The 57,112-nt window shown below is 34.6% G+C and carries 62 protein-coding genes, 1 tRNA gene and 1 other RNA gene (1 of these 64 cut by a window edge); 53 read left to right on the forward strand and 11 right to left on the reverse strand.

What is annotated here, in order from left to right; translation table 11 throughout:
* Positions 1-79: 79 nt before the first annotated feature.
* Positions 80-152, reverse strand: a tRNA-Thr gene (locus OL233_RS00005).
* A gap of 119 nt (positions 153-271) precedes the next feature.
* Between OL233_RS00005 and OL233_RS00010 the strand changes: the two genes are divergently transcribed.
* The 8 genes from OL233_RS00010 to OL233_RS00045 all read left to right on the forward strand — a co-directional run bounded on the left by OL233_RS00010 (position 272) and on the right by OL233_RS00045 (position 7,658).
* On the forward strand, positions 272-1,624 hold the full coding sequence (locus OL233_RS00010) for a C1 family peptidase (protein WP_275470815.1): 1,353 nt from the start codon (positions 272-274) through the stop codon (positions 1,622-1,624).
* A gap of 128 nt (positions 1,625-1,752) precedes the next feature.
* Positions 1,753-3,393 (forward strand): endolytic transglycosylase MltG, encoded by a 1,641-nt coding sequence (gene mltG, locus OL233_RS00015; RefSeq protein WP_275470337.1) that lies wholly within the window; start codon positions 1,753-1,755, stop codon positions 3,391-3,393.
* A gap of 146 nt (positions 3,394-3,539) precedes the next feature.
* The gene (greA, locus tag OL233_RS00020) at positions 3,540-4,013 is read left to right on the forward strand and encodes a transcription elongation factor GreA (RefSeq protein ID WP_275470338.1); all 474 of its coding nucleotides are present in this window, start codon (positions 3,540-3,542) and stop codon (positions 4,011-4,013) included.
* A 143-nt stretch (positions 4,014-4,156) separates the two neighbouring features.
* Positions 4,157-4,891 carry a cell wall-active antibiotics response protein LiaF gene (liaF, locus tag OL233_RS00025; RefSeq protein WP_275470339.1) on the forward strand — a complete coding sequence of 245 codons (735 nt, stop codon included), beginning with the start codon at positions 4,157-4,159 and terminating at the stop codon, positions 4,889-4,891.
* Positions 4,888-5,970, forward strand: a complete 1,083-nt coding sequence (locus tag OL233_RS00030) for a sensor histidine kinase (RefSeq protein ID WP_275470340.1) — start codon at positions 4,888-4,890, stop codon at positions 5,968-5,970. The genes liaF and OL233_RS00030 overlap by 4 nt, the downstream gene beginning before the upstream one ends.
* Positions 5,963-6,595 (forward strand): response regulator, encoded by a 633-nt coding sequence (locus tag OL233_RS00035; RefSeq protein WP_275470341.1) that lies wholly within the window; start codon positions 5,963-5,965, stop codon positions 6,593-6,595. The genes OL233_RS00030 and OL233_RS00035 overlap by 8 nt, the downstream gene beginning before the upstream one ends.
* A gap of 21 nt (positions 6,596-6,616) precedes the next feature.
* Complete coding sequence (locus tag OL233_RS00040) at positions 6,617-7,276, forward strand: potassium channel family protein (RefSeq protein WP_126831142.1); 660 nt, start codon at positions 6,617-6,619, stop codon at positions 7,274-7,276.
* 85 nt (positions 7,277-7,361) lie between these two features.
* Positions 7,362-7,658 (forward strand): HesB/YadR/YfhF family protein, encoded by a 297-nt coding sequence (locus OL233_RS00045; RefSeq protein WP_275470816.1) that lies wholly within the window; start codon positions 7,362-7,364, stop codon positions 7,656-7,658.
* Between the two features lie 30 nt (positions 7,659-7,688).
* On the opposite strand, the gene OL233_RS00050 is transcribed toward OL233_RS00045, so the two are convergent.
* Entirely contained in the window at positions 7,689-8,489 is an 801-nt protein-coding gene (locus tag OL233_RS00050; RefSeq protein WP_275470342.1) for a DUF1189 family protein, read from the reverse strand.
* A gap of 179 nt (positions 8,490-8,668) precedes the next feature.
* On the opposite strand from OL233_RS00050, the gene OL233_RS00055 reads away from it, so the two are divergent.
* The 9 genes from OL233_RS00055 to OL233_RS00095 all read left to right on the forward strand — a co-directional run bounded on the left by OL233_RS00055 (position 8,669) and on the right by OL233_RS00095 (position 15,130).
* Positions 8,669-9,277 (forward strand): superoxide dismutase, encoded by a 609-nt coding sequence (locus OL233_RS00055; RefSeq protein WP_275470343.1) that lies wholly within the window; start codon positions 8,669-8,671, stop codon positions 9,275-9,277.
* A gap of 140 nt (positions 9,278-9,417) precedes the next feature.
* Positions 9,418-9,711 carry an Fpa/YlaN family protein gene (locus OL233_RS00060; RefSeq protein WP_126831138.1) on the forward strand — a complete coding sequence of 98 codons (294 nt, stop codon included), beginning with the start codon at positions 9,418-9,420 and terminating at the stop codon, positions 9,709-9,711.
* Between the two features lie 14 nt (positions 9,712-9,725).
* A complete protein-coding gene (locus OL233_RS00065; protein WP_275470344.1) occupies positions 9,726-10,949 on the forward strand; it encodes an FtsW/RodA/SpoVE family cell cycle protein in 1,224 nt (407 codons plus the stop codon).
* Between the two features lie 18 nt (positions 10,950-10,967).
* Positions 10,968-12,146: a CAP-associated domain-containing protein gene (locus OL233_RS00070; protein WP_275470345.1), complete on the forward strand. Its 1,179-nt coding sequence runs from the start codon at positions 10,968-10,970 to the stop codon at positions 12,144-12,146.
* Between the two features lies 1 nt (position 12,147).
* Entirely contained in the window at positions 12,148-12,576 is a 429-nt protein-coding gene (locus OL233_RS00075) for a YlbF/YmcA family competence regulator (RefSeq protein WP_275470346.1), read from the forward strand.
* Positions 12,566-12,910, forward strand: coding sequence for a YlbG family protein (locus OL233_RS00080; RefSeq protein ID WP_275470347.1), 345 nt, complete (start codon positions 12,566-12,568; stop codon positions 12,908-12,910). Before OL233_RS00075 ends, OL233_RS00080 begins: the two co-directional genes overlap by 11 nt.
* Positions 12,911-13,013: 103 nt before the next feature.
* Positions 13,014-13,580, forward strand: coding sequence for a 16S rRNA (guanine(966)-N(2))-methyltransferase RsmD (gene rsmD, locus OL233_RS00085; RefSeq protein ID WP_275470348.1), 567 nt, complete (start codon positions 13,014-13,016; stop codon positions 13,578-13,580).
* Positions 13,573-14,058 carry a pantetheine-phosphate adenylyltransferase gene (coaD, locus tag OL233_RS00090; RefSeq protein WP_275470349.1) on the forward strand — a complete coding sequence of 162 codons (486 nt, stop codon included), beginning with the start codon at positions 13,573-13,575 and terminating at the stop codon, positions 14,056-14,058. Before rsmD ends, coaD begins: the two co-directional genes overlap by 8 nt.
* A 13-nt stretch (positions 14,059-14,071) precedes the next feature.
* Entirely contained in the window at positions 14,072-15,130 is a 1,059-nt protein-coding gene (locus OL233_RS00095) for a SepM family pheromone-processing serine protease (protein ID WP_275470350.1), read from the forward strand.
* A 19-nt stretch (positions 15,131-15,149) separates the two neighbouring features.
* Here the strand turns inward: OL233_RS00095 and OL233_RS00100 are convergent, their stop codons facing one another.
* A complete protein-coding gene (locus OL233_RS00100) occupies positions 15,150-15,773 on the reverse strand; it encodes a TetR/AcrR family transcriptional regulator (RefSeq protein ID WP_275470351.1) in 624 nt (207 codons plus the stop codon).
* A 158-nt stretch (positions 15,774-15,931) separates the two neighbouring features.
* Here OL233_RS00100 and OL233_RS00105 point away from each other — a divergent pair, with 158 nt between their 5' ends.
* The 9 genes from OL233_RS00105 (at position 15,932) to OL233_RS00145 (ending at position 25,366) form a co-directional block, all read left to right on the forward strand.
* Complete coding sequence (locus OL233_RS00105; RefSeq protein WP_275470352.1) at positions 15,932-16,594, forward strand: CoA transferase subunit A; 663 nt, start codon at positions 15,932-15,934, stop codon at positions 16,592-16,594.
* Positions 16,584-17,237: a 3-oxoacid CoA-transferase subunit B gene (locus OL233_RS00110; protein WP_275470353.1), complete on the forward strand. Its 654-nt coding sequence runs from the start codon at positions 16,584-16,586 to the stop codon at positions 17,235-17,237. Before OL233_RS00105 ends, OL233_RS00110 begins: the two co-directional genes overlap by 11 nt.
* 38 nt (positions 17,238-17,275) lie before the next feature.
* The gene (locus OL233_RS00115; RefSeq protein WP_275470354.1) at positions 17,276-18,442 is read left to right on the forward strand and encodes a thiolase family protein; all 1,167 of its coding nucleotides are present in this window, start codon (positions 17,276-17,278) and stop codon (positions 18,440-18,442) included.
* Positions 18,443-18,468: 26 nt separating this feature from the next.
* A complete protein-coding gene (locus tag OL233_RS00120; protein WP_275470355.1) occupies positions 18,469-18,954 on the forward strand; it encodes an acyl-CoA thioesterase in 486 nt (161 codons plus the stop codon).
* Positions 18,955-18,984: 30 nt separating this feature from the next.
* Positions 18,985-19,890 carry a 3-hydroxyacyl-CoA dehydrogenase NAD-binding domain-containing protein gene (locus OL233_RS00125; RefSeq protein WP_275470356.1) on the forward strand — a complete coding sequence of 302 codons (906 nt, stop codon included), beginning with the start codon at positions 18,985-18,987 and terminating at the stop codon, positions 19,888-19,890.
* A 22-nt stretch (positions 19,891-19,912) separates the two neighbouring features.
* The gene (locus tag OL233_RS00130) at positions 19,913-20,914 is read left to right on the forward strand and encodes a ketopantoate reductase family protein (RefSeq protein ID WP_275470357.1); all 1,002 of its coding nucleotides are present in this window, start codon (positions 19,913-19,915) and stop codon (positions 20,912-20,914) included.
* A 210-nt stretch (positions 20,915-21,124) separates the two neighbouring features.
* Complete coding sequence (locus tag OL233_RS00135; protein ID WP_275470358.1) at positions 21,125-21,991, forward strand: class II fructose-bisphosphate aldolase; 867 nt, start codon at positions 21,125-21,127, stop codon at positions 21,989-21,991.
* A 166-nt stretch (positions 21,992-22,157) separates the two neighbouring features.
* Positions 22,158-22,628, forward strand: coding sequence for an RrF2 family transcriptional regulator (locus OL233_RS00140; protein WP_275470359.1), 471 nt, complete (start codon positions 22,158-22,160; stop codon positions 22,626-22,628).
* A gap of 20 nt (positions 22,629-22,648) precedes the next feature.
* Positions 22,649-25,366, forward strand: coding sequence for a YhgE/Pip domain-containing protein (locus OL233_RS00145; protein WP_275470360.1), 2,718 nt, complete (start codon positions 22,649-22,651; stop codon positions 25,364-25,366).
* Positions 25,367-25,396: 30 nt separating this feature from the next.
* Here the strand turns inward: OL233_RS00145 and OL233_RS00150 are convergent, their stop codons facing one another.
* Complete coding sequence (locus OL233_RS00150; protein ID WP_275470361.1) at positions 25,397-26,425, reverse strand: lactonase family protein; 1,029 nt, start codon at positions 26,423-26,425, stop codon at positions 25,397-25,399.
* A 191-nt stretch (positions 26,426-26,616) separates the two neighbouring features.
* Between OL233_RS00150 and OL233_RS00155 the strand changes: the two genes are divergently transcribed.
* Together OL233_RS00155 and OL233_RS00160 are read left to right on the forward strand one after the other, a co-directional pair.
* Complete coding sequence (locus OL233_RS00155; protein ID WP_275470362.1) at positions 26,617-26,976, forward strand: PTS glucitol/sorbitol transporter subunit IIA; 360 nt, start codon at positions 26,617-26,619, stop codon at positions 26,974-26,976.
* An 11-nt stretch (positions 26,977-26,987) separates the two neighbouring features.
* The gene (locus OL233_RS00160; protein ID WP_275470363.1) at positions 26,988-28,175 is read left to right on the forward strand and encodes an AI-2E family transporter; all 1,188 of its coding nucleotides are present in this window, start codon (positions 26,988-26,990) and stop codon (positions 28,173-28,175) included.
* Positions 28,176-28,190: 15 nt separating this feature from the next.
* Here the strand turns inward: OL233_RS00160 and OL233_RS00165 are convergent, their stop codons facing one another.
* The gene (locus tag OL233_RS00165) at positions 28,191-28,814 is read right to left on the reverse strand and encodes an FMN-dependent NADH-azoreductase (RefSeq protein WP_275470364.1); all 624 of its coding nucleotides are present in this window, start codon (positions 28,812-28,814) and stop codon (positions 28,191-28,193) included.
* 334 nt (positions 28,815-29,148) lie between these two features.
* Here OL233_RS00165 and OL233_RS00170 point away from each other — a divergent pair, with 334 nt between their 5' ends.
* Positions 29,149-29,709, forward strand: a complete 561-nt coding sequence (locus OL233_RS00170) for a recombinase family protein (RefSeq protein ID WP_126831117.1) — start codon at positions 29,149-29,151, stop codon at positions 29,707-29,709.
* 45 nt (positions 29,710-29,754) lie between these two features.
* Here the strand turns inward: OL233_RS00170 and OL233_RS00175 are convergent, their stop codons facing one another.
* Both OL233_RS00175 and OL233_RS00180 read right to left on the reverse strand, forming a co-directional pair.
* Positions 29,755-30,930, reverse strand: a complete 1,176-nt coding sequence (locus tag OL233_RS00175; protein WP_275470365.1) for a GGDEF domain-containing protein — start codon at positions 30,928-30,930, stop codon at positions 29,755-29,757.
* A 24-nt stretch (positions 30,931-30,954) separates the two neighbouring features.
* Complete coding sequence (locus OL233_RS00180; protein ID WP_275470366.1) at positions 30,955-32,442, reverse strand: AcpB/EbpR/MafR family transcriptional regulator; 1,488 nt, start codon at positions 32,440-32,442, stop codon at positions 30,955-30,957.
* A gap of 291 nt (positions 32,443-32,733) precedes the next feature.
* On the opposite strand from OL233_RS00180, the gene OL233_RS00185 reads away from it, so the two are divergent.
* The 3 genes from OL233_RS00185 (at position 32,734) to OL233_RS00195 (ending at position 34,237) form a co-directional block, all read left to right on the forward strand.
* On the forward strand, positions 32,734-33,081 hold the full coding sequence (locus OL233_RS00185) for a zinc ribbon domain-containing protein YjdM (protein WP_275470367.1): 348 nt from the start codon (positions 32,734-32,736) through the stop codon (positions 33,079-33,081).
* 74 nt (positions 33,082-33,155) lie between these two features.
* A complete protein-coding gene (locus tag OL233_RS00190; RefSeq protein ID WP_275470368.1) occupies positions 33,156-33,851 on the forward strand; it encodes a zinc metallopeptidase in 696 nt (231 codons plus the stop codon).
* A 41-nt stretch (positions 33,852-33,892) separates the two neighbouring features.
* A complete protein-coding gene (locus OL233_RS00195) occupies positions 33,893-34,237 on the forward strand; it encodes a hypothetical protein (protein WP_275470369.1) in 345 nt (114 codons plus the stop codon).
* Positions 34,238-34,271: 34 nt separating this feature from the next.
* Here the strand turns inward: OL233_RS00195 and OL233_RS00200 are convergent, their stop codons facing one another.
* Positions 34,272-35,135 (reverse strand): helix-turn-helix domain-containing protein, encoded by an 864-nt coding sequence (locus tag OL233_RS00200; RefSeq protein WP_275470370.1) that lies wholly within the window; start codon positions 35,133-35,135, stop codon positions 34,272-34,274.
* A 145-nt stretch (positions 35,136-35,280) separates the two neighbouring features.
* Here OL233_RS00200 and tadA point away from each other — a divergent pair, with 145 nt between their 5' ends.
* The 3 genes from tadA to OL233_RS00215 all read left to right on the forward strand — a co-directional run bounded on the left by tadA (position 35,281) and on the right by OL233_RS00215 (position 37,031).
* Positions 35,281-35,763 carry a tRNA adenosine(34) deaminase TadA gene (tadA, locus tag OL233_RS00205; RefSeq protein ID WP_275470817.1) on the forward strand — a complete coding sequence of 161 codons (483 nt, stop codon included), beginning with the start codon at positions 35,281-35,283 and terminating at the stop codon, positions 35,761-35,763.
* Between the two features lie 63 nt (positions 35,764-35,826).
* Positions 35,827-35,925: signal recognition particle sRNA small type (gene ffs / locus OL233_RS00210), an RNA gene on the forward strand.
* A 122-nt stretch (positions 35,926-36,047) separates the two neighbouring features.
* The gene (locus OL233_RS00215; RefSeq protein WP_275470371.1) at positions 36,048-37,031 is read left to right on the forward strand and encodes an ornithine cyclodeaminase family protein; all 984 of its coding nucleotides are present in this window, start codon (positions 36,048-36,050) and stop codon (positions 37,029-37,031) included.
* A gap of 39 nt (positions 37,032-37,070) precedes the next feature.
* Here OL233_RS00215 and OL233_RS00220 read toward each other — a convergent pair whose 3' ends face one another.
* The 3 genes from OL233_RS00220 to OL233_RS00230 are packed head-to-tail and all read right to left on the reverse strand — an operon-like array spanning position 37,071 to position 40,283.
* Complete coding sequence (locus tag OL233_RS00220) at positions 37,071-37,859, reverse strand: TPM domain-containing protein (protein ID WP_275470372.1); 789 nt, start codon at positions 37,857-37,859, stop codon at positions 37,071-37,073.
* On the reverse strand, positions 37,856-38,998 hold the full coding sequence (locus OL233_RS00225; protein ID WP_275470373.1) for a TFIIB-type zinc ribbon-containing protein: 1,143 nt from the start codon (positions 38,996-38,998) through the stop codon (positions 37,856-37,858). Before OL233_RS00225 ends, OL233_RS00220 begins: the two co-directional genes overlap by 4 nt.
* Before the next feature lie 49 nt (positions 38,999-39,047).
* Complete coding sequence (locus OL233_RS00230; protein ID WP_275470374.1) at positions 39,048-40,283, reverse strand: SPFH domain-containing protein; 1,236 nt, start codon at positions 40,281-40,283, stop codon at positions 39,048-39,050.
* 220 nt (positions 40,284-40,503) lie between these two features.
* On the opposite strand from OL233_RS00230, the gene dnaX reads away from it, so the two are divergent.
* From dnaX to OL233_RS00320, 18 genes are all read left to right on the forward strand, one after another.
* The gene (gene dnaX / locus OL233_RS00235) at positions 40,504-42,270 is read left to right on the forward strand and encodes a DNA polymerase III subunit gamma/tau (protein WP_275470375.1); all 1,767 of its coding nucleotides are present in this window, start codon (positions 40,504-40,506) and stop codon (positions 42,268-42,270) included.
* 41 nt (positions 42,271-42,311) lie between these two features.
* A complete protein-coding gene (locus tag OL233_RS00240) occupies positions 42,312-42,626 on the forward strand; it encodes a YbaB/EbfC family nucleoid-associated protein (RefSeq protein WP_275470376.1) in 315 nt (104 codons plus the stop codon).
* Positions 42,627-42,698: 72 nt separating this feature from the next.
* A complete protein-coding gene (gene recR, locus OL233_RS00245) occupies positions 42,699-43,295 on the forward strand; it encodes a recombination mediator RecR (protein WP_275470377.1) in 597 nt (198 codons plus the stop codon).
* 33 nt (positions 43,296-43,328) lie between these two features.
* Positions 43,329-43,976, forward strand: a complete 648-nt coding sequence (gene tmk / locus OL233_RS00250; RefSeq protein ID WP_275470378.1) for a dTMP kinase — start codon at positions 43,329-43,331, stop codon at positions 43,974-43,976.
* Between the two features lie 32 nt (positions 43,977-44,008).
* Positions 44,009-44,338, forward strand: a complete 330-nt coding sequence (gene darA / locus OL233_RS00255) for a cyclic di-AMP receptor DarA (RefSeq protein WP_275470379.1) — start codon at positions 44,009-44,011, stop codon at positions 44,336-44,338.
* Between the two features lies 1 nt (position 44,339).
* Positions 44,340-45,284 carry a DNA polymerase III subunit delta' gene (gene holB / locus OL233_RS00260; protein WP_275470380.1) on the forward strand — a complete coding sequence of 315 codons (945 nt, stop codon included), beginning with the start codon at positions 44,340-44,342 and terminating at the stop codon, positions 45,282-45,284.
* A gap of 14 nt (positions 45,285-45,298) precedes the next feature.
* Positions 45,299-46,156, forward strand: a complete 858-nt coding sequence (locus OL233_RS00265) for a PSP1 domain-containing protein (RefSeq protein ID WP_275470381.1) — start codon at positions 45,299-45,301, stop codon at positions 46,154-46,156.
* Positions 46,149-46,490 carry a DNA replication initiation control protein YabA gene (locus tag OL233_RS00270; RefSeq protein ID WP_126831099.1) on the forward strand — a complete coding sequence of 114 codons (342 nt, stop codon included), beginning with the start codon at positions 46,149-46,151 and terminating at the stop codon, positions 46,488-46,490. Before OL233_RS00265 ends, OL233_RS00270 begins: the two co-directional genes overlap by 8 nt.
* Before the next feature lie 69 nt (positions 46,491-46,559).
* Positions 46,560-47,444 (forward strand): 16S rRNA (cytidine(1402)-2'-O)-methyltransferase, encoded by an 885-nt coding sequence (gene rsmI / locus OL233_RS00275; RefSeq protein ID WP_275470818.1) that lies wholly within the window; start codon positions 46,560-46,562, stop codon positions 47,442-47,444.
* 190 nt (positions 47,445-47,634) lie between these two features.
* Positions 47,635-49,068 carry an APC family permease gene (locus OL233_RS00280; RefSeq protein WP_275470382.1) on the forward strand — a complete coding sequence of 478 codons (1,434 nt, stop codon included), beginning with the start codon at positions 47,635-47,637 and terminating at the stop codon, positions 49,066-49,068.
* A 228-nt stretch (positions 49,069-49,296) separates the two neighbouring features.
* Positions 49,297-49,998 (forward strand): GntR family transcriptional regulator, encoded by a 702-nt coding sequence (locus OL233_RS00285; protein WP_275470383.1) that lies wholly within the window; start codon positions 49,297-49,299, stop codon positions 49,996-49,998.
* Positions 49,999-50,116: 118 nt separating this feature from the next.
* Entirely contained in the window at positions 50,117-51,409 is a 1,293-nt protein-coding gene (locus OL233_RS00290) for a PTS sugar transporter subunit IIC (protein ID WP_275470384.1), read from the forward strand.
* Between the two features lie 21 nt (positions 51,410-51,430).
* Positions 51,431-52,528: a DUF871 domain-containing protein gene (locus OL233_RS00295; RefSeq protein WP_275470385.1), complete on the forward strand. Its 1,098-nt coding sequence runs from the start codon at positions 51,431-51,433 to the stop codon at positions 52,526-52,528.
* A 1-nt stretch (position 52,529) separates the two neighbouring features.
* Positions 52,530-53,636: an amidohydrolase/deacetylase family metallohydrolase gene (locus tag OL233_RS00300; RefSeq protein WP_275470386.1), complete on the forward strand. Its 1,107-nt coding sequence runs from the start codon at positions 52,530-52,532 to the stop codon at positions 53,634-53,636.
* The gene (locus OL233_RS00305; RefSeq protein ID WP_275470387.1) at positions 53,626-54,723 is read left to right on the forward strand and encodes a DgaE family pyridoxal phosphate-dependent ammonia lyase; all 1,098 of its coding nucleotides are present in this window, start codon (positions 53,626-53,628) and stop codon (positions 54,721-54,723) included. The genes OL233_RS00300 and OL233_RS00305 overlap by 11 nt, the downstream gene beginning before the upstream one ends.
* Positions 54,724-54,741: 18 nt before the next feature.
* The gene (dagF, locus tag OL233_RS00310) at positions 54,742-55,482 is read left to right on the forward strand and encodes a 2-dehydro-3-deoxy-phosphogluconate aldolase (protein WP_275470388.1); all 741 of its coding nucleotides are present in this window, start codon (positions 54,742-54,744) and stop codon (positions 55,480-55,482) included.
* Positions 55,483-55,497: 15 nt separating this feature from the next.
* Entirely contained in the window at positions 55,498-56,514 is a 1,017-nt protein-coding gene (locus OL233_RS00315; protein WP_275470389.1) for a sugar kinase, read from the forward strand.
* Positions 56,515-56,712: 198 nt separating this feature from the next.
* Positions 56,713-57,112, forward strand: partial view of an APC family permease gene (locus tag OL233_RS00320; RefSeq protein WP_275470390.1) — the 5' end (the start) only. It continues 1,031 nt past the right edge of the window; only the first 400 of its 1,431 coding nucleotides appear in the window; its start codon is at positions 56,713-56,715; the stop codon falls past the right edge of the window.

Below are 57,112 nucleotides of genomic sequence, written 5' to 3' on the forward strand. Positions count from 1 at the left end.
TATTATATAGTGTCTTTTTTTATCTAAAAATAAGTATTATTAAAAAAAGGAAGAGCTTAAGCTCTTCCTTTTTTTTAAAAGCCACTTGCCGGATTTGAACCGGCGACCCCTACCTTACCATGGTAGTGCTCTACCTACTGAGCTAAGGTGGCTTATGTAATTACTATTAATATATAGGCGGATTAGAAATTTGTCAAGGTAAAGGAAGTGTTATTAGTGGAGTCTGATAATTAAAAGGGGTAAAATGAATTTGTACTATTATTATGGATCAATGAAAGGGAGTTTTAATGTGAGTAAAGAGATTGAATTTAATAAGATTGAAGAATTTGCTTCAGATTTTGGTAAATGTAAAAAACGTCTAAACAGTCAACGAGCAGTTATAAAAAATGGTATTTTAGAACCGTCAGAAAATCACTATTCAAAAGTGTTAAATACCCCTGTATTTTCGATTGATTTAGAGACAGGAAATGTGTCGAATCAAAAGCAAAGTGGTCGTTGTTGGATGTTTGCAGCATTAAATACTTTCCGTCATGATATTGCAATGAAATTTAAGATGAAGGATTTTGAATTATCTCAAAATTACACATTCTTTTGGGATAAATTTGAAAAAGCAAATTATTTTTATGAAAATATTTTAGGTACAGCTGGTGAAGAACTGACAAGCCGTAAAGTTTCATTTCTTCTTCAAACACCACAACAAGATGGTGGGCAATGGGATATGCTAGTTGCACTTATACAAAAATATGGTATTGTACCAAAAGAAGTAATGCCAGAAACACATAGTAGCTCTGCTTCAGGAGTATTAAATACCTATTTAAATAAAAAAATGAGAAAAGATGCTATTAGATTAAGACAGCTAGTTTCAGAAAATGCTAATGAAGAACAACTTCAAGAAGAAAAAAAAAAGATGTTAGCAGGGATATACTCCATTTTAGCAACTTCTTTAGGAACACCCCCTACAGAATTTGATTATGAGTATCGAGATGCAGATAATGAGTACCATATAGAGAAAGGATTAACGCCTCGATCATTTTATGATAAATTCATTGGAGAAGATTTAAATGAGTATATTAGTGTCATCAATGCACCGACAGCCGATAAGCCATATAATCAAATGTATACTGTAGAAATGTTAGGTAATGTTGTTGGAGGGAAAGAAGTTCGTCATTTAAATGTTGATATGCCAACGTTTAAGGAGTTAGCTATTACTCAATTAAAAGCAGGGGAGTCCGTTTGGTATGGTTGTGATGTAGGTCAATCTTCAACACGAGATACGGGTATTATGGCAACCGATATTTATGATGTGGACAGTACATTGAGTGTTGATTTTTCAATGACAAAGGCCGAACGATTAGATTATGGTGAAAGTTTAATGACACATGCTATGGTATTAACAGGTGTGAATATTGTAGATAATCACCCCACTAAATGGAAAGTTGAAAATAGTTGGGGAGATAAAGTCGGAACAAAAGGTTATTTTGTAATGAGTGACAGTTGGATGGATGAATATACGTATCAAATTGTAGTTAGAAAAGAATTTTTATCCGAAGAATTAAAAAAAGTTGTTCAAGATGATCATGTTACCCTACTAGATCCATGGGATCCTATGGGAGCTTTAGCATAAAAAAAAGTAAGATTACTTTATAATTTAAAGTAATCTTACTTTTTTTTTAAAAGATTTTAATTTAGAGTGTAATCGTGTATAATAGTCTAAGTTATGGAACATAAGTTTTAGATTAAGGAGGTTGCATTTTGGATAAAAAAGAAAGTTTAAACCAAAATGAAAAAGCTGATGAAATCAAAGAGCCTAGTATACGTGATCAAGTATTAGGTGCGATGTCACAACATAGATATGACCAGCCAACTGTTTCAGAAGAAGTTAAAGATGAAGATATTGAAATAGATGAAAATGAGTTAGAAGTGGATAAAACTAAAGAGGGCACTTTAGTTGTTCCTGACGTGAGTGTAGAAGAGGTTGAAGAAGTAGAAGAGTTTGAAGAGCCTATAGAGCAGAATGAGGTATCTGATAAGAAAGTAGAAGTTGAAACTATTCCTTCTATAGCTGAAACAAATAATAATGTTGAAAATAAAGAAGTGACAGTGCCTTATACCGATGAAAAATTATCAACAACACTTCATGAGAGTATTAAACCTAATGAGTATGTCATTCCTCCAACAAGTAATTTTAAGGATGTCGATGAGATTCTTGGAGAATATGAAAGTGAAGAACAAGGTTTTGATAAAGATAATTCTGAAATCGGTCAGGATGATTTAGTTTTAGAGAGTCAAAAGAGAAAAGAAGCGAGAGAGAAGGAATCGTCACTGGTTAAAAAAATTGTATTTATGGTTATTTCTGCCTTGGTCGTCATTTTAATGGTATTTGGCTTAGTCTTCTACCGTTATTGGCAAGCGGGTCTTAAACCTTTAGATAAGGACAATAAAGAGCTTGTTCAAGTTGAAATACCTATTGGAACTAGTAATAAAGGGATAGGCTCTATATTAGAAAAGAAAAAAGTTATTAAGAGTGGTTTAGTGTTTAATTATTTTGTAAAAACAAATAATTTAACAGATTTTAAAGGCGGCTATTATCAAATGTCACCGGATATGGAATTGAATGAAATTGCTGAATTACTAAAACAAGGTGGTTCGGATGAAGCTGAAAATTTAGCAGATGCAAGAATTACAGTTCCAGAAGGCGACTCGTTGTACCAAATTGCTGAGAAATTTGAAGAAAAAACTAAAATTCCTAAAGAAGACTTTATAAAAGTAGCAAAAGATGAAAAATTATTTGAAAAACTGTATAAGAAATATCCTGATTTATTAGAAAGTGTCAAAAAATCAAAGGGTGTTCGATATCGTTTAGAGGGCTATTTATTCCCTGCAACATATAATTATTACCAAGAGAATGGTATTGAAGATCTAATCACCCAAATGGTTGGTAAGACAGCTTCTGTTATGGCTACTAAGAAAGCAAAACAAGAAGAGAGTCATTTATCAACACAAGAGTTATTGACTCTTGCTTCATTAGTTGAAAAAGAAGGGGTAGAAGAATCAGATAGACGTAAGATTGCTAAAGTATTCTTAAACCGTATAGAAGAGGGAATGCCTCTACAATCTGATATTTCAATTATTTATGCGATGGATGTTCATAAGGTTCATTTATCAAATAAGGATACACAGGTTGATTCCCCATATAATTTATATGTGAATAAAGGATTTGGACCGGGACCGTTTAATAACCCTAGTGAGCAAGCAATTGATGCTGTACTTAACCCGGATGATAATAAAGATTTATACTTCTTAGCGGATATAACAACACATAAAGTTTATTTTGCTGAAACATATGAAGAACATTTGAAGTTAAAAGAAGAATATATTGATAAAAAAAAGTAAAATAGATCTAATTATATAAAATAGGCTATTTACAATTATAATAAGACATGGTAACCTTTGTGGTGTAAAAATTATGGAAGCTTTTCCAATTCTATTGGGAAAGCTCTTCATATTATATTAATTGTGTCTTTTAAAGGAGCAGAAACATGGTAGAAAAAGTATACCCAATGACAATTGAGGGAAAAGCTAAATTAGAACAAGAATTAGAAGAATTAAAAACGGTTAAACGTAAAGAAATTGTTGAACGTATTAAAATTGCACGTAGTTTTGGTGATTTGTCAGAGAATTCAGAGTATGAATCAGCTAAAGATGAGCAAGCTTTTACAGAGGGGCGTATCACAACTTTAGAAAATATGATTCGTTTTGCACAAATTATTGACAACAACAATACTGATACGGATGAGGTAACAATTGGTAGAACAGTTACTTTTATGGAACTTCCAGATGGCGATGAAGAAGAATATATCATCGTTGGAAGTGCTGAAGCAGATCCTTTATCAGGGAAAATTTCAAATGATTCACCAATTGCTAAAGCATTAATTGGCAATCGTCTAAATGATGAGGTAACAATTAGTACACCTGGTGGCGATATGAATGTTAAAATTGTAAAAGTATCATAAAAAAGTCTAGGCTACATGCCTAGGCTTTTTTTGTCTCATACTAAAGACTTAGAGTGAGTTAGTCCTCTTGGGACTGTCATTTATAGGGGGAACGAGATATAATAAAATGGATTAAACTTTTGAGAAAGAGGAGTGCTAGTATCGTGAAAAATTCATGGAAACTCTTTATAATTGTCGAATTATTATTGTTTGTATCAGCAGGCTATCAGTTATTTAAAAATCCAGCTGCTTTGGTTTTTTTAGTGATTGCAGTGATGAATTTATTGTATGCATTAAAAAAAGAAGAACGGAATTCTTTTAATCAATTTCAGTTAATTGTAAGTATTGTAGTCATTGTATTATGTTTATTGATAAGTAGTCCTATTATTTGGTTGATGTTGACACTTGCGATTATTTTTATAGGGTTAAAAGGCGTAGAAGTATCTGGAGTATCATTTTTCCAAAATGCGTTATGGCATAAAAAACAAATGGTTATTGTTGAGACTAAAGAGAGTGAATCAAAGAATAGTCGTCGTTTTAAAAGACCGTGGTTGGGTAATCAGCGCATAGGTAATAATGTATATGAGTGGGATGATATCAATTATACAAGTTTTGCTGGTGATACAATTATTGATTTAGGAAATACACTTCTTCCAAAACAAGATAATGTGATTATGATCCGTAAAGGATTTGGTCGAACAAGGGTATTAGTGCCTGTAGGGGTTGGTATTGTGCTAGAGCATTCCACATTATTAGGTAATGCACTTGTAGAGGAACAATTTTATAGATTGCGTAATGAGTCATTGAAAGTATATAGTGATGATTATGACGAGAGTCAACGACGTTTAAAAATTGTAACGAGTACCTTAATGGGGGATGTGGAGGTCATTCGTTTATGATATCTAAAATTACTCGTCCATTTTTATTTATTTATACATTTGTATTTACAACAATTATTTTATGTTTAACTTTATATGCAGCTTATTATGCCCATAGTAAGCATAATTGGTTAAGTGAAATCATTCATGCTAAGATATTTCATATTCCTCTACTTATCTATATTTTATTTATTGCCTTAATGGTAAGTTTTATAGTAGTTTTAACCGTCTATTTTGTTAGACGTGCCCAATATGGTAGAATTGAAGAAAAAGTAAGGTTATTAGCTGGTGGAAACTATGATAATAACTTGTTATTTAAAGGTATTAGAGGTGGGGAAACAGATCCTTATATTAATGATATTGATAAAGATTTAACTAAAATACATGATAAGATGAAAAGAATGTCAGGTGAGCTCCAGCAGGTTGCTGCACGTCCTGAACTAGTAGATGGCAGTACTCGGGAACAGATTGTAGAGGAAGAGCGTCACCGCTTAGCTAGAGAGTTACACGATTCTGTTAGCCAACAGTTGTTTGCTGCAAGTATGATGTTGTCTGCTCTTCAAGAAGAGTCTAAGAAAAAAAGTTCTGAAGGAGACATTGTTCTAAAACAATTGGATATGATTGGTTCAATTATTAATACATCTCAGTCTGAAATGAGGGCACTATTGCTTCATTTAAGGCCTATTAATTTAGAAGGCAAGTCTCTTAAAAAAGGGATTGAGCAGTTATTACAAGAATTGAAAACTAAGGTTAAAATCGAAATTAGTTGGGAGATTGAATCGATAGAGCTTTCAAGTGCCATAGAAGACCATTTGTTTAGGATTATTCAAGAGTTATTATCAAATACCCTAAGGCATGCTAAGGCAGAGTCATTAGAAGTCTATTTAAAAAAAATAGATCAAACGGTCTTATTAAGATTGGTGGATGATGGTGTAGGATTTGATACTAGTGAAATCAGAGCTGGGAGTTATGGTTTAAGCAATATTAAGGAGCGTGTTTCAGGTATGGGAGGCACGTGCAAAATTATTAGTTTTAAAGGGAATGGTACCAGTATTGAGATTCGTGTTCCTATATTGAAGGAGAGTGTTGTTAATGATTAAAGTATTGTTGGTTGATGATCATGAAATGGTTCGTTTAGGTGTATCCTCATATTTATCAATTCAAGATGATATAGAAGTAATTGGTGAAGCTGAAAATGGAAAAATAGGGTATGAAAAGGCCTTAGATTTAAGACCAGATATTATTTTGATGGATTTAGTTATGGACGTTATGGATGGGATTGAATCAACGCAAGCCATACTTTCTGAGTGGCCTGAGGCTCGTATTATTATTGTCACAAGTTTTATTGATGATGAAAAAGTTTATCCAGCAATCGAGGCCGGAGCAGCAGGTTATTTGTTAAAAACATCGACGGCTAGCGAGATAGCTGATGCTATTCGTGCTACTTACAGAGGTGAAACGGTCTTAGAACCAGAAGTAACAGGAAAAATGATGGAACGTTTAACGAAGAAAAATGAACCTGTTCTTCATGAAGATTTGACAAATAGAGAGCATGAAATATTATTACTTATTGCAGAAGGTAAGAGTAATCAAGAGATTGCAGATGACTTATTTATTACATTAAAAACAGTTAAAACACATGTTTCTAATATTTTATCTAAGCTAGATGTAGAGGATCGTACACAGGCTGCTATTTATTCATTTAAGCATGGGATTGTTAAATAAAGAAAAGAATGGAGTTTTAACATGAAACAAAATTTTGCAATTATTGGTTTAGGCCGTTTTGGCGGAAGTTTATGTGAGACATTGATTGAATCGGGACAAGAGGTTTTAGCTATTGATAAAGATGAGGACCGTATTAATGAGTATATGAATATTGCTACCCATGCTGTTGTTGCTAATGCACAAGACGAGATGACGCTTCGTTCGTTAGGCTTAAGAAATTTTGAACATGTTATTGTGGCGATTGGTGAAGATATTCAAGCAAGCATTTTAGTAACCTTGATGGCGAAAGAAATGGGTGTAGCTAAAGTGACAGCTAAGGCACAAAATTCTTATCACGCTAAGGTTCTATATAAAATTGGAGCAGATAATGTTGTACATCCAGAGCGTGATATGGGTGTAAAAGTCGCTCATAATTTAGTTTCAAAAAATATTTTGGATTATTTAGAATTGTCTGATGAGTATTCGTTGGCAGAAATTAAGGTAACTAATCCTAAGTTTACAAATAAGAATTTGCTTCAGTTAAATTTCCGTCAACGCTTTGGTCTAAATATTGTGGGAATACGTCGTAATAAGCAATTGATTATTTCACCTTTAGCAGAAGAGTTAGTGGAAAAAGGGGATTGTTTATTAGTTATTGGGGCAGATGAGGACGTGGAACGATTAGATGATAAGATGTCTTAGAGGTCTTGTTCACAAGCAAAATTAAGTTATTAACTATAAAATTGTGCTAGAATAAGTTTATCAATTGTAGAAAGTAGGAGTGAGGATGCAATTAACTATTTCAGATAAAGCACAAAAGTGGTATATCGAAGAACTAGAATTATCTCAAGGTGATGGTGTGAGATTCTTTGGTAAGTATGGGGGTTCTACGAATGTGCATGATGGTTTCACTACAGGTATGCAAATCATAAAACCTAGTGAAGAGGTATTAGCCAATGTTGAGCATCAAGGAATCACTTTCTTTACAGAGAAATTAGATGAATGGTTTTTCAATGGCTTTGATTTATCGGTAGAGTTTGATGATGACCTGAAAGAACCACGCTACATTTATAAAGAGCAATAAAAAAGAACAGCTAAAGTTAGCTGTTCTTTTTTATTTTTGACCAAGAGTAGGACGGATGACACGTAAAAAGATGAAGTAAGTTAAAACCATGACAAACACCATTGGATTGATAGCTTGTGAGAATAAAGAAAATAGACTTGCTATAACGACAGGGAGTGTTGCTGAGAATGTCATCAGTTTGAAGCTTTCAGATAGGCGCAAGGGACTTTTAGAAAGTTTGACCCAAATATTAGCTAAGAGGCTAAGTGTAAATAACATGAATAATAGGTCGATTGTAACAGGAACGATTGCTACTACCCAAGCTAACACAATAAATAGGATAGTCTTTTTAGAAGGCTGCGCTTGTTTCTCTATCCACTCTTTGTTTAAAAATGATGCGTCAAAAGAACTGTAAGGAACTGAGATTAGATTTGAAGGCATGAATGATGAGATCATACTTTCGTCATTGACGGTCATCAAAAGATGATCATCTAGCATACCGAAACCTAAAACATTTCCAATAAGGTCACTTTGAATTTCCTTGTCAGAAAGCTTACTATCAGGGTCGAAAGAAAACATAAAACGATCCGTCTGATAAATAAAACCACTATCAGTTTTCTCAGGTTTCAATTTGTCAGACTCGATTTTAAATGCTGGCATTTTTTCAACGATATGTTGAAGGTCTTCTTGAGATTGAGTGACTAATTTAGTAACTTGTACACCAATTGGAATAGCTAGTAGCGTTCCTAAAAAAAGTATATAAAGAAACACTTTTGGAAAAGATTTACCAAGACCAAATAATAAACGTTGTGGATTAGTAAATGCTGTTTTAAATAATTGGAAAAGACTCATGAAAATCTCCTTTAAAATCCCTTTTATATAAGAGGGTTGATTAAAATATTGTAAGCTTTTTTTGGAAACATTACAAGTTTTTCAAGTTAGGTGCTAAAAGCATTTTTTTTGCTTGAGAGAGTATGTTAATGGTAAAATGAACATGTATTATAACAAGACAACCTTGGAGGGATTTATTTATGACTTACACATTACCAGAATTACCATATGCTCACGATGCATTAGAACCACATATTGACGTTGAAACAATGCATTTACACCATGATAAACATCACAATACTTATGTAACTAACTTAAACGCAGCAATTGAAAAACACCCAGAATTAGGTGAAAAATCAATTGATGAATTAGTTGCAGACTTAGCTAACGTACCAGCTGATATTCGTGCTGCAGTTCAAAATAATGGTGGTGGACACGCTAACCACAGTTTCTTTTGGGAAATCATGGCTCCGAATGCTGGTGGAGAACCAACAGGTGCTATCAAAGAAGCTATCGATGCTACTTTTGGAAGTTTTGAAGACTTCAAAACACAATTTGCAGCAGCAGCAACTGGCCGTTTCGGTTCAGGTTGGGCATGGTTAGTTGTAAATAATGGTAAATTAGAAGTAATGTCAACAGCTAATCAAGATTCACCACTTACAGAAGGCAAAACACCTGTACTTGGTTTAGATGTATGGGAGCACGCTTACTACAAGAAATTTAGTAATGTTCGTCCTGACTACATCAAAGCATTCTGGAACGTTGTTAACTGGGATGAAGTTAACAAACGTTTTGCAGCAGCTAAATAAAAATAAAAAAACCTTGAGTGTAAACTCAAGGTTTTTTATTTTACTATTAGATTCTTATTCTTAATGAAAATATAGACTATTCACTTCAAAAAAATAAGAAAAATATGATATAATGTATAAATTAGATAGGAGGGGATAACGTGTCAACAGATATCTCGAAAGATGTAGCGCTAGCTGTTCTAAAAGAAGAAGGTCAAAAAATTAAAAAGTTGATAAGTAATCAGCAACATCACCTTTGTATCTCACAGTGTAAAGCGTTTGAAGAAGTTGTCGATACTCAAATGTATGGATTTTCAAAACAAGTCGATTATGCCGTTAGATTAGGCATTATTACCTCGCCAGAGGGGCATAGATTATTAGCAGAATTAGAACAAGAACTCAATGTCCTCTATACTGATGTTTATGAAAAAAAACAAGAAGTTGATGGAAAGTAGGAGGCAGAAATAGTTTGGGTAAAAAAGTAAAAAAAACAATCTTCTTAGATTACAGTATCTTGATACCGTATCTGGTATTATCTGTAGTCGGAATTATAATGTCCTACAGTGCAAGTTCATATCGTTTAATGAATCAAAAGATACCTGCTCCACCATGGCAGGATTCAGTTAAACAAACTGCTTTTTTTCTAGCAGGACTAGTTGTTATAACTATTATTTATAAAATCAAAACTGAGGTGCTACAAAACAAGCACTTTATTATGTTTGGTATTAGCTCAATCACTATTATGCTCCTATTAACACGTTTTACGCCCTTGGGGCAAGAAATTAATGGAGCGAGAGGGTGGTTGAAGCTGGGACCTTTAACCATTCAACCTACAGAATTTTTAAAAATTGTAGTTGTTTGGTATTTAGCCTATATATTTTCTAAAAGAGAAGATACCATTGCTTATGATTTTAAAGGAAGTGCAATGAAACCATTAGCACTTGTAGGTGTATTGATTGGTTTAGTTTTGATCCAACCAGATACTGGTGGTGCTGCTATTTTAGTTTTGATTACAGCAATTTTAGTATTTGCAAGTGGGATCAGTTACATATACTCATTAGCTGTAGGCGTAATTGGTGTAGTTGGAAGTTTAGTTGTTGTTCAACTGCTATCATGGATTCCTAAAAGTTGGTATCCAACAAGCTTTGTTCACGTATATGGTCGATTCCAAAGTTTTAAAGACCCCTTTGTAGATGCATATGGGGATGGTCATCAGATGGTTAATTCTTATTATGCGATATACCGTGGTGGATGGTTTGGCCAGGGCTTAGGAAATAGTGTTCAAAAAAAAGGGTTCTTACCAGAGGCACATTCAGATTTCATGTTCTCAATTATTATCGAAGAGCTTGGATTGGTTGTTGCGATTATTCTTTTACTGTTATTATTATTTTTAACACTTAGAATAATTTTAGTGGGTGTAAAAGCAACGACGTCTTTTAATTCTTTGATGTGTATTGGAATAGGCGGTATGTTACTCATTCAAACCTTTGTTAATGTTGGCGGGATTACTGGAATAATCCCTCTAACAGGGGTAACGTTCCCATTCTTAAGTCAAGGAGGCTCTAGTTTGTTAACATTATCAATTGCGATTGGTTTTGCGCTAAATATTAGAGCGGATGAGAGAAGAAAATTAGAATTTCGTAAAGAACAACATCCTAATGGAAATGTTGTGAATTTTAGTCGTACAGTTTAAATGAAAGAGGTGGACCTGATGAAGCGTATACTCCAATTTATACTAGTTTTTTGTTTATTATTAATTGGGGCATATGCGAAACCGGTTGTTTCACCTCAACATTCAAAGCAAAAAATAACTAAAAATCATAAAAAAGAACCTTCTAAAAATAAACAAGTCGCCTTTAAGCCCTCCAAAGTAGGAGCATTAAAAGCGGCTAGTTTTTCAAAATTCATTAATAAATCACCAGAAAGTTTTACAAAACAATATGGAGAGCCACTGGAAATACAAGATAATTATCTGGGCAGTCAGTGGTGGGTTTTTGGAGAAGATGAGCATGATTATCTTCAAGTAGAAGTTAAGAATAATAAAATTTGTTCTATATTTGTTCTAGGTGATAAAGTTGATGTGATTCCTTTGAAGATAGGTATGACTCTTAAGGATGTTGCAGCGTTGACAACAATCTATTCTGATTTTACGAGTACATATAAAGGTAAAAGCTATGCTTTTGAATTAACTGAGCAAGATATGAATTACAGGCCATTGCTTGCATTTGATAATGATAGCTTTGCGATGCTTCATTTCAGTCAAGATACCGGTAAATTATTAGGTGTTCGCTATTTAAACAGTGAGTTATTACTTAGGTTAATGCCCTATCAGTTGATCGAACCGGAAAACTATCCATTGAGTTGGCCAGTACAAGATGAAAAAAAAGAAATTAGCGAAGCTGGAAATCGTCAATTGGAAATGATGATTAGGATAATGAGAAAAAGAGATAAGTTACCTGCCTATAGCTTTTCACCAACGAAACGTTTAGAAGCAGAGCGATTAATTGTAGCTTTTGAGAAAGAACCACAAAATTATTTTGAGTCCATGGAAAGTTTTAATGAGTGGCAAAGCTTGACGCCACAAGATAATAAAATGAGCTATAGAACATTATATAAGTTAAACACGAAGTCGTATCAGCAGCTTGTTAAAGAACCAGAAGAAAACAATCATGGTTTCCTGTTAAAACCAAGTCAAGATATACCTTATATCTTAATGAGTATATATGGTAATAGTTCTGGTCAAAAACATTTCCTAAGGAAAGAAGATAATGAAATAGGTTTAGCAACGACTAAGAACCATATCTTAATCCTATTGACAAATAAAAAGAATCAAGAGGATAGTCTATCATCTGAGAGTACGGAAGTTATTACAAGTGAGGTGGATAAATAGTATGATATATACTGAGGAAGTCTTTGAACTAGAAGATGAGATAGATAAATTATGTGATACTTTGATCCATTCGGAATTAGTGAAAGGATTTTGGGAAGCAAAGTTTCAACTAAAGAATAATAATGAAACGAGAATGAAAGAAAAGGAATTTGTATCTGCTAAAGAATCATTTGAACAAATAGAGGCGTATGGAAGCTATGCACCAGACTATAAAGAAAAACGTCGTGCACTTAGAGAGAAGAAACGCCAGTTAGATTTAGACGAAACCGTCGCCTCTTTTAAAGTTAAAGAGCGTGAACTGCAGGATGTGTTAGATACGACCGTTTTTGATTTAGCAAAGAGTATTTCACCTAATATAAAAATAGAAGCCGGCAATCCATTTTTTGAATTTGCCCAGAAAGGATGCAGTGGAAATTGCCATGTTGGATAATCAAGAAAATAATGAAGGAATTGACTTTGAACTGACACCTAGAAGATCGTTGATTGTCTGGGTTTATAATTTAAGACAATTAAAAACATTAAAAAAATTTGGACCAGTTGCTTATGTTTCTCGAAAAATGAAGTATGTCATTATTTATATGGATGAGTCAGCTATTGAACAAGCTAGGGGAGCCCTTGAGAAACTTCATTTTGTAAAAGGTGTTGATTATTCTTATAGACCAGACGTCTCGATGGATTTTGGAGAACGTGTGGGTACATCAGAAGCGCTTAATCAAGAGATTGAAAAAGATAATATTAGTGAGCTGACGAGTGTTAATTCTTAAGTAAAAAGGAAGTAGTGCTGTAAATTCCTCCAATTGTTTAGTCGACATATAGATGTCTGACTGTACAGTTGGTTTTTTTAAATAAAAATGAGTGAGGTGTACGATGAGAGTTATTTCAGGAGAATATGGTGGACGTAAATTAAAGGCTTTACCAGGAGATAATACTAGACCGACGACAGATAAAGTAAAAGAATCTATGTTTAATATGATTGGTCCTTATTTTGATGGTGGGAAGGTCTTAGATTTATTTTCGGGTAGTGGTGGTTTAGCAATAGAAGCAGTATCAAGAGGGTGTGACAGTGCCGTTTGTATTGATAAAAATTATCAAGCTATCAACGTGATTAAAGATAATATTGCGATTACAAAAGAACCTCAAAAATTCAAGATAATGAAAGGAGATGGCTCTAAATTAATTGATAGTTTAGCTGCTTCGGGAGAAGTATTTGATTATTTATTTTTAGACCCCCCTTATGCGTCACAAAAAATAGTAGAACAGATTGAAAAAATTACAGAACTCGGTTTACTTTCAGGAGATGCCTTAATTATTTGCGAAACCGATAAATCTGTCGGATTGCCTGATGAAACAACTCAATTCACCCTTCGTAGAAGACAAGTCTATGGTATGAGTGAGGTTGTAATCTACAAACGTAAGGAGGATGAGAATGACTAAGATAGCTCTATTCCCAGGGAGTTTTGATCCGTTTACGAACGGTCATTTGAATACTGTAGAACGTGCAGCAGAATTATTTGATGAAGTAATTATTGCAGTGGTAACAAATACAACAAAAGTAGGCTTATTTACAAGTGATGAAAAAATTGAGTTAATAAATCTTTCTATTTCGCATTTAGATAATGTAGAAGTTATTGCACAAGCTGAGGGTCTTACAGTTGATATTGCTGAAGAATTGGGAGCGAAGTTCTTAGTTCGTGGTATTCGTAATATGACAGATTATGAGTACGAAAAAAATATTGCGTCGATGAATAAGCAATTAAAGCCAAGTGTAGAGACGGTATTTTTAATGGCAGATGATCGATTAAGTAATGTGAGCTCTAGTATTATTAAAGAGATTGCTAAATTCAAAGGTGATATTACAGCATTTGTTCCTAGTGAAGTAGAAAAGGCGATCGCTAAAAAGTTTTTCGGATAAGGGAGTACACTGAATGATAATAAAAGAATCAAAGCATAAGCGTGAATTAATAAAATATGGGACTGTTATTTTAACTTCAATCCTTATTATTGCAGCAATAGTAGTCCCATTACCTTATTATGTTGAGGTACCTGGATCAGCTGAAAATGTAGCAGATGTCATCACAGTAGACAAAAAACATGATAAGTCAGATGGCTCATTTATGTTGACAACAGTCGGCATTAGACGTGGAACTTTAGCTACTCTTCTAACGGCAAAAGTATTGCCTTTCCAAGAGATTATAGCTAAGCAAGATCTGATGGGTGATAGCGATGATAAAGAATATGAACGACTATCTGATTTAGAAATGAGTAATAGTGAAAATATGGCAAAAAAAGTCGCTCTGGATTTAGCAGATGAACCTTATAAATTAGATTATAAAGGTGTCTATGTGATGTCGGTGTTGGACGATTCGGACTTTAAAGATAAGTTGGAGCCAGGAGATGTTATTTATCAAGTAGATGATCTAACATTTAAACATGCTGATGAATTTATGAATTATATAGCTGCCAAAAAAAAGGGCGATAAACTGATGATTCATTTTGAAAGAGATAAAAAGAAACAAAAAGTAGAAGGTAAAATGATTGAACTATCAGATCAGAAAAAAACGGGGATTGGGATCACATTAATTGATCATACTGAAATTAATTCTGAACGAGAAATAGAAATTTCGGTTTCTGATATTGGAGGACCATCTGCAGGGTTAATGTTTACCCTTCAACTGTATGAGTTACTTGCTAAGGAAGACCTTAAAAAAGGGCGAGAAATTGCAGGAACAGGTACAATTAAACCAGATGGTTCTGTTGGTAGAATTGGTGGGATAGATAAGAAAGTCGTTGCTGCTGATAAAATGGGTGCGACAGTATTCTTTGCTCCAAACGAGCCGCTAGATAAAGATGTGAAAAAAGCCAATCCAGAAATGAAAAATAATTATGAAGAAGCGGTAGCAGCTGCTAAAAAGATTAAGACGTCAATGAAGATTATTCCAGTCTTAACAGCAGAAGATGCTATTAAGTATCTTAAAGAAAAATAAAAAAAGAACTCGATAAAATTTATCGAGTTCTTTTTTTATTTAAATTATATTTGATAGCTTCTTGATACTGTTCATCAGAATAGAAAAAACCTGGTCGCCATAAAGAACTTAGGTAATGACCCATTTTAGTTGCGTTAGGTTGGCAGTCATTATCTAACCAAGTCTTGAAGGTAGACACATAACTGGATGCTAACAGATTTTCATTGAACATATCGAAAGGGTCATCTTTAATGGAGATGTTCCAATATAGAAGGGTCTCTTTTCTAGTTTTCGCTATAGCTGTCATGAATCTAAAAGTAAAATTGGTTTCAGATGTTGGAGAAAGCAGGACGCTTAGAATATCCCGATGTTCTTCGATGTAATGGAAGTAAGTATCATATACAGGATAATGGGAGTCTTCAATACAATTAAAAAAATAATCGGCACTTTTATTTCGAAGACCTTTCATAATGTGAGTGAATTTAGTAATAAGTTCGAGTTCAATCTCATCCAGTAATTCAAATTTATCTGAGTAATAGGTGTAAAAACAAGAGCGACTAACATCTGCCTTTTTAGTGAGAGAATTGACAGAAATTTTATGAATACTTTGTTCTTTCAATAAGGCGATAAACGCTCGCTTTATATACTTTTTTTGTTTTCCCATAGCATCACCTTCCTTTAAAAATTTGGACAGTCATTAATAAAGTGTCTAAAAATGAACATATGATTAAACACTGTTATTAAAAATGAAAGCCTTTTCATATATATTAAATATATACTAATTAGTAGAAGAAATCAAAGAGAGTTGAAAGGGGTTTGACCATGAGTAAATTGATGCGCAGCATAGACGCTGTTCAAATAGTAAAAGATGGTGATACTGTAGCTATTGGTGGTTTTGGGCCACTGGGCTATCCAGGTCAATTAGTTAAAGCGTTATACCTTAGAAGTGAAGCAAAGGACTTACATATTGCTTTAAATGCACCTAATGGAATGTTTTTACCAACATTAGATAAATTAATAGATAAAAGAGGCCGTCACTTAACAACAACCTTTGTTAGAACCAGTTCTGCCGCTACACGTTTCTTTGAAGAAGGGCGCTTGTCTTTAACACCACAAGGAACATTTGCTGAAAGATTAAGAGCAGCAGGAGCAGGCATACCGGCTTTCTACACTCCAGTAGGTGTTGGAACAATGGTGGCTGAAGGAAAAGAGATTAAAGAGATACACGGCAGAGAGTATTTAATGGAAGAAGCGTTAGTTGCAGATGTCGGTTTTATTCAAGCAACAAAAGTCGATTATGATGGCAATTGTTATATTGAAGGTTCACAAAAAAACTTTACGACTTTAGTACCAGCAGCTTCGAAATACACGATTGTTGAAGCGGAGCAAATTGTTCCAGTAGGTGAAATTTCTCCAGAGTTAGTATCTGTATCTGGAATATATATTGATGCGATTGTGAAAGTAGGTGTCCGTAATGAACAGTAGAACTTTTATAGCGAAACGTGTAGCTGATGAACTTGCAGATGGTCAAATTGTTAATTTAGGAATTGGGATTCCGACAATGGTACCCAAATTTGTTGGGGAAGATAAAAAAATTATTTTTCAAAGTGAAAATGGGATTATCAATATAGGACCAACACCACCACTAGGACAAGATAATCCAAATATTTATGATGCAGGTGGAGCGCCAGCGACTGTTAAACCAGGTGGGCAATTTGTCGACAGTGCAACAGCATTTGGTTTAATCCGAAGTGGAAAAGTAGATGTAACGGTTTTAGGTGCAGTTCAAGTCGATGAGGCTGGTAACTTAGCTAACTGGAATATTCCGAATAAAATGTTAGTTGGTTTTGGTGGTGCGATGGATTTAGTAACGTGTGCTAAAAACGTTATTGTTGCAATGGAACATACTGCTAAAGGAACTATCAAAATTATGAAAGAGTGTTCTTTCCCACTAACAGGTTCTAAGTGTGTGACTAAGATAATTACAGAATTAGCTGTGTTTAATGTCACACCAGAGGGACTTGTACTAGAAGAAATTACATCTAAAACAAACTTAGATGAGGTAAAGGAAAAAACAGAGGCAGACTATCAAGTCTCTCCAAATTTAAAAATTAATCACATTGACTAAATTATAGAATATGAAAGAACTATTAGGAGGAAATTATAATGAATGAATGCCAAGAAGTAGTAATCGTAGGATATGGAAGATCAGCAGTAGCCCGTTCTCTAAAAGGTGCATTAGCAAATGAACATCCAGTAGATTTTGCAGCAGAAGTTTTACAGGGGGTATTAGATAAAGTCCCTACGTTAGATAAAGAATTAATTGATGATATTATTGTGGGTTGTGCTATTCCAGAAGATGTCCAAGGTTTAAATGTCGCACGTGTTATTGCTGGTCGTGCCGATATTCCAGATAGCGTTCCAGCTCAAACAGTTAACCGTTTTTGTTCATCAGGCTTACAAACTATTGCAACAGGGGCTAACGCAATTATGGCTAATCAAGCAGATATTATTGTTGCTGGTGGAGTTGAAACAATGAGTGGCGTTCCAATGTCGTTTGATATGTCAGCGATTAACGCAACATTAATGAAAGAAAAACCACAAGTTTATGTTCCAATGGGAATGACCGCGGAGTATGTGGCGGACAAATATGGTGTAACACGTGAGCAAATGGATGAATTTGCAATAGCAAGTCATAAAAAGGCAGCTGCAGCACAAGCAGCAAATGTTTTTGATAGAGAAATTATTCCAGTAACATATGGTGATATCGAAGGAAATCCTTTAACGTTTAAAGAAGATGAGGGGGTTCGCGGCAATCAAACGATGGAAGAATTGGCTCAATTAGGCCCAGCATTCAAGGAAGATAACGGAAAAGTAACAGCCGGTAATTCATCACCGTTAAGTGATGGAGCAGCCTTTGTTGTGATGATGTCAGCTAAAAAAGCAGAAGAGCTAGGTTTAAAACCAATTGCTAAATTCAAAGGATTTGCAGTTGCAGGACTAGACCCTTTATTTATGGGTATGGGACCAGTTTACGCTATTCCAAAAGTGTTAGAGAGAACAGGCTTATCATTAGATGATATGGATGCAATTGAATTAAATGAAGCATTTGCAGCACAAGCAATTGCTTGTATCAATGAATTAAACTTACCAAAAGAAAAAGTAAATCCTCGTGGCGGTGCGATGGCTTTAGGTCATCCATTAGGTGCAACAGGTTCAATTTTAACATGTAAATTACTTTCTTATTTAGAAGATACAAATGGCAAATACGGTATGGTGTCAATGTGTATTGGTGGCGGAATGGGTGCTGCTGGTATTTTTGAAAAATGCTAAGAACTATAAGATAGGAGAAAAGTGATATGGAGCAGATGAAAGTGACTCAAACACGGTTGGTTCTTCCGGCGGATACCAATGCTCATAACACATTATTTGGTGGAAAATTGATGAATTATATTGATGATAGTTCTGCTATAGCAGCTGTTCGTTACGCTCGTCGCCTGTGTGTGACAGCGTCAACGGACTCTGTAGATTTCTTACATCCAATTAATGCCAATCATAGTGTAACGTTAGAAGCATTTATTTCAGGAAGTGGTAAGAGATCTTTGGAAGTCTTTTGTAAAATAACAGGGGAGTCACTGGCGACTGGTCAAACTTATTTGGCTGCAACAGCATTCAGTACCTTTGTAATAGTAGACGATAATCCCGAACCACTGGAGAAGTTTAAGCCTATGAATTCAGAAGAACGACTTGTGCATGAGGGGTATGAGAAACGACGGAAATTCAGAGAAGCGAGAAGAACCCATCATAAAGTATTTGTAACAGCATTGTTAGAACAAGATAAATAGAAAATATAGGAAATAAAGGAGGGTATAAAGATGACAATAAATAAAGTTGGTGTAATTGGACTAGGTGTGATTGGCTTATCATGGAGTGCATTAATGCTTTCTAAAGGATTAGAAGTACACGTCTATGATATACGAGAAGACCATGAAGAAGGAACTAAGAAAAGTATTGAGCAAATGTTGAAATCATTAGATATTTCTTTTTCAGAAGTGTCAGATTATTTGGTTATTGAAAAAACAGTAGAAAATCTAGCCGAACATGTTGAGTTTATTCAAGAAAATGGACCTGAAAATTTAGTGTTTAAGAAAGAGTTATACGCAACTATTGAAAAGTATGGTTCTAATGATTTAATAATTGCCTCATCTTCATCAGGTATACCTGCTGGAAAAATGAATACAGAGATGACTCATCCAGAACGTTTAATTATTGGTCATCCATTTAATCCTCCTCATATGATTCCTTTGGTTGAAGTTTCTCCAAGTGAGCAAACAGCCCAAGATGTGATTTTGCAAACACTAGCTTTCTATGAACAATTAGGGAAAAGTCCAGTTGTTATTAAGAAAGAAATACCAGGTTTTGTAGCGAATAGATTACAAACGGCTATCTTTCAAGAATGTATTGCTTTAGTAAGGGACAATGTTGTAGATGTAAAAGAATTGGATACGATTATTGAAAAATCCTTAGGCATTCGTTGGGCATCGGGTGGTCCCTTCTTATCTTTCCATTTAGGTGGTGGGCCCCAAGGCTTTGAAGGCTTTTTAAAACATTTAGGACCAGCATTAAATCAAGGCTTTAAAGATATTAGTCAAGTGGAGTTGACTGATGAGTTACAGGGGAAATTGATCGAGCAAGTAAAAACGGAATATGGCATGGATTTAGTTGACTTAGCAGAACAAAGAGACTTAGTACAAGGAAAAATTATTGATATATGGGATTAAAAAGCGAGAGGAGACTATTAAAATGAGATTGGCTTTAATGGGTGCAGGTTCTTTAGGTACAATTTTAGGAGCTTTTATTTCAGAAAAGAAAGAAATTGACCTAATTGATGTTAATAAAGAACACGTAAAAGCACTGAATGATAAAGGGGCAAGAATTGTAGGGACTATTGACAAGACGGTACCAGTGAAAGCAATAATGCCTGAAGAAATGGAAGGTACTTATGATCTTGTTATTTTATTAGTGAAACAAACTTATAATGAGTCAGCGTTTGACTCTTTAAAAGATCATATCCATGCCAAAACAATCATTGCTACTTTGCAAAATGGCTTTCCAGAACCAAGTCTTCTAGATGTTTTTGGAGAGGAGAGAGTGATTGGAGCGACTGTAAGTTGGGGAGCAACATGGCAAGGGCCTGGTGTATCAGAACTAACTTCAGACCCAGGAAAATTATCATTTGATGTTGGTCGCCTTGATGGGAAAATAACAGAACAAGTTGAGCAAGTGAAAGAAATTCTAGAATGCATGTGTCCAGCACATATAGCAAATAATTTAGGTGGAACACGATGGGCTAAATTATTAAGTAATGCCGTTTTTAGTGGTTTGTCAGCATGTTTTGGGTGTACTTTTGGAGAACTTTTAGCAGATGAAAAATATGAAAAACTCGTTCACTATGTCATGAAAGAAACAATTGAGGTAGGAACAAAGTGGGGTGTAACCTCTTTTGAAGTGGATGGTGTTGATTTGAAACCTTATTTATACTTTGAAACAGAAGAACAAAGGCTTGAAAAAGCCCCAAGTTATCAAGCTTTTTGGGGACCTCATAAATTATTAAAAGCGAGTATGCTACAAGATATCGAAAAAGGTCGTAAAACAGAGATAAATGAAATTAATGGCTTGGTTGTTCGTATTGGTAAAGAATTAGGAGTTGCGACACCTTTGAATGAAACTATCGTTTCAATTGTGAACAAAATTGAAAGAAAAGAATTAAAACCAACCTTAACTAATTTATCATTATTTAAATAGAGTGCAACTTCTTTTCTAAGATATAAATAGAAAAGAAGTTGTATTTTTGTTTATATCTATAGATTAATAGAGGTTAATGTGAAAAGTTTTTCAAAATAACAGATAATTTTCTGAATATAGGTAGAAATGTACTCTTATTTCTGATAAAATAAAGGCGTCAGTTAAGTATGACTTAACAAAAAATGTGTTCCAAAATAGGAGGAATTATCAATGGCATTAGTATCAGCAGCAGAAATGTTAACAAAAGCACGTGAAGGTAAATACGCAGTAGGAGCTTTCAACACAAACAACTTAGAATGGACAAAAGCTATTCTTAAAGGTGCTCAAGAATCAAATGCTCCAGTTATGATCCAAACATCAATGGGAGCTGCAAAATATATGGGTGGATACCAAATGTGCGTACACATGGTTGAAGACTTAATCGAATCAATGAATATCACTGTACCAGTTGCATTACACTTAGATCACGGTGAATATGAAGATGCATTAAAATGTATCGAAACTGGTTATACTTCAGTAATGTATGATGGTTCTCATCACCCATTCGAAAAAAATATTGAAGAAGCTAAAGACGTAGTTGCTAAAGCTCACGCTAAAGGCGTTTCAGTTGAGTGTGAAGTAGGAAGCATCGGCGGAGAAGAAGACGGAATCATCGGTTCTGGCGAATTAGCTGATCCAGCTGAATGTAAAGCAATGTCAGATACTGGTATTGATTTCTTAGCAGCAGGTATTGGTAACATTCACGGTTCTTACCCAGAAAACTGGACTGGATTAAGCTTTGAAACATTAGCTGAAATCGCAGCAGTTACTGATGGTAAACCATTAGTATTACACGGTGGATCAGGAATCCCAGTTGAGCAAGTACAAAAAGCTATCTCATTAGGTGTTTCAAAAATCAACGTTAACACTGAGTGTCAAGAAGTATTTGCAGCAGCAACTCGTAAATACATTGAAGAAGGAAAAGATCTTGAAGGAAAAGGTTTTGACCCTCGTAAATTATTAGCACCAGGTACTGAAGCTGTTGTTGAATTAGTTAAACAACGTATTGAATGGTTCGGTTCAAAAGATAAAGCTTAATCTAAATTTTAAGTTGAAGCACTAATCTTTAAGATTAGTGCTTTTTTTTTATTTTTAGAGCAAATAATCTTGCATAAGAGACAATTAAAGTCTATAATAGTTTTTATCGTTAGAGACAAATGGAGTCTATAATGGATTAAATAAGTACTGAAAGGTGAGGTATAAAATGAAGTTAACAAATGCAACGGAACAAGCCCTTGCTATCTTAGCAATTTTAGCCATTCAAAAAAAAGAGGTTCCTGTCTCATCGGAGACTATTTATACAAAATTATCTGTATCACAGTCTTATGTTAAAAAGTTATTACGAAAATTAGTAGTTTCTAAAATTATAGCGGGTGTATCAGGCAATAACGGTGGTTTTTTTCTTGAAAAAGAAACAAAGGATATCTCATTATTAGAAATAGTAGAAGCTATTGAAGGGCCATTTGAAAGCTTTCCAGATGTGGGAATTTTACAACGAGCGTTCTCAGGATTTGACGAATATGCACAAAATGGAGATAATATAATATCGGCATATTTTAGTGAAGCTGATAGAGCTTGGGAAGAGAAATTGAAGCAAATTTCAATTCAAGAAGTGTTGGAAAAAGTCTTTGAAAAAGAAGACGAGATACCAACGAAAAATTGGAACACGATATAGATAAAGGATGAGGTCTGACGATGAAAAAAAGATTTGGAAATGTATTTAAGTTATATGCTCTTGATTGGAAACGAATATATAAAAACAAACTAACATTTATGTTAATTTTGGCCCTAATGGTAATCCCGTCGTTGTATGCTTGGTTTAATATTGCAGCTCTTTGGGATCCGTACTCAAATACAAAAGATATTTCGATTGCTGTTTATTCTGATGATAAAACAGCTGAAGTGATGGGAAAAGAAATTAATATTGGGGATAAGATTATCGATGGTCTTAAAGATAATGATAAAGTCGGTTGGCGATTTGTTGATTCTAAAAAAGAGTTAGACAAAGGTGTTAAAAGTGGGAAGTTTTATGGTGGGGTTTATCTTCCAGAGAATTTCTCTGAAAACCTTGTAAGTTTTGTAAGTGGTGACATGAAGAAACCTAAAATTGTTTATTCAGTTAACCAAAAAATTAATGCTATTGCGCCAAAAATTGCTGATAAAGGTGCAAGTGGGATACAAGATCAAATTACAACCCAATTTATTGGAACAGTAAGTGAGGGTCTAGTTAAAGGATTGAACGAAGTTGGTTTCAACTTAGATAGTAATTTCTTAGCTATCGATAAAATTAGTAATAAGATTTTAGAATTTGATGACAATATGGATAAAATCGATGAATATACACAAGAAGTTATTGATTTAAATAAAAAAATGCCAGAGCTAAAAGACAAGTTAGCAAAAGCAAATGAAATGACAGATTATATGCCTGATCTTAATAAATTAGGTGATAAAATTATTGAAGTTAATAAAATGATGCCGACGATTAAAGAAAATGGAAAAGTGATTCTTGAAGTCCAAGCGAAAATTCCTGAGATTCAAAATGCGGGACGTCAATTAAATGAAATAGATAATGATTTCGGTAAAGTGGAAGAAACGATGACTAAAGGAATTGCAAGTGCTAAAGAAGGGATGGCTGTGATTCAACAAGTTCAGAGTATCCTACCAGAAGTATCAGATTTAGCCAATAGTTCGAATGCTTTACTAACAAGCTTAAGTAATAATAGTGAGAAATGGCCTCAAGATTTTGAGAATATTTCAAATACAGTCGTACAAAGTTTGAATTTAGTTCAAGTGACAGTAGAAACAGCTAGAACAGGTTTAAAAGCGTTAGAGCATGTTAAAATTGATGAAACGAATAAAGATCAAATTGCTGATGCATTAAAAAATTCTACAGATACGTTAAAAACACAAGTTGGTATTCTAGAACACATAGCCAATATTTTAAAAGTGTTACAAGAAGATTTGTTGCATACAAATCAATTTGATAGTCGTATAGCTAAGTTAGAAGCACTAGGTGAAAAGTTAATTGGTGCTGGAGGAACACTAGAAGGTTTAGAAAAAGGGGTTCGTGATGGAACAATAACAGGTGACGGTCTACAACAAAGATTGGCAGCTGTTCAAAGCGTATTAGGAGAAATTAATCAAGGAATTTCAACATTCTTATCGCGTGATATCGGTGGAGAAATCTCAGAAGCTATTACAAAAGTTATTAAAGTGATTCAAGATGGAAAAACAGTTACAGGAGAAGTTATTGATAAAGATGTTATCGGTGGCGTGTCAAAACTGTTATCTAGTACAACAGATACAATTTCGGGTGCAGTTGAGTTACTTGAAAAGTATCAAAATGAACTACCTGCTATGAAGCAAGAATTACACTCAGCCAATGAATTGTTAAATGGTAATATGGGTATGATTATTGATGGAATCAATAAAGCAGTTGAAGTTTATCAAGAAGACTTACCAGTAATTGAAGATAAAATGAATTTAGCGTCTAAGTTCATTCAAAATGATTTACCAAAAGTGGAAGATGATTTAGTTGAGAAGCTTGATTTGGCTAATGAAAAAATGCCAGAAGTTGAATCGGCTCTTAATATGGCTCAAGATATGATTGAAAAAGATTGGCCTAACGTTAAAAAAGGGATTCATAAGGCAGCAGAAGTGATTAGAACAGGTCGTAAAGATATTGATATTACGGAAGTAATGAAACTACTTAAAGCAGATGCTGCTAAAGAAAGTGACTTTTTAGCAAATCCTGTTTTGATTGATCAACATGATGTTTACCCAGTTCCAAATAATGGTTCAGCTAGTGCGCCGTTCTATACTGCGTTATGTTTATGGGTAGGTGCAGTGTTATTCTCAAGTATTGCGACAACTGAGTTCCATTTATCTGATGAAGATAAGAAAAAATACAGTCGTCGTGAGCAATTTTTAGCACGCATGATGACATTCTTGACGGTTGGGTTCTTCCAATCATTAATTGTTGCTCTAGGTAATCTATACTTATTAGGAACATATGCGGTGAGTCCTGGATTTAGTATTTTATTTGCACTGCTAGTCGGGTTCGTCTTTATGATAATGGTGTATGTGCTTGTTGCCTTATTTGGTAACTTAGGAAAAGGTGGAGCGGTTATTATACTAGTGTTATCTATTTCAGGTGGTGGTGGTAACTATCCAATCGAAATGTCTGGCAAGTTCTTCCAATTTATTAATCCACTATTACCGTTTACTCATGCGGTTAATCTTTTAAGAGAACCGGTGGGTGGTATTTACTGGCCAAATGCGTCAAAAGCATTAACAATCCTAATCGGATTTGGTGTGGCATTCTTTGTGTTCGGTGTTATATTCTTCCCACCAGTCCAAGCATTCTTTAAAAAATTAAATAACAATCTTAAAGAAGGTCATATCCTTCACTAAATAAAAAAAACAGCCCATTGGGCTGTTTTTTTATTTAACGAGATAAGTACACACACATTCTGGTGCGTAAACATCTTTTTGAAGAAGAGTTAAACGACCTGTTTCTTTATTGCGTTCAAATAGAGTTAAATTATCTGTATTTTGGTGTGCAACAATCAAGAAATCTTCTGATTTATTTAAAGTGAAATCACGAGGGAAATCTCCTTCTGAAGGTATAATTTCAACACATTTAAGTGTCATATCATCTAAGACTTCAAAAACAGCAAGAGAGTTATGACCACGATTTGAAACGTAAACAAATCGTCCATCACTACTGATACGAATAGCAGCTCCACCACTAAATTCAGTAAATGTATCAGGCAGAGTCGAAAGGGTCTGGAGTGTTTCAAAGCTTCCGCTTGACTCATCATAAGAAAGAGTAGTAATAGTATTAGCTAGTTCTCCAAAAAGATAAGCTATTTTTTGATTAGGGTGGAAAATAATATGGCGTGGCCCGGTACCAGGCTCTGCTTTATAACAAGCAATCTCAGATAATTTACCTTCATCAGAAATATCATAAGTATAAACACCATCTGTACCTAAATCACAGGCAACGAGGCGATTATCCGGTGTAAGATCTGAATAATGCGCATGGGCTTTATCTTGATTTTCATGAGGTCCATTTCCATTATGTTTAATAGTATCCACAAGTGTTAGAACACCTTCGGAATCAAAGTGGTAACTTGTTAATTCACCTTTATGATAGTTAGCTCCAAAAGCAAGGCGACGTGTGTTATCAATTCCGACGTAACATGGAGAAGCGCCCTCTGATGTAATACGATTAATTTCTTCGTAGGTACCATCTTCTAGCAATTTATAACTAACTAATCCACCTTGTCCCTCTTTGGCTGAAACGGTTAAAAGGTAACCGTCAGCAGTTAGTCCTAGGTAAGTAGGTCCATTTTCGGAAATAGCTATGTTGAGATTAGTTAATTGCTTCGTAGCTGTATCTAATTCAATAGTATAGATGCCTTTACTTTCACGTCGTGTATACGTTCCTAAAAAGATTGTTTCTTTCATCATTTCACGTCCTTTAATTATTATAGTAACTAGTATAGCATAATTTTTTTTATTTAAGCTAAAGCATGTTTAATTAATGTAAGTGTTTTTATAAAATAAAAGATTAACTTAAGAATACATAGATTACTAACGTATTTTGTAAATTATGATACAATAAAGATAGAAAAAATTCTATGAATTGAGGGATTTAAATGATTAAAACAGAAGTATTGGAAATCGGTAAGGAAGCAGTAACACCTGGAGAGTCTCTATTGATTTTCTTTGGGGAAACAGCGACACCAGAATTAAAAAATGTTTCTATTATACAAGAAATAATCATAGAAGATGAAAGCTATGTAATAGAAAAGGGAGACACGATTTTAGTGGATGAAGTTAGTTATAAAATCGCTAAAGTAGGGTCATTAGCTACTCAACAACTTAAAGAATTTGGTCATATAACAATGTTCTTCGGAGAAAATAAACAGGAACATGAGATTGCTAGTGCTATATATTTGGCATCTAATGTAATACCAGATTTAAAAATAGGTTCCACTGTATCATACTGTAAATAGGAGGTGCTCTGATGGAAGAGAAGCATGATGATAAGAGTAAGTTATCTTGGTTTTGGAAATGGTTTTTAAATAACCAAGCTGTAACAGCGTTACTAGTTATATTGTTAGTGCTATTAAATATTTTAGTTTTTTCAAAGGTATCTTATGTTTTTTCACCAGTTTGGGAATTCCTTAGTATAGTAGGACTGCCGATTTTGTTTGGCGGTTTACTTTATTATTTCTTGAACCCATTGGTTAACGCTTTAGAAAAACAAGGATTATCGCGCGTGATGAGTATTACACTTATTTTTATAGGAATTATTGCGTTAATTACGTGGGGAATTGTTATCCTTATTCCTAAAATACAAGACCAAACAATGAGTTTCGCAAACAATTGGCCGAATTATTGGAAGGTTATAGAATCTAAAACAAATGAATTTATAAGTCAGCCTATTTTTAGTCAATATGCTGAACAATTGGAACAGATTACGGATAATATATTCGAAAGTGTAGGTTCAATTGTTAAAGGTATTTCTAAAAATACAGTATCTGGATTAGGGAGTTTTATCGGAACAGTTGCTAATGTAGTTGTAGCAGTTGTGACAACACCTTTTATTTTATTTTATCTGCTTAAAGATGGAAAAGGTTTAGGTGACTCCTTTGTTAAGTTACTACCGACTAAAGCAAGGAAACCAACAAAAAAAGTTTTGGTTGATATTAACAAACAAGTTTCACAATATATTAGAGGACAATTAACCGTTGCTTTTGCAGTTGCTGTCATGTTTATAATTGGTTTTAGTATTATTGGATTAGATTATAGTGTAACATTAGGTATTTTTGCTGGATTTTTGAATTTAATTCCATACATTGGTTCGGCTATTGCAATGATTCCAGCTCTATTACTTGCTCTTGTAAGTGGACCTGCGATGTTAATTAAGGTTTTAATTGTATTTGGCTTAGAACAAGTTATAGAGGGACGCTTTGTATCACCAATCGTTTTAGGAAGTCAGTTGAAAATACATCCTGTTACTATTATATTTGTGTTATTAACCGCTGGTAAGCTTTTTGGAGTGGTTGGCGTGATTATAGGTATTCCAGGGTACGCCGCCTTGAAAGTGCTTGTAACACACTTATATGAGTGGTATAGAACTGTTTCAAAATTGTATGAAGATGAAGATGTTGAAATTGAATTAGAAATAGAAGAAAAGCCTAACGTTTAACGTTAGGCTTTTTCTTTAAAATTCTTTAGCTATAGCAGTTGCTGAGTCTAATGCTTTACCAAGGATTTCATCACGTTGTTCGGGATGGTGATCAATCGCTTCGATGAATAATTGATGATAATCAGTGACTCCAACAAAATTCATGATTCCTTTAAGGTACATTGAGGCAAAATCTTTTCCATCATACATGCCACCATTAGACTGGATATGTAAGACTTTTTTACCTTCCGTTAGGGGGGCAGGGCCAGTCGCTGTATACTTGAATGTTTTGTTAGCAACATTAATAGTATCAACCCATGCTTTTAAGCGTGTAGGAATATTTAAATTCCAAAGGGCATTAGCGATGACGATTTGATCAGCATCTAAAAATTGGTCAGTCAATTCATTGAATCTGTTCATTTTAGCTTGTTGCTCAGCAGTTAGCTCTGAAAAATCAGAACCTGTTTTAAGAGCAGTCATTGCGCTTAATAACGTATGATCAATTTCAGGAATATCTTCTGTATAAAGGTCTAGAAGTTGAACAGTCGCTGTGTTAGCATTCTCAGCTTGGTAAACATCCATGAACTTTTCTAAAACTTTCATAGAAGTAGATTGCTCACCAGTAAAGGGATGTGCTTTAATTACGAGTAGTTTTTTCATTTAAATACCTCACATTCATTATAGTTACTTTAACAGTTTAACAAATGAGTTGAAGTTCAGTCTATAGAAACGCTTAAATTGTTCAAAAGATGTTCATAAAATGACCGTATCGTATTTTGCGTATCCATACGCAAAAAGAGAAATAAAAAAGAGAAACATTGTCATATCAAGGAGTTTGAAAGTTTCTATATATTTTTTGTCAGTAATTGCATAAGCATATGCAAAGTACGGAGTAGTAAATAAACACAACGTTACTTATACTAATAATTGTCAGATAAATTAATTACATACTACTAAAAATAAACGATAGAATTTTAATAAGGAGCGGATTTAAATGAGTATCATTGGATATGCGTACACAACAAAAGATAAAGAGTATTTATCATCACAATTAGAAGCACTAGGAAAATACAGCTGTGACCGTATTGTATTGGAAACAGATACATATAGTGAAACAAGTCATCCACATGTTGAGTTAGAAAATGCTTTAGAAGAGATGCAAGCTGGAGATAAATTAATTGTATTTGAAATGTTGTGTTTAGGAAAATCAATTATTCAATTGTCAGATTTTATTGCAGAGTTAAATGAAAAAGGTGTTCAACTTATTAACTTGAAAAAACCTGAAGAGTTAGCCCACCTTGATGATGTAACCTATACAGCTATGATTGAAAAAATGGCTAAAATGGAGAAAGAAATTATTCGTGAAAGAACATCTCGTGGTCTAGAAGTAGCACGTAAAAACGGTCGTATCGGTGGTCGTCCTCGTATTTCACCAGAAACAATTGAAAAAATTCAATCACTTTATAACAATAATAAATATACATTGAGACAAATTGCTGAAGAGTGTGATATTTCATTAGGAACTGCCTATAAATATACACAAGAGCGTAAGTAAATTTGCTAAAAAAACCTTAAGATATAAGGATATCTTAAGGTTTTTTTATACAGAATCAGAAATAATAAGGCTATTACCTTTTTTCTTTTTAGCTTTGTATAATGCTTTATCAGAAATTTCAATTAATTCTTTAGAATTAATACGTTGGTTATCAAAATGTGTTAGTCCAATAGAGACAGAAAAGTTAATCGATTGATCTTTTACCATATAGGGATTTTTTTCAAGACGTTTGAATAGTTCTTGGTAAAAATTCTCCGCTTTTTTTATTGTTTGGTAATGAATAATAGCAAATTCATCTCCTCCGATACGGCAGATATAGTGTTGGCCAGGAAGTGAGAGGTTTTGCATTTCATGGCTAATAAATTTGAGTATTTGATCACCAACAGGATGACCATATGTATCATTTATTTCTTTGAATTGATCGACATCAATTAGTGCTAGTGAGAAATCAGTAGTACTGTCTTTTTCAGTTAAATCGGAAAGATAATCTATGAAAAAGTTAAAAGCACTGCGGTTATAAACACCAGTAAGTTCATCTGTAATAGCAGCAGTTTGGTAGACTTTAACAGACTGTGATAATGAAATAGCAATATTAATAATAAATGTTGTAATTAAAAAGACTATGGTATAGACAATCAAGTGAAAGCCGAATTCTATAAGTTTTTTAGGATTAAAAAAACTATTTAGATAGAAAGAAAAGAATGTCAGTCGTAATAAAAGAAAACCAGTTACAAAAATTAAATGGGTCTTCATCATGGTGTATTTTTTTTGTTTCAAATAATAAGAAAATGCTACGATGATGCAAATAAAGAGTATCCCATTTAGCCAAGCCATAGGTGAGAGACTTAGATTTGTCATTAACCGATAGATACTTTTAAGTATTTCTAAAACAACCATAGCGATAATACCTTGAGAGGTTGTGCCATAGATAATCACTAAATAGATTAAGGCATAACTCATGTCAATACCAAAAGAGGTGCCGGCTACAGGAATCCTATTATAGGAAAGGATAAAAGTAATTATCCCTAAAATAATCCCACCAAGAACTTTTTTTGCAGGAGAGAAAGTATCACCTGGGTCAAAACTAGTGAGTGAGAGGCTAGAATCTACATGCTTAGTTGCAATATTTAATGTTATAAAGTAGTAGGTAAGAATGGAGCTAATAATAATCGCAATGTTGATAGAAAATATATTTATAAATTCCATAATAGTCTCACTCATGAAGCACCTCCTTTTGGCTAAGAGTTAAAGATTATTGGTCTGTGGGTCAAATCGATAGATTGAATGGATGGCATTTCTGATTTTACCCCAATCTTGATCCGAAGGGATTGCTTCAACAACAATTGTTTTATGGGGAGGAAACAGTTCATGATAAAAAGTTGTAATATGAAAATCATATTGATTCATTTCATCAGGATTAACTTCTTCAAGGAAGATTGTGGAGCCTCTATAGATTGTTAAATTAACCTTGCTATTAAAATTTTTTTCAATCATATCTTGTAATAGCTCAGCATGTTGTAATCCTAAGTCACTAAAAATCATAATATTGACTCTTTTTTTCTTATTTTCTAATAAGGTAGGCAGTTTATTCCACTTCACCATCATCCAATATAGAACTTTGTTGTTAAATTTACTGTGCCAAGGGAATCCGGTTACTTTCTCGAGCTCTTTTAGATGATACGTAACGGTTGTGTTGTACGCTGGGTAATTTATTTTAATAGCATTACTGTTAAATTCATACCGATCATATAAAATATAATCGGTATAAGGGAAAAATGTATGTTTGTATTGGATAAGTAATAAAATAGTGTGAACGTCAGCTCTACTTTGATTGTCAATTTGAATACCTAGGTCGTATTGAATTTTATTTAATAGTTCATCAAATTGTTTTTTCAAGTGATTTTCATCTATTTTAGTAACCCATGTAGCTTTTAAAAAGTATACAGAGTTCACTAAATCATTGACTAAGTCATCTGTAATTTCAATACCTAGTTCTCCGAGTGTAGTTGACAGACCAATAGACTCGCTGATGTATTTTTGATAACGATTACGTGAGATTTTTTGGTCATCTGATAATTTAATCAAAAAGCCTTGCTTATACCGTTCCAAACTAACAGCTAAAAGATAAGTCAATTGAATGATTAAAAATTCATCTGAGGCATGCTCAAAAATAGTATAAAGTTCTTCCGCTAACCTAACAATAAGTCGTCTATCTAGTGTAAAAGGCCAATTATGAATACCGTAAACTTCAGAAAAGTAATTAGTATAAAATGAGCGAACGTTTTCTTCGTTATGATTAGTCAAGTGACATGGACGTTTTTGAAGTGTTATATCAAAACTTTTTAGAGAGTTTGAAAGTTGTCCAGCTGTACGGTATAAAGAAGATTCACTGATAAACATTTCTTCATCCCAATTTTCGATTAAAACATTAGGATTAAAAAATATTTTTTCTAATAGATTAAAAGCATCGCTGCTTTTAATAACGCGGTTATATATAAGCGAAATGTCGCTATTTGGACGAGCTTTAAGTCGGACTCCATTTTTTTTAGATGTTTCAATAGTGAAGAAATCTTCAGCATTTTCTTTTAAGTATTGTATATCACTATTAATAGTTCGTAATGAGGCATTATTTTTTTTGGCCAAGTCATTCGAGCTGATCCATTTAGAGTTTAAGTTTAATTGTTCAATGATCTCTAAACGTCTTTTAGTAGACGTATCTAATAAATTTCTCATTAGTAACTCCTTTGCATAAATAGTAAGAATATTATAACACTTTTTAGACACGAATGTTACCATGAAGTTTATAAGGAAGGTTAATAATAAAGCGATATAGAAGTTATGACCTTTGTATTAATAACGTTCCTATTGTGTTTTATTATGTGTGCTAATGGTGAAATAATACCAAAAAAAGAACAATAAATAAACAAAAAAATATTGCTCTATGTATAAAATAACAGTATTTGGTTTTTTTGCAAGGATGTGCTAATCTATAAGTATAAAAAATGTATGAATAGGAGAATTAAAATGTCAATTCCGAATTGTCCAGCATGCCAATCAGAGTATGCTTATGAAGATCGTAATATGTTTGTATGTCCCGAGTGTGGAAACGAATGGACAGGTGAAGCTACAGAGTCTACAGAAGAGGAAGCTGTTGTGAAAGACTCTAATGGTAATGTTATTGTTGATGGTGATTCAATTTCTGTTATCAAAGACTTAAAAGTTAAAGGGAGCTCATCAGCTATAAAAAAAGGGACTAACGTTAAAAATATTCGTTTAATTGATCCGGATATGAACACTGGTCATGATATTGAGTGTAAAATTGATGGTTTTGGTGTTATGAAATTAAAATCAGAATTCGTAAAAAAAATATAATCACTAAAAAAACTGAGCCTGTTAGGTCAGTTTTTTTTAACATATTTTAAGTTTATTTAAGGAGGTATATCAATATGTATACAGCAATGAATTTGATGTATGATAAAACGTACATTTTTATAGTGATAGGGATGATGATTTCTTTTATTGCATCATCGTACGTTCAAAAAACATTCTCAAAGTACGGGAACATTAGTAATAAAAAAGGTTATACGGGCTCTGAAGTAGCGCAACTTATCCTAGATATTAATCAAATTAATCATGTTACTATTAGACCTATAGGTGGTAATTTGACGGATAATTACAATTCGTTTAACAAAACCCTGAACTTATCTGAGCCAATTTTTAATCAAACATCGGTTTCAGCAGTTGGTGTTGCAGCACATGAATGTGGGCACGCAGTTCAAGATAGTGTTTCATATTTTCCATTGAGACTAAGGGCTTGGTTGGTTCCGATTGCTAATTTTGGGTCACAACTTTCATTTCCAATGATTATGGCAGGGCTATTTTTTGGGCAATTTTTAATTAACTTAGGGATTCTCTTTTTTTCTGCAGCTTTTATTTTTCAGGTGGTTACTTTACCAGTTGAATTTAATGCATCGCGTCGTGCCCTTAAAATAATAGAAGAGCAGGCTATTTTAGATGATACAGAAATAAAAATGGTTAGACATGTTTTGATTGCGGCAGCATTGACTTATGTAGCTTCGGCTGTTTCAGGATTACTACAATTGATTCGTTTGGTCTTATTATTCGGCGATAGACGTGATTAATGCTATAATAACTGTAGACTAAATTGTTAGGAGCTGAGAGCATGAAAACATCAAAAAAAGTGTTAATAGGTCTTGGGATTGGTGCAGCAGTAGGAACATCGATTGCTATTATAGCGTCTGAAAGAATTAAGGAATCAGTTATAGGAACGAAAAACCGATACCAAGTGAAACAATTTGTTGATGACAAATTAAATGGTAATGAAGAGGTATTGGATGTGGTATCAGAAATGTCAGATTCTGAAGTGGCAAAAATTGTTAGTTTAATTGATAAAGTTGAACGAGGTAAGGATAAAATCAAAGTGACTGGTAAATCAGTTCGAGAGGCAACAGATGAAGTAGTTGAAATGTTAAGTAGTTTTGTTGCTAACATGATAGAACATAATTAAAAAAGAGCGAACATGATAACATGTTCGCTCTTTTTTAGTTGACAATCAAATAACTTAGGACGAGATCATCCATAGATTTTAAATGTAATCCAGTTTGTTCATAGAATTTTTCTATACGATATTGAAGTGTATTTCGATGCATAAAGAGTTCTTTAGCTGTGGAGCTTATATTTCCTTGGTTATTCCAAAGGGAAATAATAATTTCTTTCATTTCAGTATCAGCTGCTAGTTTTCTACCAAACACTTGCATGATTAAGCTATTATTAATCATGTCTTTTGTAAAAAAATGAAGAGCGACTTGTGGTAAGGCGATAGCCGCTTTACTTTTAATATGAGGTAATTCTTGTTCGAAAATATTTTTTTCTTCATGAAAAAATCTTGGAAAACCTTCACTAAAATTGTAAAAACTACCCATGAAAGCTTTTACTTTACAAGAGAAGTCAGATTCCAGTGTTAAAAGAATTCCTTCCAGTTGTTCTAGGGAAATACTTTGCTTAGATTTTTTCTCAATAAGGACGCCGTACGTATTAGAAATAAAAAAAGCATCGCTTACATTTTCAAACATACTAGAGAAAGCCTTTAACCAAGAATGACGTCCTTTATCAGTAATTTCTTTAATTAATTGAAATTGAACAACTCGGTAAATTCCAGAAGGTTCTTCTAGGGGTTGTTGTTTAAATAAAAAATTAAACCAGGGATGTTTTGTGCCATCTATATTTTCTTTTTCGGATGAAGAAAATAATTGATTCAAAAGTTTAATTTCTGTAGAGCTTAAGTGTTGCTTATCTAGACTTAGCCATTGGTCGTTGAAAGGTATATTCACGAAAAGGTTTTCATCTTTAGGTGAAACAACATGTTCTGCTTGAGGATAAAGTATTTCTAGTTGACTTGGTTCCATTTTAATCACCCTTAATCTATATCTTTTCTGTTGAACATAGTATACTTAAAAGAATGATAAATTACAAATAACAGTTGATAAATAAAGTAAGGTAGGATGACTTAACGTGGAAAATAAATTAACAGATGAAGAGAAATATTTTTTTATGGAAGAAGCTATAAAAGAAGCTTTGAAAGCTAAAGAGAAAAAAGAAGTTCCTATCGGGGCTGTTGTAGTCTATCAAGGTAAGGTTATCGGCAGAGGTCATAATATAAGAGAAACGTCTCAAGATGCGACCACTCATGCGGAATTACTAGCCATAAAAGAAGCGTGTCACTACAAAGGAAACTGGCGTTTAGAAGAGTGTCAACTTTTTGTGACTCTTGAACCTTGTCCAATGTGTAGCGGTGGGATTATCTTAGCTCGTTTAGAGAGTGTCTACTTTGGAGCGATGGATCCAAAAGCTGGTACGGCAGGATCATTAATGAATTTGTTAGCTGATGAACGTTTTAATCATCAGCCTTATATGGAAAGTGGTATTCTTGAAGAGGAATGTGGTGAGTTATTGCGGACTTTTTTTAAAGAATTAAGAGAACGGAACAAACAAAAGAAGCGTGACAAACAAGCTGTGATAGAAAAAGAAGTTTAGCAATAAAACAAAGTGTTCAAAAGGACTAGTAATTTAAGTTGAAATGTTATATAATTAATTTTGCCGCAAGGCTAGGGCAATGGTGGGCTTACTAATTGTGTCAGATCCGGAAGGAAGCAGCACTACGTAGGTGCCGCCATGTGCCTCATTTATATGAACTTTCAAAAGAGCTGCGAGAAATCGTAGCTCTTTTTTTATTTTTTAATAATAGATTTTTAGATGATTATTTGTAAGTGCTATAGTATGCTAAAGGGAGACATGTAATTTTAGAGGAGGTAGATAAAATGTTAGTGTTATCAAAAGAAGATATTCAAAATTGTTTTACTATGAAAGAGGCAATAGAGGCTGATAAAGAAGCCTTACGTTTGTATACAGAAGGAAAAACACAAGTGCCACTAAGAGTGAATCTTAATTTAGAAGAGCAAAATGGACAAAGTTTATTCATGCCAGCTTATTCAGGTGGAGCAGAACCGTCATTAGGTGTGAAAATAGTATCTGTGTATCCTGATAATTATAAAAAAGGACTTCCTAATTTACCGGCAACGATGATTGTTTTAAATCCAGAAACAGGCGTGGTTGATGCGATTGTGGATGGTACCTATCTTACACAATTAAGAACAGGTGCAGTTCAAGGGGCAGCAACAGATTTATTGGCCAATAAATCTGTTGAAATTGGTGCATTAATTGGTACAGGTGGACAAGCAGAAAGTCAATTAGAAGCGATGTTAACCGTAAGAGAGTTTAAACAAATTAATGTTTATGATCGAGATATTGAGCGTGCAGAAGTATTTTGCGAGTCCGTGTCAAAATTATATCCAAATGTGACATTTAAAGCGACAAAAACACCAAAGGAAACAGTAGCAGATGCTGATGTTATCACAACGGTTACGACTTCTAAGATGCCGACATTTGATGCGGTAGACGTTAAAAAAGGGGCGCATGTTAATGGTGTAGGATCATATACACCTGTTATGAAAGAAATCCCAGCAGAGCTTATTAAAGTGGCTGATAGTATCATTTTTGATACGACTGAAGGGGTTATGGCAGAAGCTGGTGATTTTATTGACCCTATTAAAGATGGTGTGGTAACGGAACAGGCTTATACAGGTGAACTTGGTCAATTAGTTTTAGGACAAGTCAAAGGACGCCAAGCAGAAGAAGATTTAACCATTTTTAAAACAGTAGGATCAGCCGTACTAGATAGTGTAACAGCACAAAAAATTGTTGATAAAGCACGTCAATTAGGATTAGGTAAAGAAATAAACTAAAAAAGAGATGAGCGCCATAAGCGTTCATCTCTTTTTTTATTAAAAACTGCGACCGCCACCACCATGGCTATTGCCACCACCTGATGTATGATTACCATTCCCGTAATTGGCACGAGGAACGTATCGTGAGGTCGTAAAGGTATTGACTAACTGATCTTGTCGATCTAAAAGTTCCAGACTACCATTTTGACGGTAATCATAATTATAAGTAGAACGTTTTAAACTGTACTTACTGAAAATAGAGCTATAGCAAGCAATAGCGGAGATAATACCAACGACCCCACCAATAAGAATTTTGAGAGGGCTTAATGTTCTGACTCGGGACAGTTGACCGGTTTCTTGATTATAATCGTAACGGCTGGCATAAGTCGTCATATCTTCTAAGATACTCAAGGCAGCTTGACCATACTGTTGTCTATACATCTCATTTTCGGCATGATCTAGCATTCTCTCACGTCTATTGCCATCAATAATAGACATCATTTTACCAGCAGTAGAGATATAGTATGTTCTATTGTCCATATCGATTAAGAAAAGGAAGCCGCTTTTATCAGGACCAGTCCCATAGTTGTGCTGATCGTAATAATCATCAGCTACTTCCATGGCACTTTTTCCTTCTGCATTATCGGTGGTCAAGACAACGGCATCCATCTTATTTTCAGTCTTAAAAGTTGAAATAGCTTGATCAATCTCAGTTATTTCCTCTTTAGTGAAGAGGCCAGCTTGATCAATGACTGTCTCAGATGCATAAGCTTGGCTTAACGCGTTGGGCAAGTAGAGACATAAAGATAAGACGAGTAGTACCATCCAGCGAAATAAGTTTCTCATAGCATGTAACCTCCTAACATGATTAGACCAGCAACGAGTGTTCCTAACCCAATAGACGCTAAAGCTAATTTAACTTTATTGACAGGCAGTTTCCCACTGATTTTTCCAGTATAGCCGTTCATAGCGTAGTAAAAAGGTTTTTCTTCTAGTGAAGGGGTATCCTGATTTTTATAAGTGAGAAGCCAAACAGGGAGTAAAACGTAATGTTGGTCATCATTTTGGATGTTACTTTTAATTTTTTTATTATAAACCGTGGTATAGCCATGAACTGTATCTGATAATGTAGCTCCAGCATAATTTTTTAATTCAGTTTGAATAGTATCTGCTAAGTCCTCATATTCAATATCCCGTTTTTCTGCTTGGAAGCCAGAGAGATACTGCGATTTAAAAGGAATAGCGTCATCAATAGGAAAAGGTTGAACAGATTCAACCATTGTAACAGAACTATTTTTATTTAGTGCGTTTTTGACAAGAGAACGGAAGGCCATATTCCCTTTGCGGTACAATCGGTATTTTTTTGTTTGAGTATATTCATAGTCGCCCATATGCCAAACACTAATAGAATTAGCCTCGGCTTCAAGTTCGCCTTTTAAGTCGGCATTTGTCACCCAATAAGGGAAGTAGACACCCGTAAGCTTTTCAACTTGAGAATTAGAAAAGAAATCTTTTGGGATGAAGTATTTCTTTCGACCCCATTCTAGAAAAGCAGAGATTGCTTCTTTTTCTTCAATTTTAAAAGGTAAAACGGACTCTGGTAAGTATTTACCGTTAAGGCGTCCAGCTAAAACTACAGGATTATGACAATAATAACAATAAGTAGCAGCTGTTGTACTGTCTGTTACTATTTCAGCGCCGCAACTTGGACAATTAAAGAGTGACATCTCTTCGGCAGATTCTGAGACAGTATCTTGTGCCGTGTTGGAAGAAGAAGCATCATTATAGTGAGGCTCGTTAGGATCTAACTCATGCGTGTCATCTTCTTTCTCAGTAAGAGGGGGTGTATGTTGTTTTTCAAAATCTTTAATGTCAGACTCTGAAAAACGACTTAAACAAAACTCACAATGGAAATCTTGTTCTTTTGGGTCAAAGAGTAAAGGACCATCACAGTTAGGACACTTGTGACTGATAACATCGTTCATGGGATTCCTCCTTTGCATAAAAGTAAGTCGCGTAAGTTACTGCTTTTTCTTAAAGAGGTAAGCCTTGAAACGGTTGGCCACATTCAGGACAGAATTTTGGAACTGAGCCAGAAATGGTTACGATTTGTTCGCAAGCGCCACATTTCATTTGAATACCAGTAGAAGAGACAGGAACTGGTTTTGATTCGCCACACTCAGAACAGAATTTACCTGTATTTTTAGTACCATCTTTTGGACATTCCCATGTATCAGCAGAAGTACCTTGAGCTTGTTTTTCAGCGTTAGCGGCCATTTGTTGTTGATTTGATTGACTTGCAGCACCCATGAAGCCACCTCCAGCGTTCATACCAGCACCCATTCCCATGAAGCCAGTTGTAGCTCCAGCTGCATTAGAGCCTGCAGCTTCCATTCCGCTTGCAATAGACCCTTGAACAAATCCTTCTCGGATAGAAGGGTCGCCAAGCATAGCTCCTTTATTGCGCATATTGATTAATTCAGTTGAATCATCTGTGTAAGAAATACTAGCTACGGCAACAGATACAACTTCCATCCCACGGTTAGCTTTCCACTCATCGTCTAAAACATCTGCCATAAACTTGCTAAGTTCCATACTCTTAGACGGTACGTATGAGATACGTTCGCCGTTGGCTGACATTTGGTTGATTGATGTTTGGAGCGCTGTTAAAAATTCTGCTAGGAATTGCTCGTTGATTTCATCAATAGTAACATGTGTTGCTGATTTCGAAAGAACTTGTGTATAAAATAAAATAGGATCTACAACGCGCATTGAATAGTTCCCATGAGCGCGTAAGAATAATTCAGCATTATAAAAATTATCAAAATAATTAAGAGGAGTAGGTGTTCCGAATTTAATGCCTCTGATTTCTTGTAGGTTAATGTAGATAACCTGTTGATTTTGCGGTGTTGTTCCACCAAATTTAAAACGACTAAAGGATTCGCTGATAGCCGCTTTTAAACCACCAGAAAACATAGAAGGTGCTTTATCATTTTCAACAGTGTAGTAGCCTTCCTCTGCAGTATAGTCAATAATTTTCCCACCATCGACAAGTAACATCATAGTATTAGGATAGACACGGATAACCGAACCATCTGTAATAACACCTGGAGTACCTTTTTTATTAGAGCCACGGCGTTCATCTTTTCTTGCTAGAATACCTGTAGTCATCACTGTTTTATCACTTAAATCGGAAGGTTCGATGACCTCTAGCCACTGATCGGCTAAGCCTCCGTTTAATGAATCAAGACCTGCTTTAATTAACCCCATATTGTAAACGCTCCTTTTTATAATAAATTTTATTGCTATTATATCATATCAACCACTCCTAATAATAGATAGACGATTGAAAAAGAAGTGTCTATTTTAATGGTCGTTTTTTAGAAGTTTGATTCTGAAATTTCATTTTTAAAATAAGTGAAATAGTAGTATTTTAGCAGTGGATAACGTATAATAATGACTAGTGATTTCAAGAAAGAGAGGGAGCAAAATGTCTTATCAAGCTTTGTATAGAGTCTGGCGTTCACAGCGTTTTGATACTATTGTCGGTCAGCAAATGGTGACTCAAACTTTAAAGAATGCGATTATTCAGAACAAAACCTCTCATGCTTATTTATTTACAGGCCCTAGGGGGACAGGGAAAACCAGTGCAGCTAAAATATTTGCTAAAGCGATCAACTGTCCGAATAACCAAGACGGGGAGCCGTGTAATGACTGTGATATTTGTAAAGGGATAACCGAAGGCCGTCTCAATGATGTTATTGAGATTGATGCGGCGAGTAATAACGGTGTCGAAGAAATTAGGGATATCCGTGAAAAAGTGAAATACGCGCCAACACAAGCGACGTATAAAGTGTATATCATAGATGAGGTCCACATGTTATCAACAGGGGCGTTTAATGCCTTGTTAAAAACATTAGAAGAACCACCGAGTAACGTTATTTTTATCTTGGCAACAACTGAACCGCATAAAATTCCGCTGACGATTATTTCAAGAACACAACGTTTTGATTTTAAACGGATTGATACAAGTGATATCGTCACTCATTTAGGACATATCTTAACAGAGATGTCAGTAGAGTACGAAGAGCAAAGTTTATTTGTGATTGCCCGTGCAGCTGAAGGTGGTATGCGTGATGCCTTAAGTATTTTAGACCAAGCCTTATCCTTTAGCGAAGGGCGCTTAACGACGGATACAGCATTAAAAGTAACGGGAAGTTTAACGGCTGAACGTCTAGATCAGTTGGTTTCGAGTTGTTTCAAACATGAAACAGAGCAAGGCTTAACATTGTTACAAGCTCTTCTTTCAGAAGGGAAAGAAAGTAGCCGAATGTTAGAAGATTTACTTCTATATTGCCGCGACTTGTTGATGTATCAGCAAGCTCCTAACTTATTGATAAGTCAAAATGGGATGATGACGGACTTATTTAAAGAGTTGAGCGACCAAATGCCAGCGGCTTTAATTTACGAGTACATCAGTATTTTAAGTGACACACAAAAAGAAGTGAGATTTACGAACCATCCGGATATTTATTTGGAAGTGGCAGTAGTTAAACTTTCAAATGCTGGAAGTTTAACTACTGCTCCAGCTCAGCTAGATGCAACACCGGTAGATTCAGTGGGGGTCTCGCCGACAGTTAGTGATGAGGTGGTACAAGGATTACTTGAACGAATGAGCCAATTAGAAGCTAGATTTAAAGAAGTAGGCAGTCAGCAAGGGGTTCAATCAAGTAAAAAAGAGACGCCTAAAAAATCACCATCTAAGTCATCGTACCGCTTACCAACAGAACGAGTGTATCAAGTGTTAAATGAGGCGACTCGGCCACAGTTGGTTCAAGTTCAAGAGGCCTGGGATGAGCTGTTACAATTGTTAACCGTGACACAGCGTGCGATGTTAAAAGCCAGCCAACCAGTAGCAGCAAGTCCAAAAGGCTTAGTCTTAGCTTTTGATTACGAAATTGTGTGTCAAAGAGCTAGTGAAGACACGGAGCTACATACTAATACGAAGCAAGGGTTACAGCGCTTATTACAATTTGAACCAGCAATCGTATGTATTCCCTCTGATAAGTGGGCAGGCTTACGAAATGATTTCATTAATCAACGGCCATCATCACCGTCAGATGAACAAGAGGCCCCTGATGAAGGAGCCTATGTTCAAATTGAAGGTGAAGCTGAGCAAGTCCAGACAGAAACAACAGCTGTCGATACAGCGGTCGAACTATTTGGAGAAGATGTTGTAGAAGTTTTAAATGATTAATTAAACGAATAAAAACAATTTAAAATAGGAGTGATTGAATTATGATGCGTGGTATGGGAAATATGCAAGGTATGATGAAGCAAATGCAAAAGATGCAAAAAGAAATGGTGGCAGCACAAGAAACATTAAATGCAACTGAATTTACTGGTGTTGCAACAAATGATTTAGTAGAGGTAACATTTACAGGGGACCGTAAAATGGTTGATTTAACAGTTAAACCTGAAATTATCGACCCAGAAGATCCAGAAATGTTACAAGATTTAGTTTTAACTGCGGTTAACGATGCATTAGGTAAGATTGAAAAAGAAACAGAGCGCACAATGGGTAAATATACAAAAGGCATGCCAGGATTCTAGTAACCGTCGAAACAGGAAGAGTTCTTCCTGTTTTTTTATGAAGAAAAGTCCAGTTAAGAAAGAAGGGTTACGATGCATTATCCAACACCAATTGCGAAATTAATAGAGAGTTACATGAGACTGCCGGGTATTGGTGCTAAAACAGCGACCCGTTTAGCTTTCTTCACATTAGATATGCGTGAAGAAGACGTTAATGAGTTTGCTAAGTCGCTGATTAGTGTGAAACGCGACCTACATTACTGTGAAACGTGTGGAAATATAACAGAAGAGGCACTTTGTGAAATCTGTCAGGATAAAACACGAGATAAAAGTATTGTATTGGTTGTGGAAGAGACTAAAGATGTGATGTCTTTAGAGAAAATGAGAGAATATAAAGGTCAGTATCACGTTCTTCATGGTGTGTTATCACCGATGGATGGGACAGGACCAGATGATATTAATATCGCAAGTCTAATCAAACGTCTACATGATGATGAAATTAAAGAAGTTATTATTGCGACTAATGCTACAACAGAAGGTGAAGCAACGGCTATGTATCTGTCTCGTTTGATTAAACCAGCAGGTATCAAAGTAACCCGTTTGGCTCATGGTTTATCAGTAGGTAGTGATATTGAGTATGCTGATGAAGTAACCTTACTCAAAGCAGTAGAAGGCAGACGTGAAATTTAAGGGAAACCGGGAATAAGCTAGGAGTGTTTAGAGATGACTAAAGGTATTTTTATTACAATTGAAGGGCCAGATGGTGCCGGTAAAACAAGTTTAATTCAAGTATTAGCACCTATGATTGAAAAGGCAAGTAAACAAGAGTTGGTTTTAACCCGTGAACCAGGTGGCATTCCCATAGCTGAAAAGATAAGAACAATCATTTTGGATCCAAAACATATGGAAATGGATGAACGTACGGAAGCATTGTTATATGCTGCAGCACGTCGTCAACATTTGGTCGAAAAAGTAATCCCAGCACTTAACAGAAAAGCAATTGTCTTATGTGATCGTTTTGTAGACAGCTCGCTTGCTTACCAAGGGGCAGGCCGAGAAATTGGGATGTCAGAAATTGCGAGTATTAATGAATTCGCTTGTGATGGGCTAACACCAGATGTGACGCTATATATTGATGTAGAATCAGAATTGGGTTTAGAGAGAATTTCAAAAGGAAGAAAAACAACAGAAGTGGATCGTCTTGATAATGAAGCTTTAGATTTTCATAAAAAGGTTAGAGCGGGCTATTTAGAGCTAGTGAAAGACAATCCCGACAGAATTTTAACAATTGATGGTAGCTTATCTATTGAAGAAGTTGCCAATACTTGCTTTAATAGACTTAAGGAACGATTTCCTGAATTTATAAATTAAATAGGTACGACCAATAGAAAGGTGGAGACATTATGAAATTAATTTTAGCAATCGTACAAGATAAAGATAGTAACCGATTATCAGAAGAGTTTGTAGAAAATAATATTCGTGCAACGAAACTATCAACAACGGGTGGCTTTTTAAAAGAAGGTAATACAACGTTTATCGTCGGAATTGAATCAGAACGTGTCTCTGAAACATTGACACTTATCGAGACAGTCTGCCAAGCAAGAGAACAATACATGACATCACCAATTAGTTTAGACCCAACTGTGGATAACTATTTCTCTGTTCCAGTTCCAGTTCAAGTCGGAGGAGCAACAGTGTTTGTTCTGCCAGTAGAAAGTTTCCATCAATTCTAAGATGTTGATACAAAAAAAACAACCTATCGTATGTGAACAACTACAAGCTAGTATAGAAGCGAACCGTTTAACCCATGCTTATTTATTTGAAGGATCAGAGGGTACAGGAAAAAGAGAATTAGTAGAATGGTTTAGTCAAGGAATTTTCTGTTTATCGGATGATAAGAAACCATGTGGGGAATGTATAAACTGTACCCGAATTTTGGCGGGAGATCATCCAGATGTGATTACGATTATACCCGATGGCCAAACAATAAAAGTGGATCAAATTCGTGATATAAAAGCGACATTTACAAAAAGTGGTATGGAAGGTCAAAAAAAAATAGTAGTCATTACTGAAGCTGAAAAAATGTCCGTAAGTGCGGCAAACAGCTTATTAAAATTTATTGAAGAACCTGACGGTCAAATTGTTATTATGTTCATTACAACGTCGAAAGCTAGGATACTCCCTACTATTCAGTCGAGATGTCAAATTTTTCACTTAATGCCGCTATCAAAAGAATTGTTAGTTGAAACGTTGAAAGCAGAAGGAATTTCATCTCAAGATGCTGAGTTTTTAGCGAGAATGACGAATAGTCAATCTAAAGCTATTGAATTTTATCAAAATGAATGGTTTAATGAAGCTAAAGTAACTGTTTCTAAATGGGTAGATTATATATTAGCAGATAATTTATTTGCTATGGTCTATGTACAGCAATATATCGTGAAAGTTTTTAAAGAGAAAGATCAGCAGGCCTTATTATTTGAAATGCTCATTATTTTTTTCAGAGAAGAACTAACTCGAAAAATTACAGGTACACAACCTACATCAAGGAATAGTCGCTGGTCACAAAAAAAATTACTTGTAGGATTGGAAACAATTCTAACAAGCCGTCAAAAAATTGAAGCAAATGTATCTTTCCAAAATGTTTGCGAACAATTAGCCATTAAATTAATAGATGGATAGATAAGGGGGATTTGATGGTAGAAGTTGTAGGTGTTCGCTTTAGAACATCCGGTCATATTTATTATTTTACACCTCGTAAAAATGAGGTCTACACATATAATCAAAAAGTACTTGTTGAAACGCAACAAAGTAAGCAACTTGGTATGGTTGCTATTCCAACAAAAATGGTCGAAGAATCAGATGTTCCTGATGAATTAAAGCCAATTATTAGAATTGGAACACCAGAAGACGTCGCTAAAGAAGAAAAAAATCAAAAAGATGCGCAAGCTGCTTTTTCAGTAGCTAAAAAGAAAATATCAGAACATGAGTTAGAAATGAAACTTATTCATGTTGAGTATGCTTTCGATCGTTCTAAAATGATTTTTCAATTTACAGCAGACGGTCGTATTGATTTTAGGAATCTAGTAAAAGATTTGGCAGCTATATTCAAAACTAGAATAGAGTTACGACAAATTGGCATCAGAGATGAAGCTAAGTTACTAGGTGGTATTGGACCGTGTGGCAGACAGTTGTGCTGTTCAACTTTTCTAGGAGATTTTATCCCAGTTTCAATCAAAATGGCAAAAGATCAAAACTTGTCTCTAAACCAAACAAAGATTTCAGGGCTATGTGGTCGTTTAATGTGTTGTTTGAAATACGAAAATGACACATACGAAGAAGCAAAGCGTGAATTACCAGATTATGGTAAAGAGTTAGACACGCCAGAAGGCTTGGGGAAAGTAGTCGGCTTGAACTTATTAGACCGTGTCGTTAAAGTGAGACTTTTTGGTAAAGATATGACATTGGACTATGATTATGATGAAATTAAAGCGTATAAAAAGAAAAAAATGAGTGAACGTGACACTGATAAAAAGGAAGAGTCTGATGGATAAAAAAACATTGTGCGATGAGTTCGGCAATATTGAAACGGACTTAACAAGCATTATAAAGCGTTTAAGTGATATGCAACAAGCCGTTAACACATTAGCAGAACAGAACGTTAATCTAGAAATAGAAAATCGTCATTTACGAGAGCGTTTGATGGAATTAGAAGCAGCTACTGCTGAACAAGATGAAGAGAAGCAGGGCTTATCTAAATCTCGCTTAAATCTTGAAAAAATATATGAAGAAGGCTTTCATGTTTGTAATATTTGTTACGGAACACGCCGAGAAAATGATGAAGAATGTGCCTTTTGTTTAGATGTCATTTATGGTGAGCGTCGTTAAAACTGGTTGGCTTAGCCTGCCAGTTTTTTCTTATAGATAAAAAATGCATAGAAGATGGAGAATATAATGCTGAGTAAACAAAAAAGTTTTGATAAATTAGGTCCAATAGGCAAATTGTATTTAGTCCCTACACCAATTGGTAATTTACAAGATATGACATTTCGTGCTGTTGCACAATTATCAGAAGCTGATGTTATTGCTAGTGAGGATACAAGAAATACTCAAAAGTTACTAAACCATTTTGAAATAACAACCCCACAAATTAGTTTTCACGATCATAATTACCGAGAGCGTATTCCTGAGTTAATCAGAAGAATGGAAGCAGGAGAAGTGATAGCGCAAGTAAGTGATGCGGGTATGCCGTCAATAAGTGATCCGGGTCATGAACTTGTGGTAGCTTGTGCAGAACAAGGTATTCCTGTTATTGCCTTGCCTGGTGCTACAGCAGGTGTGACTGCATTAGTAGCTTCAGGTCTTCCTGCTGATCGTTTTACTTTTTATGGATTTTTACCTCGAAAGAAAAATGAGCAAGTTGCAGCGTTAGAAAAGTTAGCTTACAAAAAAGAGACATTAATTTTTTATGAATCACCTTACCGAGTTAAAGCAACGTTTGCAAATATAGCGACGGTTTTTGGTGGTAACAGACAAGTTGTGTTATGTCGAGAGCTTACAAAATTACATGAAGAGTATTTAAGAGGGACAGCGGAAGAATTAGCTGATTATCTTAAAGAAAATGATATTAAAGGTGAATGTTGTATTTTAGTAGAAGGCACCAGTGAAGAGGAGCAACAGACTGCTGAAATAGAGTGGACGGCTTTTAGTGTTGTCGAACATGTTGATAGTTTAGTTGAAGAAGAAGGGCTAACATCAAAAGAGGCAATAAAAAAAGTTTCTAAATTAAGAGGCTTAAAAAAGCAAGAAGTGTATGCAGCGTATCATCAAAATAATAGCTAGTGTTATTTAAATATATATCTAACAAAAAAGTAGATTAACAATTAAATGTTGATCTGCTTTTTTTGTTATTAATTCTTTTCACAAAGTTTTATTCTGAAAAAACGCTAAAAAACAACATTGCAAACGCTATTTTAATCAGTCAACCTATACAATTAAAGAGTATTATAAAATGAATTAAGGGAGATTAGTGATGAACGAAAAGCAGTTACGTTGGTATAATATCGCACTTATGGCATTTGTTTCGGTTTGGGGGCTTGGTAACGTTGTAAACAATTACGCGTTACAAGGTCTGACAGTTGTAACGTCCTGGATTTTAATCATGATTTTTTACTTTGTTCCATATACGTTAAGTGTAGGTCAATTGGGGTCTACATTCAAAGAGGCTTCTGGTGGAGTATCGTCTTGGATACACGCGACCTCAACGAAACGTTTGGCGTATTATGCAGCTTGGACTTATTGGGTTGTGCACATTCCTTATCTCGCTCAAAAACCACAAGGTATTTTATTAGCACTGAGTTGGTTGATTCAAGGTAATGGAGATTTTGTTAACACTGTCGATTCAAAAATCGTTTCTGCCATATGTCTAGTTATCTTTTTACTATTTTTATGGATTTCTTCTAAAGGGTTAACCACTCTTAAAATGATCGGAAATATGGCCGGAACAGCAATGTTTATTATGTCGATATTATTTATTATTTTAGCAGTATCTGCGCCTGCATTAAGAGGATCGGTTAGTGAAACTGCTAATATGACTCATATTTCTACTTATATTCCAAAAATAAATGTTTCGTATTTAACGACAATTTCAATGTTAGTTTTCGCTGTAGGGGGTTGTGAAAAGATATCTCCCTATGTCAATAGTACTAAAAATGCTTCAAGGGAGTTCCCAAAGGGGATGCTTATTCTAGCAATAATGGTTGCAGTTTGCGCGTTACTAGGATCGATTGCTATGGGAATGCTATTTGATGCTAATAATATTCCTGACGATTTGATGGTTAATGGTTCTTATCAAGCTTTTGCAAAGTTAGGTGACTACTATGGTGTTGGTCGTTTCTTCGTGATACTGTATTCTGTAGCCAATTCAATGGCTCAAGTTTCAGCTCTGGCTTTTTCAATTGATGCTCCACTTAAAATATTACTTTCTGATGCAGATGATGATTTTATTCCTAAGAAATTATCTAAACTTAATAAAAGTGGAACACCTGTTAATGGGTATCTTTTTACAGGGTTACTTGTTTCAATTTTAATTGTTGTTCCTTCTCTTGGAATAGGTAATATGACAGAACTTATAAAATGGATGACAAGCTTAAATGCAATCGTTATGCCAATGCGTTATTTATGGGTATTCTTAGCGTATATGTGGATAAATCAACAACATAAGAAATTTACTTCTGATTATAAATTTGTTAAAAATCCAGTCATTGGTTATATTATTGGGTTATGGTGTTTCGTTTTTACAGCGTTTGCTTGTGTACTAGGAATGTTACCAAAGGTCGAGTATGCAGCAGATCATGGTCAATATATCTTCCAACTAGCTATGAATGTCTTAACACCTATAGTATTAATTGCATTAGGAATGATTATGCCGGCGATTGCACGTAAGGAAAAGAAACGTATAATTTAAAAATGAGAAAATAATGTGTAAATACTTAAATAAAAAAAATCCAAGATGTTATATAAAAAGAATAACATTTTGCTTTTTTAAAACAGTCTAAAAAAGTTTGTGTTATTTATTAAAAAAAATATTTAGATTTAAAAGTAAAAAGAGAGCTAAAAGCTCTTTTTTTTTGTATAATGAAGGTGAGTAGTCCTACGATACAAGTTGGGAGAAGAAAAGGAAGGTAGTTGTTAAATGAAAAGAAAGAGTGTTCTTTATTTAGATATTGCCGATACGATAAAAAATGACATTCAAAATAATGTCTATCCGGTAGGGTCAATGTTACCCACAGAGACTGATTTTGAAGCTTTATTCGGTGTAAGTAAGATTACAATTAGAAAAGCGATAGAAGTATTAGCTAATCAAGGATACGTTGAAAAGAAAAGTGGTAAGGGAACAACGGTTATTAGTAATCGTTTATTTAATAAGTTGTCTAAAGGTGATTCTTTTTCAACCATTTTAGAAAAAAAAGGTCAAAATATAACTAAAGAAATAGTATCTATCACACAAGAGAATTTAGAGAGCGATCATCCTTATTTCAAATGTTTTGGATCGACAGTAACAAAAATTTCAAGGTTGTATAAATTAGATAGAGAACCCTATATTATTTTTAATCATTATATTGATGGTAGTCTTTATAAAGAGGTATCAGATAAGTTGGATGTTGCTTCTCTGTATCATTTGCTAGCAAGTAAAAATTTCATTGTCAGCCACTTTAAAGACCAGTTCTCTACTAGTATTTTAGGAGCGGAAGAACAAGAAATATTAAAAACAAATGAAACGCATGTTCTAAAACGTGTGAGAAGAACATTTGACCAAAATGATGAGGTTATTGAAGTATCGGTAGCTCTTTATAATACTGAAAAATATCCGTATGAAATAGATTTTGAGATATAAAGAAAGTAGTCTAGAAAATTTCTAGACTACTTTTTTTATTTTAAAAACGATTGCATTATAACGTTATAATGTTATAATTAACTCAATCGCGATTAATAAACTATGTTTGGAGAAAAAAATGAATAAATTAGTAGAGTTTTTAGAAGCGAAGGTTATGCCTGTTGCTAATAAAGTAGGATCGCAACGACACATGACTGCCATTAGAAAAGGTTTGATAGCAACAATGCCATTAATTATTGTAGGATCTTTTTTTACAATCTTGTTGAATATTCCAATTGAATCAGTTGCTGCAATTATTGAACCTTATAAACCAATGTTGGATATTCCTTTTAGATACACAGTAGGAATCATGTCTCTCTATGCCACTTTTGGTATCGCTACAAACTTAGCAAGAAGCTATAATTTAGATGAAATGTCTAGTGGGTTGCTTGCTTTGCTTGCCTTTCTTATTTCAACAGTCAAGCCAATACATGTAGTAGAGGGAGTTCCAGATGTTGTAGATACTGGACGTTATTTAAATCTAGCAAATCTTAGCTCTTCTTCATTATTTGGTGCGATGGTGTCGGCTATAGTAGCTGTAGAAATTTTTAACTTTATGAAGAAAAAGAATATTACAATTAAAATGCCAGAAGGTGTACCGCCAGAGGTTTCAAACTCGTTTATTGCGCTGCTACCAGCATTAGTTATTATTTTATTTTTCTGGTTTATTCGTTACATTTTAAACTTTGATATTAGTACATTTTTAAGCACACTATTAATGCCATTAAAAGATGTATTAGCTGGAAATAGTTTATTAGGTGGTCTGTTAACTGTTTTCTTAATTACGTTCTTTTGGGTTTTAGGAATTCACGGGCCTGCTATAATGGGGCCAGTTATTCGTCCATTTTGGGATATTTCAATTGCTGAAAACATTGATGCGTTTAATGCGGGGGCCAACGCTCATCAAATGCCAAATATCTTTACGGAACAGTTTTTACAATGGTTCATTTGGATTGGTGGAGCCGGAACAACCTTAGCGTTAGTTACTCTAATGATGATTTCAAAATCTAAATATCTAAAAAGTTTAGGAAAACTTTCATTCCTACCAGGTTTATTTAATATCAATGAGCCAGTTATTTTTGGAGCTCCGATTGTAATGAATCCAATCTTAGGAATCCCATTTATTTTAGCACCACTTGTAACAACAACACTTTCATATTTCTTAACAGTAACAGATGTAGTGCCAATGATGGTTGCTAGACTACCATTTGCTATCCCATCGCCAATAGCGGCATGGATGAGTACTAACTGGAGTATACCAGCGGCTATTTTAGTTATTGTAAATTACTTTATAGCGTTAGCAATCTATTATCCATTCTTCAAAGTATTTGAAAAACAACAATTGGAAAAAGAAGCATTAGAACAAAAATAACCAAAGATAGAGGGAAGTATAATGAATAGAAGACTAGGAGTTTCAATTTACCCAGATCACAGTGAGTTTACAGAGGACAAAGAGTATCTAACACGTGCGTCTAAATTAGGTTTTTCAAGACTGTTTATAAGCATGCTTGAAGTGACTGAAGGGAAAGACAAGGTGAAAGAAAAGTTTCAAAAAATAATAACTGTTGCTAAGGAATTGAGCTACGAAGTTATTCTAGACATTGCGCCTGTTATTTTTGAAGATTTAGGTATTTCATATGATGATTTAACTTTTTTTGCTGAATTAGGAGCGGATGGTATCAGACTTGATATGGGATTTGATGGAAATAAAGAAGCGATGTTGACTTATAACCCTTATGGTTTAAAAATTGAATTAAATATGAGTAATGATGTTGCTTATCTAGATAATATTTTAACGTATCAAGCGAATAAACCGTTCCTATACGGCTGTCATAATTTTTATCCACAAGAAGGAAGTGCTCTTCCTTATGATTTCTTTGTAAAATGCAGTGAGCGTTTTAAAAAACAAGGAATAAGAACAGCAGCGTTTGTAACGTCTCAGAGTGGAAAAATGGGACCATGGGATATTAATGATGGTTTACCAACATTAGAATCTCATCGTCATTTACCTATACATGTTCAAACAAAGCAATTGTTTGCGACAGGCTTAATTGACGATGTTGTGATTGGAAATGCGTATGCTTCAGATGAAGAGTTGGCAGAGATGGCAAATGTAGACCGATATCAACTTAGTTTGACAGTTGAGTTTGTGGCACAAGCGAACGATGTTGAAAAACAAATTGTTTTAGCAGAACAGCATTTTAGACGTGGTGATATTACGTCACAAATGGTTCGTTCTACGGAAGTTAGGAAAAAATACAAACATGAAACAAATCTAGCACACAATAATGAGGTAGAATTTCAACGTGGAGATGTTTTAATCGGAAATGATAATTTTGGTAAGTATAAAAATGAATTACAAATCTGTTTAGAAGCACATTCAGATACACGTAAAAATAAAGTGGGACAAGTAAATGAAAAGGAATTAGTATTATTGGATTATTTACTACCATGGACAAAATTCAAATTTACAACGGAAGGAAGTGACTAGAATGTTTGATTTGATCATAAAAAATGCTAAAACAGTCACAGGCGATAGCTTAGAGATAGGTGTTACTGATGGCAAAATTACTGTAATCTCAGAAAAGTTATATGAAGAGGGACGTGATGTTTTAACATTAAAAGATAGTCAGTTTCTTTCTGCTGGTTGGATTGATAGTCATGTCCACTGTTATGAAAAGATGTCGCTTTATTATGATTTTCCTGATGAGATTGGTATAAAAAAGGGTGTGACCACAGTTATTGATGCTGGCTCAACTGGTGCAGACAATATCGGAGACTTTCATGCGCATGCTATAAAGGCGAAGACTGACGTTTTAGCTCTGATTAATATTTCTAAAACGGGTATTGTGAAACAAGATGAATTAGCTGATATGGAAAGACTAAGTGAAGAATCGATTAAAAATGCCATAAATAAATATCCTGATTTTATTATCGGGCTTAAGGCACGGATGAGTGCTTCAGTAATTGGTGAGAATGGCTTAGAGCCTCTAATCTGGGCAAAGCGTATTCAAAAAGCAACCGGTGACTTACCTCTGATGGTTCATATAGGTTCGGCTCCTCCAGAGTTATCTGATATTTTAAAAGAACTTGAGGCAGGGGATATTGTGACACATTGCTTCAATGGTAAAGAAAATGGTATTTTGGCTTCTGACGATTCTATTAAATCGTTTGTATTTGATGCTTATGAAAAAGGTATTATTTTTGACATTGGCCACGGGACAGATAGTTTTAATTTCCACGTAGCTGAGATTGCTTTTAAGGAAAAATTAAAAGCGGCAACGATTAGTACAGATATTTACCATCGTAATCGTGAAGATGGTCCTGTCCATGATTTAGCAACGACATTAGAAAAATTGCTGGAAGTGGGGTATAATTTACCCGAGTTAATTGAAAAAATTACGGTTAAACCCGCAGAGTATTTTGATTTAACAGGTAAAGGTCGTCTAGAAGTTGGTGCAGATGCTGACTTTACAGTCTTTTCTTTAAATGAAGAAAGGAAGACATTAACCGATTCTAATGGCAATACACGACAAGTAAAAAAACAAATTATACCCGAGTTGGCGATTGTAGGAGGCGAGATATACAATGCAAAGTAGTCATGAAAAATATCAATTAAAAGAAGTAATTAATGCGTCAGGAAAAATGACAATTTTAGGTGTATCAAAAGTGTCAAAAAATGTTCAAAATGCCCAAATCGAAGGCGGCAATAATTTTTATGAAATGTCTGAATTAATGAGCCAAACAGGACGGTATATTGCCAAATTAGTTGGCTCAGAAGGTGCACAGGTTGTCTCAAGTGCTTCAGCAGGTATTGCTCAATCAGTAGCAGCTGTCATTGGAAAAGGGTCACGTTATCACTTATATCATCCTTATGAAGATAGAGGCGAAGCGCGTGAGATTATCATTCCTAAAGGTCATAATGTTGATTACGGGACAGGGATTGACTTAATGATTGCCCAAGGCGGTGGAAAAGTTGTTGAGGCAGGCTATGCCAATCGTTGTACATCAGAAGACATAGAGATGATGATAACAGATAAAACGGCAGCTATCTTGTATGTAAAGAGTCATCATACTGTTCAAAAAAGTATGCTAGCCATTCAAGAAGCGATTGAAGTCGCACATCGTCATAACCTACCGTTGATTTTAGATGCAGCAGCGGAGGAAGAGTTAAGTTATTATGTTGAACTTGGCGCAGACTTAATTATTTTTAGTGGTGCTAAAGCGATTGAAGGACCAAGTTCAGGCCTTGTAGTGGGGAAACAGCCGTATATGGAATGGGTTAGCCTACAGTCATTAGGCATGGCGCGTTCAATGAAGATTGGAAAAGAAAATGTGCTTGGCTTTACTCAAGCGATTGAAGATTATTTAGCAAACGGTAGTGAAGATGGCGAGTCAATGAAACATCGTTTAATTCCGTTTTTAGAAGACTTAAATACAGTACCAGGTATTACAGCAACCTGTGTACAAGATGGAGCAGGTAGAGAAATTTACCGTGCCGAAGTAAAAGTGGCAGAAAATCTTAATGCTAAAGAAATAATCGGTGACTTAAAAGCAGAAAGTCCGGCGGTATACACCCGTGAATACCGAGCAAATAATGGGATTATTGAATTTGACATCAGAGCAGTATCAAAAAATGAGATGAACAAAATTGTTGACCGTTTACGTGAAATTGTCGCGAAATAAAGAAAGAAGGAACTAATAATGAAAAAAATACCAAATTATTATCAAGATAGAGTGTGTTTAAATGTACTCGCTAATTCAATTGAAAATGCTAAAGCGTGTTATGAAGCGGCAGAAGGTCATGTGGTATTAGGTGTTTTATCTAAAAATTATGCAACAGATGACTTGGCGATTGAGGATATGAAAAAATATCAAGCTGCAACAGGTAATGCGTTATCAGTTGGACTTGGTGCAGGGGACCCTAATCAAAGTCAAATGGTGACACGTTTATCAGAAGTCCTGCAGCCACAACATGTTAATCAAGTATTTACTGGTGCAGGTGCATCACGTACTGCCTTAAAACAAGATGAAACAGTAGTAAATGCTTTAGTTTCACCAACAGGTCGTCCTGGATTTGTTAATATCGCAACAGGGCCATTAAGTAGCCAAGCACCAGTAGCTGAAATTCCTGTGGAAACAGCTATTGCGTTACTAAAAGATATGGGAGCAAGCTCAATTAAATATTTTAATATGAAAGGTTTAAAACATATTGATGAATTTAAAGTAGTAGCAGAAGCGTGTGCTACACATGATTTTTATTTAGAACCAACAGGTGGCATTGATTTACAAAATTTTGAAGCTATTCTAAAAATCGCTTTAGATGCTGGCGTAAAAAAAGTTATTCCTCATGTTTACAGTTCAATTATTGACAGTGAAACTGGCGATACAAGACCTGAAGATGTTGTGACGTTATTAACCATTGTAAAAAAATTAGTCGGATAATTGAAGGGAAACATTATGACTGAAAATAAAAAGAAAATTCTAGCTTTTGGAGAAGTTATGTTGCGTGTTGCCATGGCACAAAATCGTACAATTGAACAAACGAATGAAGCGCGGTTGAATTTTACGGGGACAGGTCTAAATGTTTTGAGCGGTCTAGCTCATTTTGGATACGAAACAGCATTACTTACACAATTACCTGATAACCGTGTAGGGGATGCGGCTAAAGCTGATGTTCGTAGATTAGGTGTATCAGATCGTTTTATTAAACAAGGCGGCAATCATATTGGGCTTTATTTTCTTGAGCAAGGTTACGGTAATCGTCCGTCAGAAGTTACTTACTTGGATAGAGCTCATAGTTCGTTTTGTTTAAGTACTTGGTCAGAAGAGGAATTACGTGATGCTATTCAATCAGTCGATTTAGTTCATATTTGTGGGATTTCATTGATTTTGACACCAGAAACGAGGAATGCTGCACTGTCATTAGCAAAAACTGCTTTCGAGATAGGGAAAGAGGTTTGTTTTGATTTTAATTACCGTCCGTCTCTAGCTTATGAATCCGATTTAAATTTGATCAGGAAAGACTACGAAGAGATGTTAGGTTATGCATCTATCGTGTTAGGTTCAAATCGTGATTTAATTGAACTATTAGAATTAGAAACAAAGTACAAGGAATCAAATTATGGGCTGATTGTTCAGAAATTCTTAGCAGATAATAAAATCAAATTATTTGCAGGAACAAATAAGAAAATTGAAACCACCACTCGATTTGTGCAAGGGTTTGTTTATACAGAGTCTGACTATGCTTTATCGCCTTTCTATCCCGTTTACACGTTAGATAGAATAGGGACGGGAGATGCTTATGCTGCTGGTATTATTGCAAAGTATTTAGAAAAGAGTTCACTTCAAGATCTTGTTAATTTTGCAACAGGGAGTTCTGTATTAGCTCATACTACTCAAGGGGATAGTCCAATATTGTCTAAACGACACATTGACCAATTCTTAGAGAATCCTAACCTAGATATCATGAGATAATACTAATAATTGTAAAAGTTAACGCACCAACAAGGTAATCGCTTACATTGTTGGTGCGTTATTTTTTTGTTTGAATTTTAGTGTTATTTATTAATTAAATTTTAATGATAATGACAGATTCCATATTGCTAATAAAAGTACAAGCGATTAAACTTAAGGAGGATTTATTAACTATAACTTTAATAAGGAGAGTAAACGATGAACGAAAAGCAATTGCGTTGGTACAATATTGCCTTAATGGCCTTCGTAGCAGTATGGGGTTTAGGTAACGTTGTAAATAACTTCGCTCAACAAGGGTTGACGGTAGTAGTATCTTGGATTTTGATCATGGCATTATATTTTGTTCCTTATGCACTAAGTGTAGGGCAACTAGGTTCGACATTTAAAGATTCAGCTGGGGGTGTTTCATCTTGGATTAAAGAAACATCAACAACTAAGTTAGCATACTATGCAGCTTGGACGTATTGGGTTGTACATATTCCGTATCTAGCTCAAAAACCTCAAGGGATTTTAGTAGCGTTAAGCTGGTTATTCAAAGGAAATGGTAACTTTGTAAATACGGTAGATGCGAAATTGGTATCACTTATTTGTTTAGTTA

Source organism: Vagococcus proximus (assembly GCF_029143285.1).
GTDB classification, from domain to species: domain Bacteria; phylum Bacillota; class Bacilli; order Lactobacillales; family Vagococcaceae; genus Vagococcus_D; species Vagococcus_D proximus.

What these genes read in the sequence shown, in the direction of transcription:
- OL233_RS00010 (WP_275470815.1), top strand. Translation starts at nt 272, where the DNA reads ATGAAAGGGAGTTTTAATGTGAGTAAAGAGATTGAATTTAATAAGATT.
- greA (WP_275470338.1), top strand. Translation starts at nt 3,540, where the DNA reads ATGGTAGAAAAAGTATACCCAATGACAATTGAGGGAAAAGCTAAATTA.
- OL233_RS00030 (WP_275470340.1), top strand. Translation starts at nt 4,888, where the DNA reads ATGATATCTAAAATTACTCGTCCATTTTTATTTATTTATACATTTGTA.
- OL233_RS00035 (WP_275470341.1), top strand. Translation starts at nt 5,963, where the DNA reads ATGATTAAAGTATTGTTGGTTGATGATCATGAAATGGTTCGTTTAGGT.
- OL233_RS00040 (WP_126831142.1), top strand. Translation starts at nt 6,617, where the DNA reads ATGAAACAAAATTTTGCAATTATTGGTTTAGGCCGTTTTGGCGGAAGT.
- OL233_RS00045 (WP_275470816.1), top strand. Translation starts at nt 7,362, where the DNA reads ATGCAATTAACTATTTCAGATAAAGCACAAAAGTGGTATATCGAAGAA.
- OL233_RS00050 (WP_275470342.1), bottom strand. Translation starts at nt 8,489, where the DNA reads ATGAGTCTTTTCCAATTATTTAAAACAGCATTTACTAATCCACAACGT.
- OL233_RS00055 (WP_275470343.1), top strand. Translation starts at nt 8,669, where the DNA reads ATGACTTACACATTACCAGAATTACCATATGCTCACGATGCATTAGAA.
- OL233_RS00070 (WP_275470345.1), top strand. Translation starts at nt 10,968, where the DNA reads ATGAAGCGTATACTCCAATTTATACTAGTTTTTTGTTTATTATTAATT.
- OL233_RS00075 (WP_275470346.1), top strand. Translation starts at nt 12,148, where the DNA reads ATGATATATACTGAGGAAGTCTTTGAACTAGAAGATGAGATAGATAAA.
- OL233_RS00080 (WP_275470347.1), top strand. Translation starts at nt 12,566, where the DNA reads ATGTTGGATAATCAAGAAAATAATGAAGGAATTGACTTTGAACTGACA.
- rsmD (WP_275470348.1), top strand. Translation starts at nt 13,014, where the DNA reads ATGAGAGTTATTTCAGGAGAATATGGTGGACGTAAATTAAAGGCTTTA.
- coaD (WP_275470349.1), top strand. Translation starts at nt 13,573, where the DNA reads ATGACTAAGATAGCTCTATTCCCAGGGAGTTTTGATCCGTTTACGAAC.
- OL233_RS00095 (WP_275470350.1), top strand. Translation starts at nt 14,072, where the DNA reads ATGATAATAAAAGAATCAAAGCATAAGCGTGAATTAATAAAATATGGG.
- OL233_RS00100 (WP_275470351.1), bottom strand. Translation starts at nt 15,773, where the DNA reads ATGGGAAAACAAAAAAAGTATATAAAGCGAGCGTTTATCGCCTTATTG.
- OL233_RS00105 (WP_275470352.1), top strand. Translation starts at nt 15,932, where the DNA reads ATGAGTAAATTGATGCGCAGCATAGACGCTGTTCAAATAGTAAAAGAT.
- OL233_RS00110 (WP_275470353.1), top strand. Translation starts at nt 16,584, where the DNA reads ATGAACAGTAGAACTTTTATAGCGAAACGTGTAGCTGATGAACTTGCA.
- OL233_RS00115 (WP_275470354.1), top strand. Translation starts at nt 17,276, where the DNA reads ATGAATGAATGCCAAGAAGTAGTAATCGTAGGATATGGAAGATCAGCA.
- OL233_RS00120 (WP_275470355.1), top strand. Translation starts at nt 18,469, where the DNA reads ATGGAGCAGATGAAAGTGACTCAAACACGGTTGGTTCTTCCGGCGGAT.
- OL233_RS00125 (WP_275470356.1), top strand. Translation starts at nt 18,985, where the DNA reads ATGACAATAAATAAAGTTGGTGTAATTGGACTAGGTGTGATTGGCTTA.
- OL233_RS00130 (WP_275470357.1), top strand. Translation starts at nt 19,913, where the DNA reads ATGAGATTGGCTTTAATGGGTGCAGGTTCTTTAGGTACAATTTTAGGA.
- OL233_RS00135 (WP_275470358.1), top strand. Translation starts at nt 21,125, where the DNA reads ATGGCATTAGTATCAGCAGCAGAAATGTTAACAAAAGCACGTGAAGGT.
- OL233_RS00140 (WP_275470359.1), top strand. Translation starts at nt 22,158, where the DNA reads ATGAAGTTAACAAATGCAACGGAACAAGCCCTTGCTATCTTAGCAATT.
- OL233_RS00145 (WP_275470360.1), top strand. Translation starts at nt 22,649, where the DNA reads ATGAAAAAAAGATTTGGAAATGTATTTAAGTTATATGCTCTTGATTGG.
- OL233_RS00150 (WP_275470361.1), bottom strand. Translation starts at nt 26,425, where the DNA reads ATGAAAGAAACAATCTTTTTAGGAACGTATACACGACGTGAAAGTAAA.
- OL233_RS00155 (WP_275470362.1), top strand. Translation starts at nt 26,617, where the DNA reads ATGATTAAAACAGAAGTATTGGAAATCGGTAAGGAAGCAGTAACACCT.
- OL233_RS00160 (WP_275470363.1), top strand. Translation starts at nt 26,988, where the DNA reads ATGGAAGAGAAGCATGATGATAAGAGTAAGTTATCTTGGTTTTGGAAA.
- OL233_RS00165 (WP_275470364.1), bottom strand. Translation starts at nt 28,814, where the DNA reads ATGAAAAAACTACTCGTAATTAAAGCACATCCCTTTACTGGTGAGCAA.
- OL233_RS00170 (WP_126831117.1), top strand. Translation starts at nt 29,149, where the DNA reads ATGAGTATCATTGGATATGCGTACACAACAAAAGATAAAGAGTATTTA.
- OL233_RS00175 (WP_275470365.1), bottom strand. Translation starts at nt 30,930, where the DNA reads ATGAGTGAGACTATTATGGAATTTATAAATATATTTTCTATCAACATT.
- OL233_RS00180 (WP_275470366.1), bottom strand. Translation starts at nt 32,442, where the DNA reads ATGAGAAATTTATTAGATACGTCTACTAAAAGACGTTTAGAGATCATT.
- OL233_RS00185 (WP_275470367.1), top strand. Translation starts at nt 32,734, where the DNA reads ATGTCAATTCCGAATTGTCCAGCATGCCAATCAGAGTATGCTTATGAA.
- OL233_RS00190 (WP_275470368.1), top strand. Translation starts at nt 33,156, where the DNA reads ATGTATACAGCAATGAATTTGATGTATGATAAAACGTACATTTTTATA.
- OL233_RS00195 (WP_275470369.1), top strand. Translation starts at nt 33,893, where the DNA reads ATGAAAACATCAAAAAAAGTGTTAATAGGTCTTGGGATTGGTGCAGCA.
- OL233_RS00200 (WP_275470370.1), bottom strand. Translation starts at nt 35,135, where the DNA reads ATGGAACCAAGTCAACTAGAAATACTTTATCCTCAAGCAGAACATGTT.
- tadA (WP_275470817.1), top strand. Translation starts at nt 35,281, where the DNA reads ATGGAAGAAGCTATAAAAGAAGCTTTGAAAGCTAAAGAGAAAAAAGAA.
- OL233_RS00215 (WP_275470371.1), top strand. Translation starts at nt 36,048, where the DNA reads ATGTTAGTGTTATCAAAAGAAGATATTCAAAATTGTTTTACTATGAAA.
- OL233_RS00220 (WP_275470372.1), bottom strand. Translation starts at nt 37,859, where the DNA reads ATGAGAAACTTATTTCGCTGGATGGTACTACTCGTCTTATCTTTATGT.
- OL233_RS00225 (WP_275470373.1), bottom strand. Translation starts at nt 38,998, where the DNA reads ATGAACGATGTTATCAGTCACAAGTGTCCTAACTGTGATGGTCCTTTA.
- OL233_RS00230 (WP_275470374.1), bottom strand. Translation starts at nt 40,283, where the DNA reads ATGGGGTTAATTAAAGCAGGTCTTGATTCATTAAACGGAGGCTTAGCC.
- dnaX (WP_275470375.1), top strand. Translation starts at nt 40,504, where the DNA reads ATGTCTTATCAAGCTTTGTATAGAGTCTGGCGTTCACAGCGTTTTGAT.
- OL233_RS00240 (WP_275470376.1), top strand. Translation starts at nt 42,312, where the DNA reads ATGATGCGTGGTATGGGAAATATGCAAGGTATGATGAAGCAAATGCAA.
- recR (WP_275470377.1), top strand. Translation starts at nt 42,699, where the DNA reads ATGCATTATCCAACACCAATTGCGAAATTAATAGAGAGTTACATGAGA.
- tmk (WP_275470378.1), top strand. Translation starts at nt 43,329, where the DNA reads ATGACTAAAGGTATTTTTATTACAATTGAAGGGCCAGATGGTGCCGGT.
- darA (WP_275470379.1), top strand. Translation starts at nt 44,009, where the DNA reads ATGAAATTAATTTTAGCAATCGTACAAGATAAAGATAGTAACCGATTA.
- holB (WP_275470380.1), top strand. Translation starts at nt 44,340, where the DNA reads ATGTTGATACAAAAAAAACAACCTATCGTATGTGAACAACTACAAGCT.
- OL233_RS00265 (WP_275470381.1), top strand. Translation starts at nt 45,299, where the DNA reads ATGGTAGAAGTTGTAGGTGTTCGCTTTAGAACATCCGGTCATATTTAT.
- OL233_RS00270 (WP_126831099.1), top strand. Translation starts at nt 46,149, where the DNA reads ATGGATAAAAAAACATTGTGCGATGAGTTCGGCAATATTGAAACGGAC.
- OL233_RS00280 (WP_275470382.1), top strand. Translation starts at nt 47,635, where the DNA reads ATGAACGAAAAGCAGTTACGTTGGTATAATATCGCACTTATGGCATTT.
- OL233_RS00285 (WP_275470383.1), top strand. Translation starts at nt 49,297, where the DNA reads ATGAAAAGAAAGAGTGTTCTTTATTTAGATATTGCCGATACGATAAAA.
- OL233_RS00290 (WP_275470384.1), top strand. Translation starts at nt 50,117, where the DNA reads ATGAATAAATTAGTAGAGTTTTTAGAAGCGAAGGTTATGCCTGTTGCT.
- OL233_RS00295 (WP_275470385.1), top strand. Translation starts at nt 51,431, where the DNA reads ATGAATAGAAGACTAGGAGTTTCAATTTACCCAGATCACAGTGAGTTT.
- OL233_RS00300 (WP_275470386.1), top strand. Translation starts at nt 52,530, where the DNA reads ATGTTTGATTTGATCATAAAAAATGCTAAAACAGTCACAGGCGATAGC.
- OL233_RS00305 (WP_275470387.1), top strand. Translation starts at nt 53,626, where the DNA reads ATGCAAAGTAGTCATGAAAAATATCAATTAAAAGAAGTAATTAATGCG.
- dagF (WP_275470388.1), top strand. Translation starts at nt 54,742, where the DNA reads ATGAAAAAAATACCAAATTATTATCAAGATAGAGTGTGTTTAAATGTA.
- OL233_RS00315 (WP_275470389.1), top strand. Translation starts at nt 55,498, where the DNA reads ATGACTGAAAATAAAAAGAAAATTCTAGCTTTTGGAGAAGTTATGTTG.